We start from the raw sequence: 57,671 nt of genomic DNA, 5'->3' as shown, positions 1-57,671 counted from the left end.
GTCGGGCCAAACGGCCGCGCGCTTTCATCACCGTAAAAGATCTGCACTGCGCCGGGGGCGAGCAGCAAAAGCTCTGCGGCTTGTTGACCGCCCTCGCGGAACAAGCGGGTATCGTGCGAGGAGAGATAGCTCAGCACATTAAAGCTTTGCAGTTTGTCGGCCATCTGTTGCCAGACGGTATCCATATTTGCCAGGCACGATACTGCGTCGGCGGCCTGTTGCTGATAGTCAAAATTGATCATCGCATCAAAACCATGGCGGTAATAATCACTCTGCATCACACCGTGGCCCCAGGATTCGCCTGTCATCCAGAAAGGGGCGTCATCGATTTTTTTCTGCGGATTGGCCTTTTTCCATTCGGCGAGCGCCGCCGTGGCCTGCGTTTTTAATTGTTGCCAGGCTGCCAACTCGACATGTTTGGCAGTATCAACGCGAAAGCCGTCAATGCCGTACTCGCGCACCCATTCACTGAGCCAATGGGTGAGATAATCGCGCGGCGTAAATCCTGCGATTTCATGTGCGTGCGTATCCGGCTTGTGGCGATAAAACACCGGCAGCCCGGAAGGCGTGGTGGATTCGGTTTTCAGATCCGGCAAAAATGCCAGCGACATGGTGAGGTCGTCAAAACCGGGGTTGTCATAATCGCCGATATCGGTGCGGATCCAGTTCTTACCCCACCAGTTTTGCCAGGCGTTTTTATCGCTAAAGTTGATGTAATCGTTGAAGCTGTGCCAGCTTTGCCCGGCGGCGGGACGCCAGTCTGTCCAGTGTTCACCGAGGATCTTTTTACGCTCTTCGTCTTTCAAATACAGCGCGCCGAACTGGAAGGTTTGCATATCGGCCAGCGTCGCATAGCCGGTGTGATTCATGACTACGTCAAACAGTACGCGAATGCCGCGTCGGTGTGCTTCATCAACCAGCTTACGCAGATCGTCTTCGCTGCCCATGTTGGCATCGAGGCGCGTCCAGTCCTGCGTGTAATAACCGTGGTAGGCATAGTGGGGGAAATCGCCTTTTGTACCGCCGCCAACCCAACCGTGGATCTGCTCCAGCGGCGAACTTATCCATAACGCGTTAACGCCAAGTTGTTGTAAGTAATCCAGTTTGCTGGTTAGCCCTTGCAGGTCGCCGCCGTGAAAGGTGCCAATCTCCTGCATGCCATCTTTGTGCCGCCCGTAGCTGTTGTCATTGGCGGGATTGCCATTCACGAAGCGGTCGGTAAGGACAAAATAGACCGTGGCGTTATGCCACTGAAAGGGGGCTGCGCCCTGCGTCTGCGCTTTTTCCAGCAGCAAAAGACCGTCACTTTCCGGCACGGGCTGCAGGGTGATTTTCCCGTCGCGTACCGTGGCGGTTTGCTGGCTGTAGAAATCGCGTACCAGGCTGCCTTCGGGGAAGGTGTTGCCAACAGGCACGGTCAGCGGCTTATCGTCACGCACAGGGCACTGGCGCGTAACGTTAACCGGTGTTTCGCTGGCCTCGCTTTTAACACTTAGAAGCAATGTTGGCGTGCCGGAGCGGGTATCGAGTTGTATCTGGTAATCGCCATCACGGAATATCCGCCACTGCGGCGTACGCCCACTGCAAGGCTTCAACGAAAGCATTTGGTTCAGCTTGATGTCGCTGGCGGGCTGCCAGCATTGCTGACCCTGCTGTAACGCGATCGAATGCTCGCCTTTTTTCAGCGCAGCCTGACTGCGCCAGAGACCGGTGCCGTCGTCAGTTAAAGGGGGAAAACCGGCGGCGGACCAGTTGGCGAGAGCGATGCCGGGAAGCAACAGCAGTAACAGTGCGGAGTGTTTCATCGGATGTCCCAGTGATGGCGATTTTACCCAGTTTGCCACTCCGCCTGGCGGGGAAACTCCTCCCTGGTCGTAATCGCCAGGGAGGAGGGAGCAGGGTGAGCGATAGCGCACATATCGTTGATGTGAATTTGCGATAACCGCCACATTTATAAGAGATTGTCCGTTTTGTGTGCAGTTTCCTGGTGACATGATTTCAGAATTGGATTATTTCTGTACGTGCTCTTGCAGGCTATTTTTGGTATGATTTGAGATTCAGCTCTCAAAATCGTGCAAAAAAGAAGGTGTTGGAATGTTCATATCCGACCAGGAGACCTAATGATATCGATACCCATGCGACGACTTGGGGCCACGATACTCATGTTTTCCACCTTGATATTTTCAGGTGGGGTGCTGGCAAAGACGCACACAGAAACAGCGAGTCACAAAGCCCACGTCACTAAGGCAAGCGTAAAAAAACAGGCAAGCAGTAAACAAGAGTATTCTCGCAATAGTGTAAAAAGTAGTTCACTTCCTGATTTGCGAAAATACCCTTCCGGAACACCAAGGAAAAAAGCGTTTCTCCGGACGGTAATGCCTTATATCACCAGTAAAAACTCTGCGATTACCGCCGAGCGTAACTGGTTGCTGTCAAAACAGTACAACAGCCAATGGTCGCCTGCCGAGCGCACGCGTCTGAAGGATATTACTCAACGCTACAAAATCAGCTGGAACGGGAATACGCGTCGTATCCCATGGAACGCCCTGCTGGAGCGTGTAGACATTATCCCCGACAGCATGGTTGCTACCATGGCGGCGGCAGAAAGTGGCTGGGGCACGTCAAAACTGGCGCGTACCAACAACAATCTGTTTGGCATGAAATGTGCGAAAGGTGCCTGTAAAAACGGGGCTGGCAAAGTGAAAGGTTACTCTCACTTCAACTCCCTGCAGGAATCGGTTGATGCTTACGTCACCAACCTGAATACGCACACGGCCTATGCGTCATTCCGTAAATCCCGTGCGCAGCTGCGTAAAGCGGACCAGGAAGTGACCGCAACCAACATGATTCACAAGCTGAAGGGTTACTCAACCCGTGGCGAGAGTTACAACAACTACCTGTTTGCCATGTATCAGGACAATCAGCAGTTAATCGCCGCCCATATGTAATATCAACTCTGTAAACGCCTTCCAGCCGGAAGGCGTTTTTCTTTGTGCTAGATAAGGATTTCGCTATAGCGGTCGCGATAGTCTTTTGGTGTGCTGTCGTACTCTTTGCGAAACACCGAGTAGAAATATTGCAGCGACGGGTAGCCGCACATCTGTGAGATTTCATTGATGGAGAGCGACGTTGATATCAGCAGGCTACGCGCCTTTTCCAGTTTTTCCGCATGAATCACCGCGTGAATTGTCTCTCCGACCTCTTCTTTAAAACGCTTTTCCAGGTTTGAACGCGAGATGCCGACAGCATCCAGCACCTGATCCACTTTGATGCCTTTACAGGCGTGATTGCGAATGTAATGCATCGCCTGAATCACCGCCGGGTCATTCAGCGAGCGGTAATCCGTCGAGCGCCGCGCCACTACGCGCACCGGTGGCACCAGTAATCGTTGTAACGGCATGGTTTCGTTATCCAGCAGACGATGCAGCAGCTTTGCCGCCTGGTAACCCATTTGCCGGGTTCCCTGCGCCACGGAAGAGAGCGCAACGCGTGAAAGATAGCGGGTGAGTTCTTCGTTATCGATGCCTATCACACACAGTTTTTCCGGCACCGGAATATGTAAATGGTCACACACTTGCAGAACATGGCGCGCGCGTGCGTCGGTCACGGCGATAATCCCTGTTTGCGGCGGCAGCGTTTGCAGCCAGTCCGCCAGCCGGTTTTGCGCATGTTGCCAGTTCTCTGGCGCGGTGGTCAGCCCCTGGTAAACCACGCCGCGGTACTTCTCTTGCGCCACTAACTGGCAGAAGGCGTGCTCACGTTCTACCGCCCAGCGTTTGCCGCTGGAGGCCGGCAGGCCATAGAACGCAAAACGGTGCACGCCTTTCTCTTTCAGATGCAAAAACGCGCTCTCCACCAGCGCGTAGTTGTCGGTCGCGATGTAATGCACCGGCGGGTAGTGCTCCGGTGTGTGATAAGAGCCGCCCACGCCGACAATCGGCACGTCAACATCCGCCAGCAGCCGCTCAATATCCCGATCGTCATAATCGGCAATCACGCCATCGCCCAGCCACTCTTTGATATTTTCAATGCGGGCGCGAAAATCCTCTTCAATGAAAATATCCCACTCGGATTGCGAGGCCTGCAAATACTCGCCGACCCCTTCGACAACCTGGCGGTCGTAGGCTTTATTGGCATTAAATAACAACGTGATGCGATGGCGCTTCTCAAACATGTTGGTTTGCTTCCTGACTTTCCATCCGATCTCATTATCATATTCATCAAACTGATGAATAAAAAAGATCCGGCAGTGTGATCGCGCCTTAATTCACAACTTTCAGGCCCGCCGTTTGGTGGCAGAATCCATCCACACGGCCAGTAGCAAAATGGCTCCTTTGACGATGTATTGCCAGAACGTCGGCACATCCATCATGCTCATGCCGTTATCCAGCGACGCCATGATAAACGCGCCCATCACCGCACCCGCGACGCTACCAATACCGCCTGCAAGGCTGGTGCCGCCAATCACACAAGCGGCAATGGCGTCCAGTTCGGCGATGTTCCCGGCAGAAGGTGAGCCAGCTCCGAGGCGCGAGCTGAGGATCAAACCGGCAATCGCCACCATCAATCCGTTAATCGCGAATACCGCAAGTTTGGTGCGCTCGACGTTAATACCGGAAAGCCGTGCCGCTTCCAGGTTACCGCCAATGGCGTAAATACGGCGGCCAAACGCAGTGCGCGTTGCCATAAACATGCCTGCCAGCAGCAAAAACGCCAGCAGCAGTACCGGCGTGGGGACGCCACGGTAATCATTCAGCAACCAAATAGCTCCAAGCACAATCACCGCGATGAGCGCCTGACGGCCGACCGCCGCTGTGGAGGGAGAGGTTGCCAGCCCCAGCGTCTGGCGGCGCATACGTCCGCGCCACTGCCAGAACACAAAAGCCACCAGGCCCAGCAGACCCACGCCGAAACCGACGCCGTCTGGTAAGTAGCTTTGACCAATTTGCGACATTGCAGCGCTGGTGGGCGAAACCGTGGTGCCGTTGGTTATGCCGATCAGTACGCCGCGAAAAGCCAACATCCCCGCCAGCGTGACGATAAATGACGGGACTTTGCGATACGCCACCCACCAGCCGTTCCAGGCGCCGAGTAGCAGGCCGAGCACCAGTGTTACCGCCACGGTCAGCGGTAGCGGCCAGCCCAGCCAGACATCGAAAATCGCCGCCGCGCCACCGAGCAACCCCATCATGGAGCCGACGGAAAGGTCGATTTCGGCGGAGATAATCACAAACACCATTCCCACAGCCAGGATGCCGGTGATGGCGGTCTGGCGCAGCAGGTTGGAGATATTACGCGCGCTCAGGTAGGCACCATCGGTCATGCCGGTGAAAAACAGCATAATCACCACAATGGCGGCAATCATCACAAATACTTGTAAGTTAAGGGACTTTAGCCCGGAAAAAGCCCCTGGTGAGGCGGTAGTTAACTTGATTTCAGACGGGTTGCTTTTCGACATGATGTTCGCTCCTCAGCGCCGCTTCCATGACCTGCTCCTGGGTCAGATTACGATTGATGAGATCGGCTTTTAGCTTGCCTTCATGCATCACCAACACCCGATCGCTTAATCCCAGCACTTCGGGGAGCTCAGATGAGATAACGATGACGGCGATCCCCTGCTGCACTAATTGGTTAATCAGTTTGTAGATTTCGTATTTCGCGCCGATATCGATGCCGCGCGTGGGTTCATCAAGGATCAGGATGCGCGGATTAAGTAACAGGCAGCGGGCGAGAATCGCCTTTTGCTGGTTGCCCCCGCTCAGGCGACCAATAGCCAGCTCCGGGGAGGATGTTTTCACTTTTAGCCGCTGGAGCGACTGTAAAATGCACGCCTGCTCGGCGGCGTCATCCAGGCTGCTTAACGCGCCGGTAAACTGGCTAAGCGCCGCCAGCGTGATGTTCTTGCCCACTGCCATTACCGGCACGATGCCGTCTTTTTTGCGATCTTCCGGCACCATGGCAATGCCAAAGTCGATAGCCTGCTGGCAGTTGTGGATCTGTACCGCTTTGCCATCAAGAAAGATTTGCCCTTCCCAGCGCCCCGGCCAGACGCCAAACAGGCACTGCACCGCTTCGGTCCGCCCTGCGCCGACCAGCCCGGCGATGCCAAGGATCTCGCCGCGCTTCAGGCTGAATGAAATATCGTTCACCCGTTTGATATGACGGTTTACCGGATGCCAGGCGGTAAGATGTTCAACGCGCAGGATCTCGTCGCCTGTCGCATGCGGTTCATTGGGGTAGAGCGCGGTCAGTTCGCGACCTACCATCATCGTGATGATGTCGTCTTCGCTCATGCCAGCGGCATCACGCGTACCGATATGTTTGCCATCACGGATAACGCAGATGGTGTCCGATATCGCTTTGACTTCATTCAGCTTGTGGGAAATGTAAACGCAGGCGATATCGTGGTTACGCAGGTCGCGGATAATATCCAGCAGCACGGCGGTTTCCTGCTCGGTCAGCGAAGCGGTGGGCTCATCAAGGATAAGCAGCCGCACTTGTTTGTTCAGCGCTTTGGCGATTTCGACCAGTTGCTGTTGCCCGAGCCCTAAATCGCCCACCCGGGTATCCGGCGAAATCGACAGGCTCACCTGTTTGAGCAATTTTTCGCAGCGCAGCGTCATTTGGTCGTAGTCCATCACGCCGTGACGGGTGATTTCCGTACCGAGGAAAATGTTTTCCAGCACGGTTAAATGTTTCACCAGCGCCAGCTCCTGGTGAATGATGGCGATACCTTTTCGCTCGGTATCGCGGATATGGCTGGCTTGCAGGGTTTCGCCCGCAAAAACAATTTCTCCCTCGTAACTGCCAGCCGGGTAAATCCCACACAGCACTTTCATCAGCGTGGATTTACCCGAACCGTTCTCACCGCACAGCGAGAGCACCTCACCCGCGTTAAGGTGCAGGCTGACGTTATCTATCGCCTTTACGACACCAAAAGTTTTGGTGATATTTTTCATTTCAAGTAAGTAAGGCATGGCTGCTCCACGTCATTCGCTGATATACAGCGCCTGAAAGAGATGGCAGCCGACGCGCCCGCAGGCGCGCCGACGGTTTTAGAGCTGGTTTTTCTGATGGAAGCCGTCTTTGATGACAGTAGCGTCGATGTTGTCTTTGGTGACTTCAATTGGCGTCAACAGGCGGGCAGGGACATCTTTCAGGCCGTTATTCAGTGAAGCGTCCGCTTTTGGCGTTTTGCCGTTACCCAGTTCGACGGCGATTTCCGCCGCCGTATTCGCCAGTTGGGTGATTGGCTTATAGACCGTCATGGTCTGGCTGCCGTTAATCAACCGTTTCACGCCTGCGAGGTCGGCATCCTGTCCCGAAATCGCCACTTTTCCGGCCAGTCCCTGGGCACTCAGCGCCTGAATTGCGCCGCCAGCGGTCGCATCGTTGGAAGCAACCACCGCATCAATTTTGTTATTGTTTGCGGTGAGGGCGTTTTCCATAATCTTCAGCGCGTTTTCCGGTAACCAGCCATCGACCCATTGATCGCCGACAATTTTAATTTTCCCACTATCGATATAGGGTTTTAATACTTTCATTTGACCGGCACGGAATAACTTGGCGTTATTATCAACCGGCGATCCACCCATTAAAAAATAATTTCCCTGTGGGACTTTGCTTACCAGGCTTTGCGCCTGTAATTCCCCGACTTTTTCATTATCGAAAGAGATATAGAAATCGATATCGGCATTATTAATCATGCGGTCATAAGCCAAGACTTTAATTCCTTCTTGTTTGGCTTCTTTTATTACGTTACTTAATACCTGGCCGTTGTAAGGAATAATAACCAGCACATCGACGCCACGATTGATCATATTTTCAATTTGCGACATCTGCGTTTCTTCATTTCCGTTGGCGGATTGAACAAACACATTAGCGCCGAGCGACTCGGCTTTTTTCACAAAAATATCGCGGTCTTTTTGCCAACGTTCAAGGCGCAAATCGTCAATCGCCATGCCGATTTTCACCTCTTTGGCATGGCCGAAAGCGCTTGCCAGCAGCAGGGAGGCGCAGAGTGTAAGGCAAAGGTTCTTTATCTTCATAATAGTAATACCTTTTGTAGGGTGAAGGGCGAGATAAAAGAAACATGCACTGCTATAGACGAGCAAATTCTTAACGCAGAATTCCTCGCTGGCAATTACAGATTTTTATCCGGGCGTTACGTTTTTTGGTTTATTTGCTGATTTATGACCGCGATCTTATTTTAAAAAAAGCAAAACCGATTTTGCATAAAAAATAGGAAGGCACCTCGCAGCGGCAGATAGCATTATTTTGCGAGCCAGCGCACGTTTGTGCATTCTCTTAATAGCAGTGTGAAATAACGTAATTGAGCGAGTCAGAGAGAGAATCCAGTATTAACGTCAGATTTGTACACTCGCCAATGGAGCTCATTATGCAAGCTTATTTCGACCAGCTGGATCGGGTTCGTTTTGAAGGTCCAAAAACCACGAATCCTTTAGCGTTTCGTCATTACAATCCGGATGAGCTAGTGCTCGGTAAGCGCATGGAAGATCACCTGCGTTTTGCTGCCTGCTACTGGCACACCTTCTGCTGGAACGGCGCAGATATGTTTGGTGTGGGCTCCTTCGATCGCCCATGGCAACAGCCTGGCGAAGCCATCGCGATGGCGAAGCGTAAAGCCGATGTCGCGTTTGAGTTTTTTCATAAACTCAATGTGCCCTATTACTGCTTCCACGATGTGGACGTTTCGCCAGAAGGCGCATCGCTGAAAGAGTATCTGAACAATTTTGCGCAGATGGTGGACGTGCTGGCGGAAAAACAGCAGCAGAGCGGCGTGAAGCTGTTATGGGGCACGGCGAACTGCTTTACCAACCCGCGCTATGGTGCGGGCGCGGCGACCAACCCGGACCCGGAAGTGTTCAGCTGGGCGGCGACGCAGGTGGTGACCGCCATGAACGCCACTCACAAACTTGGTGGTGAAAACTATGTGCTGTGGGGCGGTCGCGAGGGCTATGAAACCCTGCTCAATACCGATCTGCGCCAGGAGCGTGAACAGATTGGCCGCTTCATGAATATGGTGGTTGAGCACAAACACAAAATCGGTTTTCGCGGCACGTTGCTTATCGAACCGAAACCGCAGGAGCCGACCAAGCACCAGTACGATTATGACGCCGCCACCGTTTATGGCTTCCTGAAACAGTTTGGTCTGGAGAAAGAGATTAAACTGAACATCGAAGCCAACCACGCCACGCTTGCTGGTCACTCTTTCCATCATGAAATCGCCACGGCCATCGCGCTGGGGCTGTTTGGTTCGGTGGATGCGAACCGCGGTGACCCGCAGCTCGGCTGGGATACCGACCAGTTCCCGAACAGCGTCGAAGAGAACGCGCTGGTGATGTATGAAATCCTCAAAGCGGGCGGTTTCACCACTGGCGGCCTGAACTTTGACGCCAAAGTGCGCCGTCAAAGCACTGATAAATACGATCTCTTCTATGGTCATATTGGTGCGATGGACACCATGGCGCTGGCGCTGAAAGTGGCGGCTCGCATGGTGGAAGAGGGCGAGCTGGATAAACGCGTGGCGAAACGCTATGCGGGCTGGAATGGTGAGCTGGGCCAGCAAATTTTGCAGGGGCAGCTTAGCCTCGCAGAGCTGGCGAAGTACGCTGAACAGCAGAACATCGCGCCGCGCCACCAGAGCGGTCACCAGGAGCAACTGGAAAATCTGGTTAACTACTACCTGTTTGATAAGTAAACCGTTCTGCGCCGCCGATAACGCGGCGCACTAAAAAGGAGTGGTCACTATGTATATCGGGATCGATCTTGGCACCTCTGGCGTGAAGGTGATTCTGCTCGGTGAGCAGGGCGAGGTGTTGGCCTCGCATACGGAAAAACTCAGCGTGTCGCGACCGCACCCGCTGTGGTCGGAGCAAGATCCCGAAGCGTGGTGGCAGGCGACAGACCGCGCCATTCTGGCATTGGGCGAGGCGCACTCGTTACAGCAGGTGAAAGCCATGGGTCTCGCCGGGCAGATGCACGGCGCGACGCTGCTTGATAAAGATAACCAGGTGTTGCGCCCGGCTATTCTGTGGAATGACGGTCGCTGCGGCGAAGAGTGCGCGCTGCTGGAAGAGAAGGTCAACAATTCCCGTGCGATTACCGGCAACCTGATGATGCCCGGTTTTACCGCGCCGAAACTGCTGTGGGTGCAGCGTCACGAACCAGAAATATTTGCTCGTGTGGCGAAGGTCTTGCTGCCCAAAGATTTTCTGCGCCTGAAAATGTCTGGCGTATTCGCCAGCGACATGTCCGACGCGGCGGGAACCATGTGGCTGGATGTGGCGAAACGCGACTGGAGTGATGACATGCTGGCTGCCTGCTCGCTTTCACGTGCGCATATGCCTGCGCTGTTTGAAGGCAGCGAAATCACCGGTGAATTGCTGCCCGAGATCGCCCGGCGCTGGGCGATGCCCGTCGTTCCGGTTGTCGCGGGCGGCGGAGATAACGCCGCCGGTGCTGTCGGCGTCGGTATGGCAGACGCAGGCCAGGCGATGCTGTCGCTGGGCACATCCGGGGTCTATTTTGCCGTCAGCGAAGGGTTCCTCAGTAAACCCGAAAGCGCGGTACACAGTTTTTGTCACGCACTGCCTGGCCGCTGGCATTTGATGTCGGTAATGCTTAGCGCGGCGTCGTGCCTGGAATGGGCGGCGAAGCTAACGGGGCTGGAGTCGGTTCCGGCATTGATTAACGCCGCGCAACAGGCGGACGATAACGCCGGGGATCTGTGGTTTTTACCCTACCTTTCCGGCGAGCGTACGCCGCATAACAACCCGCAGGCGAAAGGCGTGTTCTTTGGTCTGACGCATCAGCATGGCCGTGAAGAACTTGCCCGCGCCGTGCTGGAAGGGGTCGGTTTCGCGCTGGCGGAGGGTATGGATGTCGTCCACGCCTGTGGCGTCACGCCGCAGAGCATTACACTTATCGGTGGTGGTGCGCGTAGCGCATGGTGGCGGCAAATGCTGGCGGATATCAGCGGATTGCAGCTTGATTACCGCACCGGTGGCGATGTCGGGCCGGCGCTGGGCGCGGCGCGGCTGGCACAAATTGCCGTCAATCCGCAAACGCCTTTGGCGACGCTGCTGCCGCAACTGCCGGTTGAACAACAACACGCGCCGGATGCTGCCCGACATGCCCATTACGCGCCACGCCGCGAAACGTTCCGCCGTATCTATCAGCAGCTACTGCCGTTGATGTCCTGATTTTTCCTGCTTATCCGGCCCGCTGTTCAGGTGGGCTGGAATCACCCTGATGTTGTCCTTTTTTGGTCTTAGCAGGCGCAAAACTCCTTGCCACAATAGCGTTAACCTCACTGAGCAAGGAGTCCTGAAATGTCCCGCACCGCGCTGATTAACATCGACACACAGCAATCTTTTTTCCATCGTGACTACTGGCAAGAAACAGATTTCGCCGCGTTTCAGCAGGCCATTTCCACGCTTATCGCTGGCTGTGAAGCACGCGGCGTACCGGTTGTCGATATCTTTCATGTCGCCGACAGCGGGCCGTTTTCGCTGGAGAGTGGTTTTGTCGCGCCGATGCCCTTCCTGCAACACCGCGCCGCCGTAACGTTTTATAAGCATGTACATAATGCGTTTACCGATACCGGGCTCGATCACTGGCTGCGCAGCCGCGACATCAACCACCTGATTATTTGCGGTATTCGCACCGAGCAGTGCTGTGAAACCACCGCCCGCGTCGCATCGGATCTGGGGTATCGCGTGACCTTTGTCAGCGAAGCGACACTGACCTTCCCGATGACGCATAAAGGGGTTACGCTGGATTGCAACGCGTTGCGCCACCGCACCGAAACCGTGCTGGAAGGCCGCTTCGCTGCCATTAAAACCGTCCACGAAATTCTGGAACTGTAATGACCACAGATGTCTGGTTTGTGATGTTGCCCGGCGTTCTGGCGCTGGATATGACCGGCCCGGCGGAAACCTTCGCGCTGGCAGGCAACGCCTTTCGCCTGCATTACGTTGGGCCGGAAGCCAATGTGTCGACTTCGATTGGCCTGACGATGGGCAACATTGCACCGTTACCGGACACCTTGCCGGAAGGCAGCCTGCTGGTGCTGCCTGGCGTATCCGATTCCTCACGGTTATTTGATACGCCTCAGGCGAACGCGGTGCGGCACTGGCTGATGCGCCTGCAACCGTTGATCCACAGCCAGAGCATTACGTTGATGTGCGTCTGTTCCGGTGCGGTGCTGGCGGCGAAAGCCGGTCTGATGAACGGCATTCAGTGCACCACTCACCATGATGTCATTGCCCGTTTACGCGCGGTGGCACCTGCGGCGCTGGTCAAAGAGAACCGTATTTTCATTGAGGATCGCAGCATCTGGACCAGTGCGGGCATCACCTCCGGTATCGATCTGGCGCTGCATCTGATTAACCGCTTTTGCGGACCAGAGACGGCGCTGTCGGTCGCGCGGGAGATGGTGGTCTGGTTCCGTCGTTCCGGGGAAGATCCGCAAATTTCACCGTGGCTGCGCTACCGTAACCACCTGCATCCGGCGGTGCATCGCGCACAAGATGCGCTGACGGCGGAGCCGCAAAAAGCCTGGCAACTGAGCGACATTGCCGAGCGGGCGCACGTCAGCCCTCGACATTTAACGCGTCTGTTCCAGCAACATCTCGGGATCAGCGTGCGTGATTATCTGGAGCAGTTGCGGCTGGTGATTGCCGAACAGTATCTGCTGCAAGGGCGCGGCACCGAGCAGGCCGCGCTTGCTGCGGGGTTCTCCTCACCGCGCCAGCTACAGCGGGCGCGCCAACGGGCGATTAACTGACGAAACGGCGTTTGTCGAGGCGTTGCACCAGCATCGACAGCGCCAGGCTTGCCAGCAGCGTGGCGGTGAAAATCCAGACGATATCGAGCAGCGGTGACGCGTGGATTTCAACGCCGCGCGTGCGCAGGGCGTGAATAATCAGCGCGTGAAAACCGTAAATACCCAGCGAATGGTGAGAAATCAGCGTCAGCCCCGGCAGCGTGCGGCTATTCAGCGTGTTTTTGATGAGCGTAAACAGCGCAATGGCGCACAGAAAGACCATCGGCCCGCAGTAGAGATACCAAGTATCGGCGAAATTGCCGCGCCATTTCAGCTCATTGAGCGTACCGCGTGAAATCACCAATACCGCGGCTAAAAACAGGGCGGCACAGGCCCAGCTTAATGCCCGTTTTTGCGTCTCCATCATGCCAATAGCGCGCCCCAGCATGCCGTACAGAATGTAGTAAAACGTATCCCCGCCAATATAAAGATTGACCGGCAGCCACTCAAAACCGCCGATTTTCTGCGGCACCGTATTCGGGTTGGCCACAATGCCAATCACCACCACTAATGCCAGCAACATTTTGCTGCTGAGCGCTTTCACCTGAATCAGCGGCGATACCAGGTAAATGACGATAATGGCGAAGAAAAACCACAGGTGATAGAACACCGGTTTTTGCAGCAGATTTTTCAACGACAGCTCGCTGTTAATTGAGGTGAACAGCACGATATAGAGCAGGGCGATAAGGCTGTAGAACACCAGACAAAGCGCAATGCGCAAGAAGTGGCGCGGCTGTGCGCTGCGTTCACCAAAAAAGAGGTAGCCGGAAATCATAAAAAACAGCGGCACGCTAACGCGGGAAGCGGAGTTGAGGATGTTGGCGATATTCCAGTCGAAAGTGGTAATGCTGGCAGGATTGGTGATGTACCAGGTGGTGGTATGGATCATCACTACCATTAAACAGGCTATCCCTCGCAGATTATCTATCCAGTAAATTTTCGACTGCATCAGTTCCTCTGTTTTCACGTTAAAGACAACTCCCTCAGACTGTAAGATTATCTACCTGTCTCATTAGATAATTCTGAGTTTTACCGCTCTTGCTTGTGCGTTTTGCGCAGATTTGCAAAATTTGCGTCCCCCGCCTTTAAAAATAACAGCCCACGAGCAGGCAGTGATAAAAATGATGAAGTGTATTGCCCCCGCGCTGGTGCTGCTATTAGCAGGTTGCAGCGCCTCTGCAGATATTCCCGCGCAGCAAGCGCAAAAAGCCAGACCCGGCCCCGAACATTCGCTGGATATGGAAAATTTATGCAGACAAAACGCCGCACGCCGTTACAACACCGGCGTACAACAAATTGATGTCACTGGCTTTGAGCAATTTCAGGGCAGCTATGAAATGCGAGGTATGACGCCGCGCCGGGAAGCCTTTGTCTGCACTTTTGATGCGGAAGGCCAATTTTTGCACCTTTCGATGCGCTAAACCGCCAGATTCCCGGCCGGCGGCGCGTGCTTTCCCCAATTTTCCTTAAACAAACCCGTTTCGTACTGTATATCTTGCAGCCAGCGGGTATACTGGGCGCTTCCTTTAAATCCACACGTATCCAGCACGAAAGAATATGCAAAAGTTTGATACCAGGACCTTTCAGGGTCTGATCCTGACCTTACAGGATTATTGGGCTCGTCAGGGCTGTACCATTGTTCAACCTCTGGACATGGAAGTGGGCGCTGGTACATCGCACCCGATGACCAGCCTGCGCGCGCTGGGGCCAGAACCGATGGCAACCGCGTATGTGCAACCTTCCCGCCGTCCGACCGATGGGCGCTATGGCGAAAACCCGAACCGTTTACAGCACTATTATCAGTTCCAGGTGGTGATTAAGCCGTCTCCGGATAACATTCAGGAGCTGTACCTCGGGTCACTGAAAGAGCTGGGTATGGATCCGACCATTCACGATATTCGTTTCGTGGAAGACAACTGGGAAAACCCGACGCTGGGTGCCTGGGGTCTTGGCTGGGAAGTGTGGCTGAACGGCATGGAAGTGACGCAGTTTACCTACTTCCAGCAAGTTGGCGGTCTGGAGTGTAAACCGGTTACCGGTGAAATCACCTACGGTCTGGAACGTCTGGCGATGTACATTCAGGGCGTGGACAGCGTTTACGACCTGGTCTGGAGCGACGGCCCGCTGGGTAAAACCACTTACGGCGACGTGTTCCATCAAAACGAAGTGGAGCAATCCACCTACAACTTCGAATACGCGGATGTCGACTTCCTGTTCAGCTGCTTCGAGCAGTATGAAAAAGAAGCTCAGCAGCTGCTGGCGCTGGAAAACCCGCTGCCGCTGCCTGCCTACGAGCGCATTCTGAAGGCCGCCCATAGCTTCAACCTGCTGGATGCGCGTAAAGCCATCTCCGTGACGGAACGTCAGCGCTATATTCTGCGCATCCGCACGCTGACCAAAGCAGTGGCTGAAGCGTATTACGCTTCCCGTGAAGCCCTTGGCTTCCCGATGTGTAACAGAAATAAATAAGAGGCGGCCATGTCTGAGAAAACTTTCCTGGTGGAAATCGGCACCGAAGAGCTGCCACCAAAAGCCCTGCGCAGCCTGGCCGAGTCCTTCGCTGCCAACGTTACCGCTGAACTGGATGCGGCGGGTGTCACCCACGGCGACGTGCAGTGGTTTGCTGCGCCGCGCCGTCTGGCGGTAAAAGTCGCGAAACTGGCGGCTTCCCAACCGGATCGCGAAGTTGAAAAACGCGGCCCGGCGATTGCCCAGGCGTTTGATGCTGAAGGCAAACCGAGCAAAGCGGCTGAAGGTTGGGCGCGCGGTTGCGGCATCACCGTCGATCAGGCCGAGCGTCTGACCACCGACAAAGGTGAATGGCTGCTCTATCGTGCGCATGTCAAAGGCGAAAGCGTGGAAACGCTGCTGCCGAACATGATTGCTAACTCGCTTGGCAAACTGCCGATCCCGAAACTGATGCGCTGGGGCGCGTCGGACGTGACTTTTGTCCGTCCGGTTCACACCGTCACGCTGCTGCTGGGCGACACCGTGATTCCGGCAACCATTCTGGGTATTGCGTCCGATCGCGTGATTCGCGGCCACCGCTTTATGGGCGAGCCGGAGTTCACCATCGATAACGCCGATCAGTACCCACAAATCCTGCTGGAGCGCGGCAAAGTGATTGCCGATTACGACGCGCGTAAAGCGAAAATCAAAGCGGATGCTGAAGAAGCGGCGCGCAAGATTGGCGGCAATGCCGATCTGAGCGACAGCCTGCTGGAAGAAGTGACGTCGCTGGTGGAATGGCCGGTGGTGCTGACCGCGAAGTTCGAAGAAAAATTCCTCGCTGTTCCGGCGGAAGCGCTGGTTTACACCATGAAAGGTGACCAGAAGTACTTCCCGGTGTACGGCAATGACGGCAAACTGCTGCCGAACTTTATCTTCGTCGCTAACATCGAATCGAAAGATCCGCAGCAGATTATCTCCGGTAACGAAAAAGTGGTGCGCCCGCGTCTGGCGGATGCTGAGTTCTTCTTCAATACCGACCGCAAAAAACGTCTCGAAGATCATCTGCCGCGTCTGCAAACCGTGCTGTTCCAGCAACAGTTGGGTACGCTGCGCGACAAGACCGATCGTATTCAGGCGCTGGCAGGCTGGATTGCCGGGCAGATTGGCGCGGATGTAAATCACGCCACGCGCGCGGGCCTGCTCTCCAAATGCGACCTGATGACCAACATGGTGTTCGAATTCACCGACACCCAGGGCGTGATGGGCATGCACTATGCGCGTCACGACGGCGAAGCAGAAGACGTTGCGGTGGCGCTGAACGAGCAGTACCAGCCGCGTTTTGCCGGAGATGAACTGCCGTCGAACCCGATTGCCTGCGCACTGGCGATTGCCGATAAGATGGACACCCTCGCGGGCATCTTCGGTATCGGCCAGCATCCGAAAGGCGATAAAGACCCGTTCGCACTGCGCCGCGCGGCGCTGGGCGTGCTGCGTATTATCGTTGAGAAAAACCTGGCGCTGGATCTGCAAACCCTGACTGAAGAAGCGGTGCGTCTGTACGGCGACAAGCTGACCAACGCGAAAGTGGTCGATGATGTGATCGACTTTATGCTGGGTCGTTTCCGTGCCTGGTATCAGGACGAAGGTTACAGCGTGGATACCATCCAGGCGGTGCTGGCGCGTCGTCCGACCAAACCGGCAGATTTCGATGCGCGTATGAAGGCGGTTTCGCACTTCCGTACGCTCGACGAAGCGGCGGCGCTGGCGGCAGCGAACAAGCGCGTTTCCAATATCCTGGCGAAATCCGACGAGACGCTGAACGATATCGTTCACGCCTCGGTGCTGAAAGAAGCGGCGGAAATCAAGCTGGCGGGTAACCTGGTGGTGCTGCGCGATAAACTGCAGCCGTACTTTGCCGAAGGTCGTTACCAGGACGCATTAATCGAACTGGCGCAGCTGCGCGAGCCGGTGGATGAGTTTTTTGAGAACGTGATGGTGAATGCCGACGACAAAGACGTGCGTATCAACCGTCTGACATTGCTGTCTAAACTGCGTGAACTGTTCCTGCAGGTGGCGGATATCTCTCTGCTGCAGTAATCGTCATGGCAATAAAAAACCCGCTGCGGCGGGTTTTTTTATGTCTGGCGTCAGGGCTGCGGCGTGTTTTGCTCGCCGGGATAAGGGACGAACTGCGTAAACGTGGCGTTGACGCGAACGTTGTTACGGCCTGCGCGCTTGGCTTCATACAACGCATTATCAGCGCTCTGGATAAGCTGCCCGTACTCGGTGTGGCTTTTCTGGCAAAGACTGGCGACGCCAATACTGACGCTGACGATTCCACCGGGGGAACTGGCGTGGGGTAAATCCAGCAGTTGTACGCTGGTGCGGAGTGTCTCGGCGAGTTCAACGGCATCGGCACAGCGGGTTTCAGGTAACAGGGCGCAAAACTCCTCTCCGCCGTAACGGAACAGGACATCGGCAGGGTTTTTCAGCGCGCCGCGCATCGCGGTGGCGATTTGCTGCAAGCACTCATCGCCGCGCTGGTGACCATTGCAGTCGTTATAAAGTTTGAAGTAATCCACATCAATCAGCAGCAGCGAGAGCGGCTTGTTATTGCGCTTGCTGGCGCGCCATTCACGCTCAATGCAAAGGTCGAAATAACGGCGGTTACCCACACCGGTCAGCCCATCTGACAGCGATTGTGACAGCAGCTCATGCGCCTGGTCACGCAGTAGGGATTCGCGGCGCACGGCGGCGGTAACATCGACTATCTGAATCAGGCAATAACGTTCCGCATCGCCTAACGGCACAATGGTGACCGCCTGGCTCAGGCGCGCGCCAGGGCGTGAAGGTTCGGCGTAGAGCGGGAAGGGTGAACGGTGCAAAGATTGCGAAAGCAGGGCAGATAAATTGTGGCCAATAGCCTGACGAATCGCATCGCCGACACGGTGATATGCCAGGTCGGGGAATACGCTAAAAAAATCCTCGCCAACCGTATCGCAGGCCGCACGCCCGGTGTGCGTTTCTAACCACGCGTTCCACAGGGCAATACGGTAGTGTGCATCAACAATGATCACACCGAGGCTTAAGGATGAAAAGGCATCAAACAACAACTTATCTTTCATTTTCAATGCATTCCGTCTGGAACACTGCCGGTTTCTACGCGGCTGATATAAAGCCGGATCTGTTCACGTAAGTCGCGCAGCGCGGACATATCAAGGATAAAGGCGAGATATCCCTGAATCTGCTGGCGCTCAAGCGCAAAATCGATGCGCAGCATCATCACCAGCGGGTCGTTGTCATCTTTATTCGGGTTGAGGATCTGCTTGCTGCTGCCCACACGAACGACGGGCAGCGAACCTTGGAGCTCTTTCTGGAACATATTGGCCAGCGTCCCGACACAGGCGTTGAGCACAATATTACCAATTTCGCTCATCGCTTCGCGTTCCATCTCGCCCAACTCATGCGCGGGGATCAGGTCACCCACCATCATGCGCACAATTTCAAAACTGGCGGCTTCAGGAAACATCAAAATCGCTTCAGTGGCATAAGCACCCTGATAGTGCTGGCTAATACCGAATAACGAGATGCCCGCTCCCAGCTCGTCAGCAGCTTCAGAGCGCGGCGTAAAGCGGATTGTCGGCACCGACATCCGCACTTCTTCATTGACGATATTGCTCATTGCGGCGGCGGCCTGGCCGACACCGATGTTGAAGATCTCCATCAGGCTGTCGGTTTCAATTTCGCTGATATCCGGCAATTCACTCATGGATGTGCCTCCAGGCTGTTCAACAACGCGTGGAGTTGCGGCTCTTTCAGCGGTTTTGGCAGAAAGCCAAGACCGAGCGCTTGCGCAGCGGTTTGGATGGAGTGCTGAACGTTGGCGGTGAGCAGAATGATATGCGTGCCAGGGTGCGTCTGGCGGATGCGCGAAGCGGTTTCCATGCCGCCAATACCCGGCATGTTTACATCCAGCAAGACAGCATAAGGTATGCGCGTTGATGTCAGTTCGATCGCCTCTTCGCCCGTTCCGGCTTCGTCGATTTTCCAGTCCTTGTGCAGGCTGAGCACATACTGGCGTGAAATCATGCGTGACAGGCGGCTGTCATCGACAATCAGGATATATTTCGACATCATTCATTCTCGTCTGGTTATTCATTGCCTGAAAAGGACAATGCAAAGCGCCCGGGGTGGCTCTCTTCCCTGATGAATGCGGCTTAACGTCTCAACATCGTTGTGTTTTCACATAACGCGCTGTTTCGTTGTTTCCTTTGTGAAATTCTCTTCCCGGTTTACACGCACGGCCTGCTACTTTTAGTTAAGTCATCATATTCATCGGCAATAACATGCAAATGATTAGCCTCTTTATGACGAGATGGTGAAAATTTAATCTTGAAGAGGGGAGATGATGCGACTATTCTTTGCGCCGACGAACCTCTCGTCTCACCGGAGCGCCCTCTGAAAATGAACAAACACGACTGATGAACTCGGATCCTTGCTAAACGCGCAGGCGTCAGCAGGGGATATATTGATTTCATTCAGGAGTGCTTATGGCTCATTGCGCCCAGATCCCCGCTTTTATTTTGCATCAGCTCACCTGTCAGTTTGCGACGGGCGAGACGCTTTTTGGCCCGCTTACCCTCTCCCTTGAACCGTCGCTGTGCGGCCTGGTGGGGCGCAATGGTGTGGGCAAAACGCAATTACTCCGTCTGCTTGCCGGGCTAGCCACACCTGCCGGCGGGCATATCGAACGCTTCGGCACGCATACGTATGTTGCCCAGCAGCACGCGGTTTCTGCGCATACCACGCTTGCGGAACTGCTGGGTTACACAGACGTTTTCGCGGCCCGCGAGCGCGTCGAACAGGGCGCTTACCAGCCCGACGATCTCGACAAACTTGAAGGGTACTGGGATCTGCCGGAACGCCTGGCAGCAGCTTTTTCTGACGCCAGACTTCCTGCTTTCGACCCGAATAGACCTGCCATTACGCTGAGCGGTGGCGAGCGCGTGCGGGCACTGTTATGCAGTGCGTTTATCGCCAGGACGGATTATCTGCTGCTGGATGAACCGACCAACCACCTCGACAGGCAGGGGCGTGAGTGGTTTTACGCACAGCTGGCGCAGCGAAACGGTGGGGTGATGGTGGCGACTCACGATCGCGAACTGTTGGCGCTGATGCCGCGCATTCTTGAACTCACGCCCAGTGGGTTGCGCAGTTATGGCGGTAATTATGGCGACTACCAGCGCCAGCGCGATGCAGAGCAGCAAGCCGCGCGGGCAATGCTTGAACACGCCGCCAACGAGCGTCGCCGTACCCGCAGCAGAATGCAGAAAGAGCATGATGCCAGCCAGCGGCGCTCGGCGCAGACGCTGCGAACCGTCGATTCGTTAAATATCGCCTCGTTTGAACGCGTGAAATACAAAAACGCGGCGAAAGAGCGGCCCGATAGCTGGCGCAAGCAGCACCGCGACCAGAATGAGGCGCTTAACGCTGCCGTTAACCAGGCGCGCGAGCGGGTGGAAGAGGAGTTGCCGGTCCTGTTTACGCTGCCTGGCAGCCATCTTCCCGACGGTAAGCAGGTGCTGGTGATGGAGGATTTGCTGCTGCCGCACGTGGCGCTTGCTCCGCTTAACTGGCGTATGGATGGCCCGATGCGCGTAGCGGTGCGTGGGCCGAATGGTTGCGGTAAATCGACGCTACTGAAAGTGATCCTCGGCGAGCTGGCTCCCCGCGCCGGTCGGTGTCAGCGCGCGGTCACCTGCGCGTACCTTGATCAGCATTTATCACAGCTCGATCTCTCGCTGTCGGTGCTGGCGCATCTCAATGCTGGCGATACGCCGATGGAGGAGGGCCTGCTGCGCACCCGTCTGGCGCAACTGCAACTGGGGGCAGATAAAGTAGTGTTACCGCTGGCGGCGCTGAGCGGTGGCGAGCGGTTAAAAGCGGCGCTGGCGACATTTCCTGGCGCGATGCTGGTGGTGTCTCATGATGCGTCATTTCTGCAGGGATTAACGCTTACGCACAGTCTGGTATGGCGGGAAGAGGGCTGGTACTGCGAAGCGGAGTAAGGTGGACATTAACCCCCGGATTAGCGGGGGTTCTACCATCACTATTTATTCAATTAATTGCTTACTGAGCGTTGGGTTCGCATGAATCAGACGCATCAGTTTCATCTCGGTGGCAGTGGGTTTTATTCGTTGTGATTCCCATTCATGAACCATCGATACTGAGACTCCCATGGCACGAGCGAAGTCATCAATTTTAAGCCCGGTTCCACGTCGCAATTGTTCAAAGTCACTAAAGAAATTCGGCTTTTTGCTCAGGGTTACCGGCTGCGTTAGGTCTTTTTTAAAAACAATTTGTTCCAGGCTGCTTAGCAGCTCAAATTCTGGATCTTTATATTCCATCGAGCACTCCTCGTAAAATCACACAGCGGGATCGTGATACAGCTCATTAAGAATAGTCGTGAAAATTCCTGGTGTGGTGGTTGCGCCAGTGATTATTTATGCGTCGAAACGTTTTGATGCTGTTGAAATACACGTTTTGACACGCCGTTACCGCTTAATTGCTTGATTACTCTCAGGCTGCATTTATTCAGTATATTTTTGTAAACCTTCAGCAGAATTTTCGATTAAGAATAATCTGTACAGATTCGCGGAAAATTTCATGCCAGGTCGGTTTCGCGCGTTTAAGAATGCATTGAAGGGGTATCTTGCGAAGCAGACCTGGACTATCCTTGTAAGCCTTCAGGCACGCGTGTGCCGGTATGCGCTTTTATGGGTGAAAGGAGTAACAAAATGGCGACAGGAAAGTCCTGCTCTCGCTGGTTCGCGTCTCTTGCGGCGTTATTAATGGTAGTAAGCCTGAGTGGGTGTTTTGACAAAGAGGGCGATCAGCGCAAGGCGTTTATCGATTTCCTGCAAAATACGGCCATGCGCAGCAGCGAACGACTGCCCGCGCTGACGGCGGATCAGAAAAAACAGTTTGGCCCGTTTGTCTCTGATTATGCCGTGATTTATGGCTATTCCCAGCAGGTTAACCAGGCGATGGACTCCGGTCTGCGTCCGGTGGTGGACAGCGTTAATGCTATCCGCGTGCCGCAGGATTATATGACGCAGCGTGAACCGCTTCGCCAGGCCAACGGTTCGCTGGGCGTGCTGAGCCAGCAACTGCAAAACGCAAAAATGCAGGCCGATGCGTCGCATGCCGCGTTAAAACAGGCTGACGATCTGAAACCGGTTTATGACCAGGTGTTTACCAAAGTGGTCACTAATCCGGCAAATGCGTTGCAACCGCTGATCCCGGCGGCACAGGTATTCACTCAGCAACTGGTTCAGGTGGGTGATTTTATTGCTCAACAGGACACGCAGGTGAGCTTTGTTGCCAACGGTATTCAGTTCCCGACGTCGCAACAGGCCAGTCAGTATAACGCGCTGATTGCGCCGCTGGCGGCGCAGCATCAGGCGTTCAACCAGGCCTGGACGGCAACCGTCGCTGCCACACAGCAGTAATCTGGCGCAGGCAAAAAAAGAGGCGACATGTTCGCCTCTTTTTTATTGCGCTTGCCGTTAGCTCGCCACTTGCGGGTTGACGCAGTTTTTCTCAACCTTGCCGTTCAGCGCGTCGATCAGGTTATCTACCGCGCACTCCGCCATGTTGTAGCGCGTTTCATGTGTTGCAGAACCGATGTGCGGCAGCGCCACAACATTGGGCAGCGACAGCAATGGCGAATCAACCGGCAGCGGCTCTTGCTCAAAGACATCCAGCCCGGCGGCGTGGATCTCGCCGTTTTTCAGCGCGTCGATCAGCGCTGCTTCATCAACCACCGGGCCGCGCCCGGCGTTGATAAAGATGGCCGATTTTTTCATCATCTCAAACTGCACCTTGCCAATCAGGTGATGCGTCTCGTCCGTCAGCGGCAGCACCAGGCAAACGAAATCGGACTCTTTCAGCAGCGTGTCTAAATCGCAATAGCGGGCTTGGAAGCGCTCTTCCGCCTCGGTGTGGTGGCGACGTGCGTTGTAAAGGATTGGCATGCCGAAACCGAAGTGTGCGCGCTGTGCCAGCGCAAGGCCGATGCGCCCCATGCCGATAATACCCAGCGTTTTATGGTGCACATCAATGCCAAACCAGTCTGGGCCAATGCCGGATGTCCATTCGCCCACTTTCACCCGCTCGGCCACTTCCACCACACGGCGCGCGCTGCTCAGAACCAGCGCCATGATGGTATCGGCGACCGTTTCCGTCAGCACGGTCGGGGTGTGCATCAGCAGGATTTTACGCGCGTTCAGCGCATCCACATCAAAGTTGTCATAGCCTACCGAGATAGTCGACGTGGCGCGTAGCTGCGGCATTTTTTCCAGCAGTTCGCTGTCCACTTTTTCACTGGAACCCAGCAACCCTTGCGCACTGGCGAAGGCGTCGGCGTGTTGCGCCACCGTTTCCGGTTTCAGGTTCGCCACGCGGGTCACGGTGAAATGCGTTTCCAGACGTTGCAGCAAATCATCGGGCAAGGCTTTGTACAGGATGATGGATGGCTTCATGCGGTTCTCCCTTGTGATGGTGCGCCTGCCGGAATCTGCTTATTGTTAGCAGGCTTAACAATTAAAGTAAGCCACACGGAGGCAAAAAGCGCCACCCCCATGAAAATGTACGACGCGGACGGGCTGCCGGTTGCGCCGTTGAGATAACCCACCACCCAGGAGCCGCAGAAAGAGCCCAGCGCGCCCATACTGTTGATGAGCGCCATCGCCCCACCGGCGACGTTGCGCGGCAGCATTTCAGGAATAATGGCGAAGAAAGGCCCATAAGGGGCGTACATCGCCGCGCCAGCAACCACCAGCAGTGAATAAGAGACCCAGAAGTGGTTCGCGCCAACCGCCCACGAGCCGATAAAAGCAAACGCGCCAATCAGCAGCAGCGGCCAGACGAACAGTTTACGGTTTTGCAGCTTGTCCGATGCCCACGAGGCGAGGAGCATCGCCAGCGTCGCTGCCAGATAAGGCACGGCGGAGAGCCAGCCGACTTCCACCATGCCCAGGTTTTCACCGCCGCTGCGAATAATCGACGGCAGCCACAGGACAAAACCATAGACACCAATACTCCAGGCGAAATATTGCAGGCACAGCAGCACTACATTGCGGGAGCGGAAGGCTTCGCTGTAGTTGCGTACCGCTTTGATGCCCTGCTGCTCTTTATCAAGCTGGGTTTGCAGCGCGGTTTTTTCATCACTCGACAGCCAGTTCACCTGCGCGGGTTTGTCTTTTACCAACACCCACCAGCAGAACGCCCAAATCACCGCCGGAATACCTTCGATAATGAACATTTCGCGCCAGCCGAAGGACTGGATCAAATAACCGGACACCACCGACATCCACAGCACGGTCACCGGGTTACCGAGGATCAGGAACGTGTTCGCGCGTGAACGTTCGGATTTGGTAAACCAGTTGCTGATATAGATAAGCATCGCGGGCATCACGGCGGCTTCCACCACGCCGAGGATAAAACGAATGGCGGCAAGCATTGGGATATTACTCACCATGCCGGTTAACGACGCGCAACCGCCCCACAGGATCAGGCAGATAAAGATCAGCTTACGTACACTGCGGCGTTCGGCGTACACCGCACCGGGGATCTGGAAAAAGAAGTAGCCAAGAAAGAACAGCGCGCCTAACAGCGAGGAGACACCTTTGGTGATGCCTAAATCGTCGTTAATCCCGGCAGCGGAAGCAAAGCTAAAGTTGGCGCGATCGAGATAGGCCAGGCTGTAGGTAATGAACACGATTGGCATGATATACAGCCAGCGTTTTGTTGAATTTGTAGCGTTCATAAGGTTGCCTCTGTGGTTGAGGTGGTAACCGCCTGTTTGTAGGGTACAGTGCGGTAAATCATGTTTGGCGGCGGGGGGCGTTACAGCGCGCCCAGCTCCGCACGGGTTGGCAATCCTTCGCTGTCGCCCGGCACCTGGATAGCCAGCGCGCCGATGGTGTTACCGCGGCGCACCGCTTCGGGCAAGGTTTTGCCTTCCAGCAGGGCGCTTATTACTCCTACGGCGAAGCCGTCCCCGGCACCGACCGTATCGACGACGTTCTCCACTTTTACTGGCGCAACGGCGCCCTGTTCTCCGCTGGCGGTTTTAAACCATGCGCCATCGGCACCGGTTTTGATCACCACCGCTTTGACGCCGCGTTGCAGATAGAAATCGGCAATCCCTTCCGGCGTGTTTTCGCCCGTCAGGATGAAGCCCTCTTTCAACCCTGGCAGAACCCAGTCGGCCTGGAAGGCGAGACGGTTGAGTTTTTCCACCATCTCCGCTTCGCTTTTCCACAGCACCGGTCGCAGGTTAGGGTCAAACGAGATGGTTTTGCCCTGCGCTTTCATGCTCCGCGCCGCATGTTCGAGCAATGCGTAAGAAGAGACGGACAGCGCGGCCGCCACGCCGCTGAGGTGTAAATGACGGGCGTCGTTAAACAGCGCTGCGTGAAAATCGTCTGTTGAGAGGTGGCTGGCCGCCGAGCCTTTACGGAAGTACTCTACGATGGGATCGGTTCCATTTTCGGCTTTAGATTTCAGTTGAAAACCGGTGGCATAACGCCCGTCGAGCGTCACGCCAGCAGTACCGATGTTTTCTTTACGCAGCGTAGTGAGGATAAAGCGCCCGAAGCTGTCATCGCCGACGCGGCTTACCCAACTGACCTGCAAACCCAGGCGCGCCAGCCCGGTGGCGACATTCAGCTCTGCGCCTGCCGCCCGCTTGATAAACTGCCCGGCATCGGCCAGATCGCCGGTTTCGGTAGCGACAAACATCGCCATCGCTTCGCCAATCGTGATGACATCCAGCGGCTTATGCATGGTGGGGCTCCTCGCGTAACAAATTAACGTAATGACGGGTAACGGCGGTCAGATCCTCGCCCTCGAGCGGGAATTCGATACCGCGCGGCGCATCGGCCGGTAAGTTATTCAGCAGCGCCAGCCAACGGGCATCGGCAGTATCCGGCGGTACGGCACGGAAACTGTCGCCATGTGTCACGGCGGCTTTGACATGGATATAACTGACCGCTGGCGCTAACTGGCGTGCGGCTTCTTCGGGGTGTTCGCCAACCCATAGCCAGTTACCGGTATCGAAGGTCAGGCTCACCGGCAAGGCAAGCGTGTGGCAGGCGGCTTTAAAGCGCAGCATTGGCGCGAGTTTGCCGCAGGCGGTCTGGTCGTTTTCCACCACCAGCGGCACCGGACTGGTCGCCAGCCAGTCGCGCAGCGTTTCCAGGGCAGCATTGTGGCGAAAGTGGCCGAGCGAAACTTTCAGCCACTGAGCTTTCAGCGTCCGCGCTTCTGCCAGCAAGGCCGGTAAGCGCGGGTTCAGTGCGCCATCCGCTTCGAACAGCGCTTCCGGCGCGGAATAACAGACTTGCAGATTGTGCAGGTCGATGGCGAAGGCCAGCGAGGCCAGATGGGTTAACGCCTCTTCGCTTAACAGTTCGCGGCGGATCTCAACGCCGTCGGCTCCGGCTTCGGCAATAATCGGCAGCAGGGCAATTTGCCCGCCCAGCGCCTCGATTTGCGTGTGGCCGTAAGCGGCGGTGACGACGATAATTTTTCTCTGCATTGTCCGACTCCCGGGCGACTTTCTCGCTTTCGTATGTCTTTAACGCTAGATGGAACCGGTTCCAAAGAAAAGATCGCTGTGCCGGAAGTATGATCCTCATCACGAAGGTTATTTAACGCGCTGTGGAACCGCGAACGATCAGTTCGCCGGAAAAAACCTGTTCACGAACCTTGTCGCTGTGGCCTTCAATGCGCCGCACGACTTGCTCGACGGCGGCAAAGCCAATTTGCCAGGTCGGTTGTTTGAGGGTGGTGATGCCAACGCCTGCCAGCTCGGCCCACTCCAGTTCATCAAAACCGAGCAGACCAATGTCGCTGCCCCAGTTCAGACCGATACGTTTTAGTGAACGCGCCACTTGCAGAGTGAGTGCGCCGTTGGCGGAGATAACGGCTTTGCGCATTCCCCGGTGGCTGGCGTGGAACTGGCGCAGGGTATTATCGAGTTGCGCGGCTTCATGCAGCACAATTTCGGCGTTTTCCGCCACCATGCCGGGATAACGGGCAAGCGTTGCGCGAAAGGCGGCCAGCCGTTCTCGGCGGGTATTCACCGAGCCCAGCGGTTCGCTCAGGAACAGCAGCGCTTCAAAACCCTGTTCAATCAGGTGCTCGGTGGCGGTCGTGGCAGCCTGAGTGTTGTCCAGCCCAACCACATCGCAGGCGAAATCGGGAATTTTGCGGTCAATCAGCACCATCGGCAGTGAAGATTGTTGCAGGCGGTTTAGCCCCTCTTCACGCATCCCTACGGCGTTAACCACAATGCCTTCCACCTGGTAACTGCGCAGCAGGTCAAGATAATGCAGTTCCTGATCCACTTCGTTGTTGGTGTTACACACCAGCGGCGTGAACCCTTTTTCGCGACAGGCGGCTTCAATGCCACTCAGCACATGCACGGAGTAGGGGTTGGTGATATCCGCGATGATCAGGCCAATCAAGCGGGTGCGGCCGCGCTTTAACCCACGAGCCATCAGGCTTGGACGGTAGTCGAGATCGGCCACCGCCTGCTCGATACGTGCCAGCAGCGCGGCGGAAAGCAGATGTTTTTCACCATTCAGGTAGCGTGAAATACTGGTTTTTCCCGTTTTTGCCGCTTTCGCGACATCACTGATTGTTGGCCGCGCCGTTTTTGCCATGATTGCTTCCCTCGCCGTGAATGGTTGCCCACACCTTAGCGCGAAATAGCGCGCAATCAAGCACTAAGCGAGGCTTATCACCTGCAGTGTGAGCGTAATGACGTTTAATTCTTTGCTATCGCGCTGCCGCTGTGGATGATAGAGCGCAAAACAAAATCGACACCACCTGCAATCAATCCAGGAGCGCGCGTTGGCAAACTCTGCAATCAAAACTGTTCTCACGGCTGCCCACTGGGGGCCGATGCTGGTCGACACCGACGGCGAAAACGTGCTCGCTTCGCGCGGCGCGCTGCCGACGCGTCACCCCAACTCACTGCAAACTGTTGTGCAGGATCAGGTGCATAGCCCAACGCGCGTGCGCTACCCGATGGTGCGTAAAGGTTTTCTCGCTTCGCCTTCCAGCCCGCAGGGTGTGCGCGGGCAGGATGAATTCGTGCGCGTGAGCTGGGATGAGGCGCTGACGCTGATTCATCAGCAGCACCAGCGCATCCGTGAAACCTATGGTCCCTCGTCGATTTTCGCCGGTTCTTATGGCTGGCGCTCCAACGGCGTGCTGCACAAAGCGGCGACCTTGTTGCAACGCTATATGAGCCTTGCCGGAGGCTATACCGGGCATCTGGGCGATTACTCTACTGGTGCGGCGCAGGCTATCATGCCGCATGTCGTTGGCGGCAACGAAGTCTATCAGCAGCAGACCAGCTGGCCGCTTATTCTTGAGCATAGCGATGTGGTGGTGCTGTGGAGCGCTAACCCGCTCAACACGCTGAAAATTGCCTGGAATGCCAGCGACGAGCAGGGCATCCCCTATTTCGACGCGCTGCGCAAAAGCGGCAAGCGGGTGATCTGTATCGATCCGATGCGTTCGGAAACCGTTGATTTCTTTGGCGACAGCATGGAGTGGATTGCGCCACACATGGGAACCGATGTCGCGCTGATGCTCGGTATTGCGCATACGCTGGTGGAAAATGGCTGGCAGGATGCGGATTTCCTCTCCCGCTGCACTGTCGGGTTCGACACGTTCTCTGCCTACCTGACGGGTGAGCGTGACGGTGTGGCAAAAACCGCCGAGTGGGCGGCAGAGATTTGCGGCATTACTGCCGACAAAATTCGCGAACTGGCAGCACTTTTCCACGAAAACACCACCATGCTGATGTCTGGCTGGGGAATGCAGCGCCAGCAGTTCGGCGAGCAAAAACACTGGATGCTGGTGACGCTGGCGGCCATGCTGGGACAAATCGGCACACCCGGTGGCGGTTTTGGTCTCTCTTACCATTTCGCCAACGGCGGCAACCCAACGCGCCGCGCGGCGGTGCTGGCCTCGATGCAGGGCACGGTGAAAGACGGCATTGATGCGGTGGATAAAATCCCCGTTGCGCGCATTGTTGAAGCGCTGGAAAACCCCGGCGCGCCGTATCAGCACAACGGTATGGACAGGCACTTCCCGGATATTCGCTTTGTCTGGTGGGCGGGCGGTGCGAACTTTACCCATCATCAGGATACCAACCGGCTGATTCGCGCCTGGCAAAAACCGGAGCTGGTGGTGATTTCCGAATGCTTCTGGACAGCGGCGGCGAAACACGCGGATATCGTGCTGCCAGCAACCACCTCGTTTGAGCGTAACGATCTCACCATGACCGGTGATTACAGCAATCAGCATCTGGTGCCGATGAAGCGCGTGGTCGCGCCGCAATATGAAGCGCGCGATGACTGGGAAGTATTTGCTGAGCTGAGCGAACGCTGGGAACCGGGCGGCCGCGCGCGTTTTACCGAAGGCAAAAGTGATCTGCAATGGCTGGAGACGTTTTACAACATCGCAGCCGAGCGCGGTGCCAGCCAGCAGGTGACGCTGCCGCCGTTCGCCGAGTTCTGGCAGGCGAATCAGCTTATTGAAATGCCGGAGAGCGAGCAGCATGCGCGCTTCGTTCGCTTTGCGGATTTCCGTCGCGATCCGCAAGCTAACCCGTTGAAAACGCCGAGTGGAAAAATCGAAATTTTCTCCGAGCGGATTAACAGCTTCGGTTATGCCGATTGTCCGCCACACCCAATGTGGCTGGAGCCGGACGAATGGCACGGCAACGCACAACCGCAGCAGTTACAGGTATTGTCTGCGCATCCGGCGCATCGCCTGCACAGCCAGCTTAACTATTCCCGCTTACGGGAAACGTATGCCGTTGCTGGTCGCGAACCTGTCACGCTGCATCCTGCCGATGCGAAAGCGCGCGGGATTGTTGCTGGTGATGTGGTGCGTGTGTGGAATCAGCGTGGGCAGGTGCTGGCGGGCGCGGTGGTAACCGACGGGATTAAACCTGGCGTGATTTGTATTCACGAAGGCGCGTGGCCGGATCTGGACCCTGCTGCGGGCGGCATCTGTAAAAACGGTGCGGTGAATGTGCTCACTAAAGATTTGCCCAGCTCACGGCTGGGCAATGGTTGCGCCGGGAATACGGCGCTGGCGTGGGTAGAGAAATATCAGGGGCCGGCGCTTACGCTGACGGCGTTTGATCCGCCTGCCAGTTCATGATCCACGTCGGGTGGCGGGTTTCTTCCTGCCAGGCGCTATCTTCGATACGAAAGCCCTGCGCATGGTAGAAGTTCACTGCCCGCACGTTTTTCTGATACACCTCAAGGCTTAGCCAGTTAAAGCGCTGTTTGGCGTGATCCATCAGCGCTTTGCCAATGCCGCGACCAATGGCGGCGGGGCGCACAAACAGCGCCCCGATAAACTGCGCGTCCATCACACTGATAAAGCCTTGCAGCTCGCCGTTCTCTTCCCAGACCCAGGTTTTTGCCACCGGCAAATACGCGTCACGCACTAGCGCTTCGCTGTCCTGCCAGTAACGCACATCAATAAACGGATGGGCAAAGCTTGTGCTCTCCATCCACAGCGTGAGCAACGGCGACAGATCCTTGCTACGCCACGCGCGGATCATGCTTTCCTCCGGGGTGACAGAAACAGCCGGTAATATGGTCGTTGACCAGCCCGCACGCCTGCATAAATGAGTAGCAAATGGTGGTGCCGACAAATTTGAAGCCGCGTTTTTTCAGCGCTTTTGATAACGCATCTGACGCCGGAGTGGAGGTGGGGATTTCCACAAGCGTGGCGGCCTGAGTGAGTTGCGGGATGTTATCAACAAAACCCCAGACAAATTCTGAAAATGGCTCGCCGTTTTGCGCCATCGCCAGGTATGCGCGGGCGTTGCCGATGATGGCTTCAATCTTGCCGCGATGACGAATAATACCGGCGTCTTGCAGCAGAGTTTCTACCTCTTCAGCGGTCATTGCCGCGACGCGTTCAGGATCAAACTGGTGGAAAGCTTTGCGGTAGTTTTCCCTTTTTTTCAAAACGGTAATCCACGATAACCCCGCTTGTTGCCCCTCAAGGCAGATCATCTCGAACAGCTTTTTACCGTCCTTTTGCGCAACCCCCCACTCGGTATCATGGTAAGCGAGATAAAGCGGATCCTGAGTAACCCAACCACAACGCTGCATATCCTTACTCCGTCTGTGATATGTAAAATAAACCTCTGCCTGTCTTGACGCGCACCCCAGAAAGACAATATTTATTAAAGGGTCTTGACCCTAACAAACAACGATAACAATTACGCCGAATTCGGCTCTTCTCTGGAGTCGCAACTTGATGAAAATAAACCGCAGTGGCCTTTCGCTGGTGCTGCTGCCTGCTTGTCTGCTTTTTTGCCAGACGGCAGCGGCCTGGCAGCAAGAATACAGTGGCAGCGACAAACTGAATGTGACCGCCGAACGCTACACCTGGGATAGCGATCGGCAGCCGCGCTATAACGACATTCTTGAAGAGCGCATCCGCTCGACGCAAAATTTGCCCGGCGTGGCGTTTAATCTGCCCGATGAAACCCCGCTAGATTCCATTAGCACCATGAGCATTGGCCTGAATATTCCGCTGGCAAGCCGCGTGACCACCGGCCCGGTTGCGGCGTGGCATTACGATGGCTCAATGACCTCAATGTATAACGAATTTGGCGACAGCGCGACCACCATGCAGTACAGCGATCCGCTGTGGCACGCCAGCGTAAGCTCGCTCGGCTGGCGCGTGGATAGCCGATTTGGCGACCTTCGCCCGTGGGCGCAAATCAGTTTCAACCAGCAATTTGGCGAAAATGTCTGGAAGAGTCAGTCCGGGCTTTACCGCTTAACCGCCGCCAACCAATACGGTAACTGGATGGATGTGACACTCGGTGCGGACATGCTGTTGAATCCGCATCTGGCGGCTTATGCGGCAATGTCGCAGTCGGAAAATGCCACCTTTGGGCAAAATTATCTTTACAGCATGGGCGTAAGCGCACGTTTCTGATCTCTATTTAAAACAAACTTTTTACACTTAAGAAACAATCGTCGCGCCTTTTAGCGCGATAGTATGTACTAACTCACATTTACGATTCGGCGCGGGACGTGTTGCCCGTGCCATTCATTCCCGCTTACGTGCATTTCATTCCTTCTGACGCGCATTTCATGCCTTTTTTAACCAGGTGTGAAATGCGCTTCGTTATTGTTGTCGGCAGTGAATTCCTTCTCTTTCTTTGCAGGACGACTGCCATGAATACACCATCTGCTAATCGCACTCGCTGGCTGACACTGTTCGGCACCATTATTACGCAGTTTGCATTAGGGTCTGTTTATACCTGGAGCCTGTTTAATAGCTCGCTTTCCGAAAAACTGGGCGAGCCGGTAAGCCAGGTGGCTTTCTCGTTTGGCCTGCTGAGCCTTGGTCTGGCGCTCTCTTCTTCTGTCGCCGGGAAATTACAGGAACGTTTTGGCGTAAAACGCGTCACTATCGCTTCCGGTCTGCTACTGGGGCTGGGTTTCTTCCTGACTGCGCACTCCAGCAACCTGCTGATGTTGTGGCTGAGCGCCGGTGTGTTGGTCGGTCTGGCGGACGGTGCAGGTTACCTGCTGACGCTTTCCAACTGCGTGAAGTGGTTCCCGGAACGCAAAGGGCTGATCTCCGCGTTCTCTATCGGTTCTTATGGCCTTGGCAGCCTGGGTTTTAAATTTATCGACAGCCAGCTGTTAGCCAGCGTCGGCCTGGAAAGTACATTTATGATCTGGGGCGCGATTGTGCTGGTAATGATCGTTTTTGGCGCGATGCTGATGACCGATGCGCCGCTGCAAAAAGTCTCGACGGTGAATGGCGTGGTAGAAAACGACTTCACCCTGGCGCAGTCAATGCGTAAACCGCAGTACTGGATGCTGGCGGTGATGTTCCTGACCGCCTGCATGAGCGGCCTGTATGTGATTGGTGTGGCGAAAGATATTGCGCAGGGCATGGTACATCTGGATGTCGCGACCGCGGCAAATGCGGTAACCGTGATTGCCATCGCTAACCTGAGTGGCCGCCTGGTGCTTGGCGTGCTGTCTGACAAAATTGCCCGCATCCGTGTGATTACGCTGGGCCAGGTGATTTCTCTGGTCGGTATGGCGGCGCTGCTTTTCGCACCGCTAAATGCCATGACCTTCTTCATGGCGATTGCCTGCGTTGCCTTTAACTTCGGCGGCACAATTACCGTGTTCCCGTCGCTAGTGAGCGAGTTCTTCGGCCTGAACAATCTGGCGAAAAACTACGGTGTGATTTATCTGGGCTTCGGTATCGGCAGTATCTGCGGGTCGATTATTGCTTCGCTGTTTGGCGGCTTTTATGTCACCTTCTGCGTCATCTTCGCCCTGCTGATTGTTTCCCTGGCGCTCTCTACCACCATTCGCCAGCCGCAACGCCGCGTTTACAAAGAAGCACACGCCTGAAAGTAAAATTGTGCAGAAACCGCCGCAATGTCGGCGGTTTTTCTGTATCTGCCGCACACTCCCGCCAGAGCGACTATCCTTATTGGTCAGGTTCTACCTACTAAAGGAGTCTCAAATGTCTTTAGAAAAAGTGGTTTATCGTGCGAAAGCGAAAGCAACCGGGGGCCGCGATGGCCGTGCAACCTCTTCTGATGGCGTGCTGGATGTGAAGCTGGGCGTGCCGAAAGAGATGGGCGGCGCGGGCGGTGAAGTGACCAACCCCGAGCAGCTTTTTGCCGCAGGTTATTCCGCCTGCTTCCTTGGAGCGCTGAAACATGTTGCGTCGGTAGAGAAAAAGAAAGTGCCGCAAGATGCTTATATTGAAGGGCAGGTAGGCATTGGCCCGTTGCCGACCGGTTTTGGCATTGAAGCGCAGCTGGATATTCACCTGCCAGGCATGGATCACCAGGAAGCGGAAGCGCTGGTGCAGAAAGCACACATCGTTTGCCCGTACTCGAATGCGACCCGTGGCAATATTGATGTGAAGCTGAACGTGATCACCTCCTGATAGCCCATCTCTGTTACGGTTTTCTGACCCCGGCCATATTTTTTTGTAAATATATGGCCGGTTAGCACTTCCTCATGACACTTTTTCCCGCCGCTATGGTCTACTTAGCGCGCTTTAGGAGTTTCCGGGAAAAACTTCCTGCGCGACTTATCACCCTGCGGACGTTAGCGAATAACGCTCGCCAGGTGTTTTTTTCTTCCTTCAGAGTTGCTTGCATGACTTTTATCAAAGCGATGACGCAGCAGAAGCTGAGCTTCCTGCTGGCGATATATATCGGTCTGTTTATGAATAGCGCTGTGTTCTACCGTCGATTCGATGGTTACGCACAAGCGTTCACCGTTTTGAAAGGACTCTCTGCGGTTGTTGAGCTTATTGGTACGGTGCTGGTCACCTTCTTTTTGCTCCGCCTTTTGTCGCTGCTGGGCCGCCGGGTTTGGCGTGTGCTGGCGTCGCTGGTGGTTATTTTCTCCGCGGCCGCCAGCTATTACATGACGTTTCTCAACGTGGTGATTGGTTACGGCATTATCGCCTCGGTGATGACCACGGATATCGATCTCTCCAAAGAGGTGGTGGGCTGGCAGCTTATCGTTTGGGTAGTGCTGGTCAGCGCGCTGCCGTTGCTTTCTATCTGGAGTAACCGCTGTCGTGACACATTGCTGCGCCAGTTGAGTACGCCGGGCGCGCGCATTCGCAGCGTGAGCATCGTGTTGCTGGCCGGTTTAATGGTCTGGGGGCCGATTCGCCTGCTTGATTTGCAGCAGAAAAACTCGGAGCGGACGTCCGGTGTCGATATGCCAAGCTACGGCGGCGTGGTGGCAAACTCTTATCTGCCGTCGAACTGGCTTTCGGCGCTGGGCTTGTATGCCTGGGCGCAGGTGGATGAATCGTCCGACTACAAATCGCTGATCAACCCGGCGAAAAAATTTACCTATGTCGCGCCGAAAGATATCGATGACACCATGGTGGTGTTTATTATCGGCGAGACCACTCGCTGGGATCATATGGGGATGCTGGGCTATTCCCGTGATACCACGCCGAAACTGGCGCAGGAGAAAAACCTGGTGGCGTTCCGTGGTTACTCCTGTGATACCGCGACCAAACTCTCTCTGCGCTGTATGTTTGTGCGTGAGGGCGGGGCGGATGATAACCCGCAGCGCACGCTGAAAGAGCAAAACGTCTTTGCGGTACTGAAGCAGCTCGGTTTTTCCAGCGATTTGTACGCTATGCAGAGCGAGATGTGGTTCTACAGCAACACCATGGCCGACAACATTGCGTATCGCGAGCAGATTGGCGCCGAGCCGCGCAACCGTGGCAAAAACGTCGATGATATGCTGCTGATTAATGAGATGCAGGCTTCTCTGGATAAAGGCACTCCCGGTAAGCGCTTGATTATTATGCATACCAAAGGCTCGCACTTTAACTACACGCAGCGCTATCCGCGCAGCTTTGCGAAATGGACGCCAGAATGTGTCAGCGTGGATGATAAGTGCAGTAAGGAAGAGCTGATTAACTCCTTCGATAACTCGGTGACGTATGTGGATCACTTTATCGATACGGTGATTGATAAGGTGCGCGATCGCAAAGCGATTGTGTTCTATGCGGCCGATCACGGTGAGTCGATCAATGAGAAAGAGCATCTGCACGGTACACCACGCAAAATGGCGCCGCCGGAACAATTCCGCGTGCCGATGATGGTCTGGATGTCGGACAAATATTTGCAGGATCCGCAGAAGGCGCAGATGTTCGCGCAGCTCAAGCAGCAGGCGGCATTTAAAACGCCGCGCCGCCATGTTGAGCTGTATGACACCATCATGGGATGCCTGGGTTATACCTCGCCGAACGGCGGGATTAATGAGAACAACAACTGGTGCCATTTGCCGTCGCAGGCGGCGAAATAAGCCGCTTGCTGGCTTTATCACCAGTCAGTTAGCTTTTTTACACGAAGGGATTGACGGGGCATGTCGGCGGCAGTAAGATGCGCCCCGCATTCGGTGATTGGCGCAGCCTGGTAGCGCACTTCGTTCGGGACGAAGGGGTCGGAGGTTCGAATCCTCTATCACCGACCAAATTCAGAAAAACCCAACCGCAAGGTTGGGTTTTTTGCTTTCTGCGTCCGAATGAGGATGAGAACCTTCCAAAAAAGAGAGACAACGCGAAGAGCGAAACCTGCCATTTCATCCGAAATCTCCCTTATCCCCATTTCCCGCTGCCAGTTCACTGTTTTGTGCGATATTCCATTGTATTTTTTTATATATGTTTGAATCTTTTTTCGCGTTGCTTATGGATAGAGGCAGCATTTTCACCTGTGCGTTTTAACGTTCGCGGCATTAATCGCTCATATATTCAGCATTTCGCAAGAATTTTTTCATTATATGCATGAATGTTAATCACTGATTACGGCGAATTAATAAGCGCATTATTCTGGCTACTTGCCGCTAGCACAAATTTCCCTGCTGAAAACAGGCGCCTGAAGTTTTTTTAAACTTTGTTTACCGATTCTCACCGTCGTTGTAAATCCCGGTTACCTGTATTGACGTTTTGACATTCTGTTGACAGATTGTAGGGCGTGAGGGGCATTTCAAGGAGAATCTGCACTGCAACTCAGTCAACCTTGTGAAAGGAATCCCCATCTCTCATAACGCCTTCGGGCACAACCGACCAGACCGGGTAAAAATCTAATAAAGGGCTGTCGGATATACCCACTGCATGGGTAACAACACATATCACATTGGAGCAGAATCAATGAGTATTTCCTTGAAGAAGTCAGGGATGCTGAAGCTCGGTCTTAGCCTGGTGGCAATGACCGTCGCGGCAAGCGTGCAGGCTAAAACCCTGGTTTATTGTTCTGAAGGCTCGCCTGAAGGCTTTAACCCACAGCTTTTCACCTCTGGTACCACTTACGATGCCAGCTCCGTGCCAATCTATAACCGCCTGGTAGAATTCAAAACCGGCACCACGGAAGTGATTCCGGGTCTGGCTGAGAAGTGGGATATCAGCGCCGATGGCAAAACCTACACTTTCCACCTGCGTAAAGGCGTGAAGTGGCAGGACAACAAAGATTTCAAACCGACGCGTGAATTCAACGCCGATGACGTCGTCTTCTCCTTCGATCGTCAGAAAAACGATCAGAACCCGTACCACAAAATCTCTGGCGGCAGCTACGAGTACTTTGAAGGCATGGGCCTGCCGGACCTGATTAGCGAAGTGAAGAAAGTCGACGACAACACCGTTCAGTTCGTGCTGACTCGCCCGGAATCACCGTTCCTGGCTGACCTGGCGATGGACTTCGCGTCCATTCTGTCTAAAGAGTACGCCGATAACATGCTGAAAGCGGGCACGCCGGATAAAGTTGACCTGGATCCGATCGGTACTGGTCCGTTCCAGCTGCTGCAATACCAAAAAGACTCCCGCATTCTGTACAAAGCGTTTGAAGGTTTCTGGGGCACCAAGCCGAAAATCGATCGTCTGGTCTTCTCCATCACGCCTGACGCGTCCGTACGTTATGCCAAACTGCAGAAAAACGAGTGCCAGGTTATGCCGTACCCGAACCCGGCTGACATCGCGCGTATGAAGCAGGACAAAAACATTAACCTGATGGAGCAGGCTGGCCTGAACGTCGGTTACATGTCCTTCAACACCGAGAAGAAACCGTTTGATGACGTGAAAGTGCGTCAGGCGCTGACTTACGCGGTAAACAAAGAAGCGATCATTAAAGCGGTTTACCAGGGCGCGGGCGTTGCGGCGAAAAACCTGATCCCGCCGACCATGTGGGGCTATAACGACGACGTTAAAGACTACACCTACGATCCTGAGAAGGCGAAACAGCTGCTGAAAGAAGCCGGCCAGGATAAAGGCTTTACCGTTGAGCTGTGGGCAATGCCAGTACAGCGTCCGTACAACCCGAACGCTCGCCGTATGGCCGAGATGATTCAGGCTGACTGGGCGAAAGTGGGCGTACAAGCCAAAATCGTTACCTATGAGTGGGGTGAATACCTGAAGCGCGCGAAAGCGGGCGAACACCAGGCGGTAATGATGGGCTGGACCGGCGATAACGGGGATCCGGATAACTTCTTCGCGACCCTGTTCAGCTGCGCAGCGGCTAAAGACGGCTCCAACTACTCTCGCTGGTGCTACAAGCCGTTTGAAGATCTGATTCAACCGGCGCGCGCCACCGACGACCACAACAAGCGTGTTGAACTGTACAAACAGGCTCAGGTGGTGATGCATGACCAGGCTCCGGCGCTGATCGTCGCTCACTCCACCGTTTATGAGCCAGTGCGTAAAGAAGTCAAAGGCTATGTGGTTGATCCGTTAGGTAAACACCACTTCGAAAACGTGTCTGTTGAATAATAAGCACGGTGCCTTTTCCCTCTCCCCTCTGGGGAGGGGGAATTTACATTTGTGAGCAATACAGACGCGCCGTCGCCAGGCGTAGCGTCACTACTGAGAATCCGGGTTATGTTGCAGTTCATTCTCCGACGTTTGGGGCTGGTTATCCCAACGTTTATCGGTATCACCCTTCTCACCTTTGCCTTTGTCCATATGATCCCCGGCGACCCGGTAATGATCATGGCGGGTGAGCGTGGTATCTCTCCTGAGCGTCACGCCCAGTTGCTGGCCGAGCTTGGTCTCGACAAGCCGCTATGGGAGCAATACGTCAACTATGTGTGGGGCGTGCTGCATGGTGATTTAGGCATGTCGCTGAAAAGCCGTCTTCCGGTGTGGGACGAGTTCGTACCGCGTTTTAAAGCGACGCTGGAACTCGGCATCTGCGCCATGATTTTTGCGGTAGCCGTAGGTATTCCGGTGGGCGTAATGGCCGCTGTGAAGCGCGGTTCCATCTTCGATCACACCGCCGTGAGCCTCGCGCTGACCGGTTATTCCATGCCTATCTTCTGGTGGGGCATGATGCTGATTATGCTGGTCTCGGTACAACTGAATCTGACCCCGGTTTCCGGGCGCGTCAGCGATATGGTGTTCCTCGACGACAGCAACCCATTGACCGGGTTTATGCTGATTGATACCGCCATCTGGGGCGAGGACGGAAACTTCATCGATGCCGTTGCGCACATGATCCTGCCCGCCATCGTGCTCGGTACGATTCCGCTGGCGGTGATTGTGCGTATGACGCGTTCGTCAATGCTGGAAGTGCTGGGTGAAGATTATATCCGCACTGCGCGCGCGAAGGGGCTGACCCGTCTGCGCGTGATCATCGTTCACGCGCTGCGCAACGCGATGCTGCCGGTGGTGACGGTGATTGGCTTACAGGTCGGCACGCTGCTGGCGGGCGCGATCCTGACGGAAACCATCTTCTCCTGGCCTGGTCTGGGGCGCTGGTTGATTGATGCACTGCAACGCCGTGACTATCCGGTGGTGCAGGGCGGGGTATTGCTGGTCGCGACGATGATTATCCTCGTCAACCTGCTGGTCGACCTGCTTTACGGCGTGGTGAACCCGCGTATTCGGCATAAGAAGTAAGGGGCCATCATGTCACAAGTCACTGAAAATAAAGTTGTCTCCGCACCGGTGCCGATGACCCCGCTGCAGGAGTTCTGGCACTATTTCAAACGCAACAAAGGCGCGGTGGTCGGGCTGGTTTATGTGGTGATCATGCTGATCATCGCCGTGTTCGCCAACTTCCTCGCCCCGCATAACCCGGCGGATCAGTTCCGCGATGCGCTGCTTGCGCCGCCGGTCTGGCAGGATGGCGGCACCTGGACGCACATCCTCGGTACTGATGACGTTGGCCGCGATACGCTGTCGCGCCTGATGTTCGGCGCGCGTCTGTCGCTGCTGGTCGGCTGTCTGGTGGTTGTACTGTCGCTGATCGCCGGGATTATCCTCGGTCTGGTCGCCGGTTACTTCGGCGGCGTTATCGACAATATCATTATGCGTATCGTCGATATCATGCTGGCGCTGCCAAGCCTGCTGCTGGCGCTGGTGCTGGTGGCTATTTTCGGCCCGTCGATAGTTAACGCCTCGCTGGCGCTAACCTTTGTTGCCTTGCCGCACTATGTGCGTCTGACGCGCGCGGCGGTGCTGGTGGAAGTGAACCGCGACTATGTCACCGCTTCCCGCGTGGCCGGCGCAGGCGCGATGCGCCAGATGTTCGTCAATATTTTCCCTAACTGCCTTGCGCCGCTGATTGTTCAGGCGTCGCTTGGTTTTTCCAACGCCATTCTCGATATGGCCGCCCTTGGCTTCCTTGGCATGGGTGCGCAGCCGCCAACACCGGAGTGGGGCACCATGCTCTCCGACGTGTTGCAGTTCGCACAAAGTGCCTGGTGGGTCGTGACCTTCCCCGGTGTTGCGATCCTGCTGACGGTGCTGGCATTTAACCTGATGGGTGACGGCCTGCGTGATGCGCTCGACCCCAAACTGAAGCAGTAAGAGGCTCGAGATGGCGTTATTAAATGTAGATAAGTTATCGGTGCATTTCGGCGATGTTGGCTCCGAATTCCGCGCCGTAGACCGCGTAAGTTATAGCGTAAGCCAGGGCGAAGTGGTCGGCATCGTCGGTGAGTCCGGCTCCGGTAAGTCGGTCAGTTCGCTGGCGATCATGGGGCTGATTGATTTCCCAGGCCGCGTGATGGCGGAAAAACTGGAGTTTAACGGCCAGGATCTGAAACGCATTTCGGAAAAAGAGCGCCGCAGCCTGGTGGGTTCCGAAGTGGCGATGATTTTCCAGGATCCGATGACCAGCCTGAACCCGTGCTACACGGTCGGTTTCCAGATTATGGAAGCCATTAAGGTGCATCAGGGCGGGAATAAGAAAACCCGCCGTCAGCGGGCGATTGACCTGCTCAACCAGGTGGGTATTCCCGATCCGGCTTCGCGTCTGGATGTTTACCCGCATCAGCTTTCCGGCGGTATGAGCCAGCGCGTGATGATTGCGATGGCGATTGCCTGCCAGCCGAAACTGCTGATTGCCGACGAACCGACAACCGCACTGGACGTGACCATCCAGGCGCAGATCATCGAGCTTTTGCTGGAATTGCAGCAAAAGGAAAACATGGCGCTGATCCTGATCACGCACGATCTGGCGCTGGTGGCGGAAGCGGCGCACAAAATCATTGTGATGTATGCAGGCCAGGTGGTGGAAACCGGCGAAGCGAAGGATATCTTCCGCGCGCCGCGTCATCCCTACACGCAGGCGCTGCTGCGCGCGTTGCCGGAGTTTGCGCAGGATAAAGCGCGTCTGGCGTCATTACCGGGCGTGGTGCCGGGCAAATATGACCGCCCGACTGGCTGCCTGCTGAACCCGCGCTGCCCGTATGCCACGGACAAATGCCGCGAGCAGGAGCCGGAACTGAACACCGTCGATGGCGGGCGTCAGTCCAAATGTCACTACCCACTCGATGACGCCGGGAGGCCGACACTATGAGTACGCACGAGGCCACCTCGCAACAGCCACTGTTGCAGGCTATCGACCTGAAAAAACACTACCCGGTGAAGAAGGGGCTTTTTGCCCCGGAACGCCTGGTGAAAGCGCTGGACGGCGTGTCGTTCACCCTTGAGCGCGGCAAAACGCTGGCGGTGGTGGGCGAATCCGGTTGTGGTAAATCCACGCTGGGCCGCCTGCTGACGATGATTGAAACCCCGACCGGCGGTGAACTTTACTACCAGGGTCAGGATCTGCTGAAGCACGATCCGCATGCGCAGAAGCTGCGTCGGCAGAAAATCCAGATCGTCTTTCAGAACCCGTACGGTTCGCTGAACCCGCGTAAAAAAGTGGGACAGATCCTCGAAGAGCCGCTGCTTATCAACTCGTCGCTCAGCAAAGAGGCGCGTCGGGAAAAAGCGCTGGCGATGATGGCGAAAGTCGGCCTGAAAACCGAACATTATGACCGCTATCCGCATATGTTTTCTGGCGGTCAGCGCCAGCGTATCGCTATCGCCCGTGGTCTGATGTTAGATCCGGATGTGGTGATCGCCGATGAGCCGGTTTCGGCGCTGGACGTCTCTGTGCGTGCGCAGGTTCTGAACCTGATGATGGATTTGCAGCAGGATTTGGGGCTCTCTTACGTCTTTATTTCGCACGACTTGTCGGTGGTTGAGCACATTGCCGATGAAGTGATGGTGATGTATCTCGGCCGCTGCGTAGAGAAAGGCACCAAAGAGCAGATTTTCTCCAACCCGCGTCATCCTTACACGCAGGCACTGCTTTCCGCGACGCCGCGCCTGAACCCGGACGAGCGCCGCGAGCGTATCAAACTGACCGGCGAGCTGCCAAGCCCGCTCAACCCGCCGCCGGGCTGCGCCTTTAACGCCCGCTGCAGCCGTCGTTTCGGCCCCTGCACGCAGTTGCAACCGCAGTTGAAAGACTACCGCGGGCAGTTGGTTGCTTGCTTTGCTGTCGACCAGGATGAAAACGGCGAAAAACCGCACGTTTAATCCCCACGTTATGCCTGGTGGCCCAGTGTTTACCGGATCTACGCAGTGTTGTAGGTCCGGTGATGGTGGTGCCATCAGGCATTATCGTTGATGGCCTTCCCTTATAAACATTCCGGTTTTATTTAGAAATTTCCAAAAATAGTCTGAGACGCCGTGGTGAAATAATTTCAACGGGAATAATGAGTTAGAGAAATACTTCTTTTTAATACAACTATATATATTTCTAAGTATTTCAGGTGGTAATAAAAAATTAACAATAATTTAAGAGACGCCAGCGTATTTGGCTTTTTATTCATTTAAAAATGATATTTAAAATAAGTAATTTATCTTAAGTGTGAATGTTGCTGGGTGATTTTTGTTTAATGGCGTCATTTACACTTTAATAGATTTCGCGTGAAAAAAAGATGGCGCATCTATAGCCAATGTTTATATATTTGCTGCAATTAAACAGCGTTTTAGCCCTACTAAACTTTGGCACGTAAAACCAGGCTGAAAACCATCGCTGAAGCATGACTTCGTACCCGCGTAAACCGCACCGCCGCCATTAAAAAAACCATCACTTGATGCTATCAGGACACCGATCCTGACGATGATGGACGCAATTTTATTTTGTAAATCATGAGAATAACTATGGGTCATTACGATGATTTGCAGAGGTTTAAGGACAAGACTCGCAATCAGAAGCACGATTTTAAGGATCTCTCCGCACAGAACCTCGCACAAGACCAGAGCAATTGGGCAATCATTAACCAGCTTTCTCCTGCCACGGATGAATCAATGCTGGCAATGGGCGGCCATGTGTCACTGCCTGTCCCGCAATCCGCCGATCCTGCGCTTTTTGCCGCGCAAGAGCCGGCTGCGGTGGTGGATGATATTGCACCTGCGCCTGCGTCAACAACTTCTCTGCTAAAAGACGTCGCCAGCCAGCTTGATGCAGTGGCTCCGGCATTCAACGCCGCAGCCTACGCGCCTGCGCCTGCAAGCGTTGCACCGGTTATGCAGATGCCATCACCTGCGAATCCTTCTTCGGCTCCTGTCAGCTATGCGCGCCTGTTCGCAGCGAAAGCGACGGAGGAGAAGCCCCGCGCGGAAAAAAATCAGCCTTTACACTCGTTGTTAGAAAGGATCGCTTCATGCCGTTGATTTGTGTGTGTTCGCCGAAAGGCGGTGTCGGAAAAACGACCCTGACGGCAAATCTGGCCTACGCCCTTGCCCGCGCGGGCAGCAAAGTGCTGGCGCTCGATTTTGACGTGCAAAACGCGCTGCGTTTGCATTTTGGTGTCCCGCTGTCTGACGGGCGCGGCTATGTGGCGCGCGCGGCGGAATCCTCGGACTGGAGCCAGTTTGTACTCACCGCGGGCGGCAACATTTTCGTGCTGCCGTATGGTGATGTCACAGAAGAGCAGCGCGTTGCCTTTGATGAGCGTTTAACGAATGATGAGCATTTTCTGACGCGCGGCCTGAATACGCTGCTCAACTATCCGGGCTTAATTATCGTTGCCGACTTTCCTCCGGGCCCGTCTGCGGCGCTGAAAGCGATGTCGCGGCTCGCGGATGTGCATTTAGTCACGCTGCTGGCCGATACCGCCTCGCTCTCACTGCTGCCCTATATCGAAAATAACCGCCTTACCGGCGATGTGCTGAACCGCAAAGCGGGTCACTACTTTGTGGTCAACCAGAGCGATAACCGTCGGCAAATCAGCCGCGATGTTACCGCGTTCATGGAACAACGTCTGGGCAATCAACTGCTTGGTGTGTTGCACCGCGATGAAAGCGTCGCCGAAGCCAATGCTTCTCAGCAGTCGGTCTTTGATTTCAGCCCGGCGTCCGCCGCGGCGTTCGATATTGAACTGATTGCTAAACGAGTCGCCGGAATTTTGGGCGTCAAAATCGGTGACGGCACGGTACACAACTCACCACGCATGTCAGGCTTCTAACGCTTCGGGCAACGTATGAAAAAGTTTCTCTCTATTTTGCTGGTTCTGGCAGTGCTGCCTGTTGCCTTGTTGGTAGTGATCACCCCCATGGACAGCCAAAAACAGTACATTTTTGGCCTGATCAGCATCGGTATTCTCTGTTTAATGGGCTTGAGCAAAAAACGCTGTATTTCGGTGATCATGGTGGTGATGTCGGTGCTGCTCTCGACGCGCTATATCTATTTTCGCCTGACACAAACCCTGCACTTTAATTCCGAAATTGAAACCATCCTCGGTATGGGGCTGTTTCTCGCGGAAGTTTATGTCTGGGTAATGCTGCTGCTCAGCTACCTGCAAACGGTCTGGCCGCTGAAACGCGAACTCGTACAGTTGCCGGATGACATGAGCCTGTGGCCGACGGTCGATGTCTATATCCCGACCTATAACGAACCGCTGGATGTGGTGCGCGATACGGTGCTGGCTGCGCAGTGCATGGATTACCCGCGCGATAAGATGAAAATCTATCTGCTCGACGACGGCAAACGCAGTGAATTCGCCGTGTTTGCCGCCGATGCCGGTGTCGGTTACATCACCCGCAACGATAACGCGCACGCCAAAGCCGGTAACCTCAACCATGCGATGAAGCTCACCAACGGCGAGCTGATTTGCGTTTTTGACTGCGACCACGTCGCGACGCGCATCTTCTTGCAGGCCACGGTCGGTGGTTTCCTGACAGACCCGAAACTGGCGCTGGTGCAGACGCCGCACTACTTCTATTCGCCCGATCCGTTCGAACGTAACCTCTCTGTCGGGCGCAATATCCCCAACGAAGGGGCGCTATTTTACGGCCCAATTCAGCAGGGTAACGATAACTGGAACGCTACCTTCTTCTGTGGCTCGTGCGCGGTGATCCGCCGTAGCGCGCTGGAAGAGATTGGCGGTTTTGCCGTGGAAACGGTCACCGAAGATGCGCATACCGCCCTGAAAATGCAGCGTCTCGGCTGGGGTTCGGCGTTTATTGATATTCCGCTGGCGGCGGGGCTGGCAACCGAGCGTCTGGTGCTGCATGTGATCCAGCGAACCCGCTGGGCGCGCGGTATGACGCAGATTTTTCGTCTCGATAACCCGTTGTTTGGCCGTGGGCTGACCATTCAGCAGCGCCTGTGTTACCTGAGCGCAATGCTTTATTACCAGTTTGCTTTGCCGCGCATCGCCTTTGTCACCGCGCCGCTGGCTTACCTGCTGTTTAACCTGAATATTATTCACTCTTCGGCCAGCCTGGTGTTTGCCTATGCGCTGCCGCACTTGTTCCTGGCGGTGTACGTTAACTCGCGGCTGAATGGCCGTTTCCGTTACAGCTTCTGGGGCGAGATTTATGACCTGGTGATGGCGTTTCACATTGCGCTACCAACGATGGTGACCATGCTGTTTCCCAAACGCGGCAAGTTTAACGTCACCGACAAAGGTGGGTTGCTGGATGTCGGCTATTTCGACTTCAGCGTGGTGCGCCCGCATTTGATCATTGCCTTGCTGCTGGCGGCGGGCGTGGTCGCCGGGATTGTCCGCGCCTGCGCGCATGACTACTTTGGTGTGGATCCGCGCGTTATTGTGCTGAACGTGGGCTGGGGACTGTATAGCCTTATTTTCCTGCTGGCGGCGATTGCCGTCGCGCGCGAAACCCGCCAGACGCGCAAAACCATCCGTATTGATGTCGATATCCCGGTGCTTATTCATTACGCCAGCGGGATCACGTCGCGCAGCCAGACAGCGGATTTGTCGATGGGCGGCTGCCGTATCGTGGCGCCGGACGATCGTCATCTGACTGATGAAATCGAAGCGATTGAACTGCTGCTGCAATCCGGCGCGATTAGTATTCCGGTGCAAACCGTCGCCAGCGACGAGCAGCATATCCGTCTGATGTTCGACGATATTCCGCTGTCGCGCCGCCGTGAACTGGTGCGCGTGGTGCTTTCCCGCGCCGACGCATGGATCCACCCGCCGAAGCCGCAGGACAACCCGTTCCGCTCCATGTTGACGATTGTGCGTTGTGTCTTTGACCTCTTCTGGCTGACGTGGAAATCACGCCGCGAAAACCGCCGTTTACGTGCGCAGCACGCGGCAAAGGTTGCGCAGGAGGAGAGCGTATGAAACGGCTAACCACGCTTGCTGCACTGCTCGGCGCGCTGTTTATCGCGCCGTTACACAGTGAAGAAACGACGGTTGAATCGCTGCTGCCGCTGAATCTGCCGCCGCCAACGATGGTGCAATCCACACCGACATTTGTACCTTCGGTGATGAGTAGTGTCAGCATCGCGCAGATGGGCCAACCGCAAGGGATCACCCTCAGCGGCGGGCAATTCCAGGGCGGCGTTGATTTTACCCTGCCGGTCGACCAGGTCATGACCAGCGCCCGGCTGGCGCTCAACCTGCGCATCTCGCCGGCGCTGGCGGCGCGTAACGCCACCATGCAGTTGATGCTCAACGGCCAACCGCTCGGCACTGTGCCGCTGACGGCGACCGACAGCGACCTTGCCCGTTACCAGCTTGATATTCCCGCCGCGCTGATGGTCTCCAGTAATAGCCTCAGCTTTAAGATTAACGATGGCGATGCCATGCAGTGTCAGCGCGACCTGAGTGACAAATATCGTGTCACTATCCTGCCAGATTCGCGCTTTGAACTGGAAGGACAGCAGCTGGATATCGGCGCGGATCTGAGCCATTTCCCGCGCCCTTTCTTTGACAGCATGCAGATGTCTCCGGCGGCGATTGCTGTGGCATTCGCCTCAAAACTGAGCCCGGACGCGATTAGCGCCGGGGCGCTGATCGCCTCGTGGCTGGGGATTCAGGCCGATTATCGCGGCGTTTCGTTCGCGGCCTACCACGACCGTCTGCCGGAAAAAAACGGCATTCTGATTGGTCACCCCGGCGAGCAAATTGGCGGTTTAACGCTGCCGCAAACCAGCCAGCCGCTGCTGAAAATTATCGATAACCCGGCGAACCCGGTTTACAAACTGCTGCTGGTGGTAGGGAAAGACGAAAGCGAATTACGCGCGGCGGCCTGGCGTTTAACGCGTGGCAACTTTGCGCTGCAAACCCCGGCAGTGGATGTCGATGCGCAGACGATCCCGTTGAGCAAACCGTACGATGCGCCGCGCTGGATCCCAACCGATCGTCCGGTGAAGTTATCGGAGCTGATCCGTAAAGATCAAAGCCTGACCGCCACCGGGATCTGGCATCCGCCGTTGCAGGTGGCGTTTCGCGCCGCACCCGATCTGTTCTTGTGGGACGGTGAAACCATCCCGCTGCATATTGGTTACCGTTTCCCGACGGAGAACTGGATTGACGAACAACGTTCATGGCTGAGCATGACCCTGAACGACACGTTCCTGCACAACCTGCCGGTCAATAAGCAGGGGGCGCTGGAGACGCTGTGGCACAAGCTCGGTGGCGATGCGCGCCAGGAGCAGTTTGATATGCCGCTGGAGCCGTACATGATTTACGGCGACAACCAGCTTTCGCTCTATTTCAACATCGTGCCGAAAAAGAACGCGCCGTGTAGTACGTTGTTGAATAACAACATTAAAAGCCGCATTGATGATGATTCGTGGATCGATCTTAGCCACACCCGCCACTTTGCGCTGTTGCCGAATCTTTCCTATTTCGTCGGGGCTTCTTTCCCGTTTACCCGCCTGGCGGATTACTCAGAAACGGTCCTGATGCTGCCGGTCAACCCCAGCGAAACGCAGATCGCCACGCTGTTTGATATGGCGGCGCGCTCAGGCAACGCCACTGGAACCGCGCTCGGTCACAACCGCGTGGTGTTCGGTGTGCCGACCGGCGGCAGTTTTCTGGAGCTCTTGCGTGACCGCGATGTGCTGGCGGTAAGCGGTATGGATCAGCATGACTTTAACCGTGCGCTACTGGCGAATTCGCCGTTTGTCACCCACGACAGCACGCTGGGCGTACGTGAGCCTTCCAGCTGGCAGAAAGTGCAGCGCTGGATAGCAGGCGACTGGGCGGCAGAAGGGCTGGAAGCCGATCGCTACTTCTCTTCCAATGAAGCGTGGCGCGGCTTTATCAGCTTCCGCTCGCCGTGGAACGATACCCGGCTGGTGGTGCTGGCGCTTGGCAGCAACGACGAGCAGTTATCGCATCTGCATGACGATCTGACATCGGCAAAAATCAACGCCGGCATTCGCGGCGACGCTGCCATCATCACCAATGAAAACGGTGTGCGCAGCTTCCGCGTCGGCGAGCAGTTCCCCAGCGGCGAAATGCCGCCGCAGATGAAAGTGGTCTGGTACGCCAACCAACACTCGGCGCTGCTGGCGATCCTGAGCCTGCTGGTCGGGTCGCTGGTGGGTGGCATGGTGTATCGCGTGCTTAAAAAGCGCGAGCGTAAACGTCTGGATGCGGGGAACAGCAAGTGAAAAGGGTGACAATAATGCCTAAAAAAACCGCCCGTCGGCTGACAACAATTTGCCTCTCCGGCGCGCTGACGCTGGCGACCTCCGGCCTCGTGCAGGCCGCGTCAAATGACGCGGCGCTCAAGGCGCTGTTTGATCAGGCGAACTACTGGCACGAAAAATCCCACGACGACCTGGCGATGGAATCGCTCAAAAAGGTGTTAATGGTCGATGCCAATAACACTCAGGCGATGTACCTGATGGCGCTGTGGGCACAGCAAAATGGCGATTTGCAAACCGCCGCGCAGTGGCGAGCCAGGCTGGCGAAAACCGCGCCGGACGATAGTGGTTTACAGGCGCTGGATAACGCAAAACAGCTGGCGCAGGTGCCGCAAGGGCAGTTAACGCTTGCTCGCCAGCAGGCGCGCAGCGGCAATGTTCCGGCGGCGCTGGAAACCTGGCGCAGCCTGTTCAATGGCGACACGCCGCCGCCGAGCCTCGCGCCGGAATACTATTTGACGATGGCGGGAGATAAAGCGCTCTACCCGCAGGCGCTGGCGGAAATTCAGCGCTTCGTTGCCCAGCATCCACAGGATAATGCCGCCCGCGTGGCGCTGGGCAAGATGTTGACCTGGCGTGAAGCGACGCGTCGCGACGGGATCTTGCTGCTGGAGCCGATGGCCAGCGGCAATAAAGAGGCAGATGAAGGGCTGCGTCAGGCGCTGCTATGGCTTGCGCCGCAGGCTGGCGATGAACGCTTTTACGATACCTGGTTGCAGCGCCATCCGCAGGATAGCGAGATGCAGGCGTACTACCGTAAAAATGTTGGTGGCAGCGCGAAAGGCGCAGGCTTTACCGCGTTGAATAGTGGCGACAGTAATGCCGCAAAACGACAGTTTGAGCAGGTGTTGCAAACCAACCCGGAGGACGCCGATGCGCTGGCAGGAATGGGGTATATTGCCCAGCGCAACGGTGATTACCAGGCGGCGGCACAATATCTGAACCGGGCGGCGAGCCAGGGAGGCGAGGCTTCAGCAGAACGTAAAGCGCAGGCGGAAGACGCCGCATTTTATGGCCAGCTGGCGCAAGCACAGCAAGCGTTAAAAACGGGCAATGTCAGCCAGGCGCTGGCGCTTTCCGCGCCGCTGGCGCAGCAGAGCGGTGAGCGCGGCACCGCCGCCAAGCTGTTCCGCGCTGATGTGCTCCGCCAGAACAAAGATTACCCTCAGGCGGAACAGGCCCTGCGCGAGATCCTGAACGAGCAACCGCAGAATGCGCCGGCGCGGGAAAATCTCTACTACGTGCTGCGCGATCAAAACAAAGCGGCAGAAGCGCAAAGCATGCTGCGCACGTTACCGGCGAGTTTACAGGAAAAACTGCAACCGCGCGTAGTGACGGGTACGCCTGGCGACCCGCTGCGTCGGCAAGCGCAACAACTGGCAGCCAGCGGAAATACCTCGCAGGCCATTGCCGTGTTGCGCCAGGGCGTGGCGCGCCTGCCGGATGACCCGTGGTTGCGCCTTGATTTGGCGCGTTTGCTGCAACAATCGGGTCAGGAAAATGAAGCCGCGAACGTAATGCTGCCCGCGCAAAACCCGCGAGCCGGTGCCAGTTCGCTGTACGCTGCCGCGCTGTTCGCCAGTGAAAATGGCGGTTGGCAGCAGGCCAGTTCGCTGCTGTCACGTATTTCACCCGCCAGCCAGAATAGCCAGATGCGCGACCTTGCGCAGCGGGTTAATTACAACCTGCAAATGGCGACCGCTGAGCGTTACCTCGCTCAGGGCAATATGACGGCGGCAGCCAATACCCTGAAAGCGCTGGCGGCCACACCGCCGAAAAGCCCGGTCGATGCCGGGAAACTGGCGCGAATGCTGGCGCAGACCGGCGATACCACCACCGCCGTTGCGCTGGTGCGTGAAAGTATGAAACAGGGCGTGCAGGGCAATATTGGCGATTATGCCGATCAGGTTGCGGTGTTGAACCAGGCGGGGCTTAACCAGGAGGCGCAGGCCTTTGTTTCCCGCCCGGATGTGCAGGCGCGCAGCACGCCAGCCCAGCTTGCCGGGGTGCGTAATGGCTATGTGATCAACGAAGCGGATCAACTGCGTGAGCAGGGCAATTATGCCGCCGCGTATGACAAGCTGATCCGCGCGTTGCAAAACGACCCGCAGAACACGGATTTGATGTTCGCGATGGGGCGTTTGTATCAGTCCGGCAAGATGAACAAAGAAGCGGGCGTTCTGTATGACTACCTGATGACGCGCGACAGCGAAGATCAGGCAGCACGCGTCGGCGCGATTGATGTCGCGCTGGCGGAAAATAACGTCGACAAAGCGCAAACCTTAGCCAGTGGCTTGCGCAGCAATACTTCACCGGATCGCCTACTGCTGCTGGCGCGGCTGGAAGAGGCGAAAGGCAATCATCAGCAGGCGATGACCTATCTGCGCAGCGCGCGCGGCAAGCTGGTGGGGCTGGAGTCGAATAACAGCGCGGCAACGCCGACAATCGGCGGTGTGCTGCTGGCGGATAACCCGTTTACCACCACCAGTAAAAGCGCGGCGCCGCAGTCGCTGTATGGGCAAACGCTGCCGTGGCAAGTCGCTCAGGTGGCGCACGAACCGGGCAGTAACTTGCCAGGCACCACGCGTACCGATCTGCCGGTCGAAACGGCGCAAACGCGAACGCTGCGCCAGGTCGACGACATGATGCAGCAGATGAACGAGAAAACCGGCATGTGGTTGCAGGGCGGCGTGGAAATTCGTGGCCGCGACGGGGAAACCGGCACCAGCAAGCTGACGGAAGCCAAAGCGCCGCTCACCTGGTCCAGTTCACCCTTTGGCGATGCGCGTTTTGAATTTACTGCCACGCCGGTTTCGCTCAGTTCCGGCAGTGCTAACGGTGATGCCTGGCGGCGTTATGGGGCGAATCCGCTGGCGAATGGGGTGAGTAACATTGCGACCTCGATTAAAAACGCTAACCAATCCACGGCAACCGACGGCAGCGATAAATTTACCGATCTCGCGAGCTATGCCGATGCCAGCAAACTGTCACCGTTTACCGAAACGGGTTATGACAACCTCACCTCGCTGCTGTCATCGAGCCGTTTGAAGAGTTTGAGCGAATCAAATTATAAGACCAACTATAGCGATCCGATTAAGTCCTCCACCGATTCGCAAAACGCCAGCGGCGTAGAGCTGAATATGGCGCTGAGCGGCGACAGTTATAAGCTTGATATCGGCAGCACGCCGCTGGGGCAGGATTTAACCTCGCTGGTCGGCGGCGTGAAATGGTCGCCGAAACTGACCAATTACCTGACGCTTATCCTTACCGGTGAGCGGCGCGCGGTGACCGACAGTTTGCTGTCATACGTTGGGCTGCGGGACGCTTACTCCGGTGAGCGCTGGGGGCAGGTCACAAAAAACGGCGGTAGCGTACAGTTGAGCTACGACGACGGCGACGCCGGGTTCTACATTGGCGGCGGCGGGTATAGCTATCTCGGTAAAGATGTGGCGAGCAACACCAGCGTGAATGCCAATGCCGGCGTTTATCTGCGCCCGTGGCACGACGATTTCCGCCAGTTGCAGACGGGGCTGAGTGTTGGCTGGATGAACTACTCAAAAAACCTCAGTTACTTCACTTACGGCCAGGGCGGTTACTTCAGCCCGCAAAACTACGTGAGCGTGTCGCTGCCGGTTGATTTGTCGCAGAAAATCGATAACTGGAAACTCAGTATTGGCGGCGCGGTGGGCTACCAGTCCTACACGCAGGACAAGAGCAATTACTTCCCGACAGAACCGGAAGCACAGAAGATGCTGCAACAGCTCGCCGATATGGGTTTTGTGAAAGAGGCGCAGTACCAGGGCGGTTCACAGAATGGCATTGGCTATAACTTCCATGCCGGACTCGATTACAACGTGAATAAAAACATGTCGGTAGGTGGAAAAGTCGGTTATGACACCTTCGGCAGCTACAACGAAAGCACCGCCGGGGTTTGGCTCCGGTACATGCTGGGGGATAAATAATGACAACCAACACTGCAAACACGCTGCTGCTTGGCTATTTCCAGCAACAGCAAACGCCGCCGGGCTGGTTTGATGTGCTGAGCGTGATGATTGACGGCATGGCGAGAAACGTCGGTGAAGCGGAAAGCCTGCCGTTCCTGCGCCAGATGGGTGAAGCGTTAGCGGACCGTGTGCCGCTTCCGGCGTCGGCAACGGTCGGCGAGCTGGAAGCGAATATTAACGCGCAGCTGGCGGTGTTCAACTGGGGGTTTATTGATATCGAAACCACGGAGCACGGCATGGCGTTTCGCCACCAGGCGCTGCCGGTGGCGCGTGAAGAGGCCTACCAGACCCGCTGGTGCTATGCGTTTTGCGCCATTCTTGAAGGGCTTTATTCGCGCTGGCTGCAAAACCAGGGCGGCGAGGCGAGTCTCGTGTTTACCCGCGAAAGGCTCTATTCTGTGGCGGATGTTCTCTTCCGTTACGCTAACCCACAGTGAGTTTGCCCATGTTGAAGCGCGTTTTCACCGCGATGGTGGTGATGGTGAGTCTGCTATTTGCATCCGTTTCCCAGGCCGCTGGCGCCTGGGAGAGTTATAAAGCGCGGTTTTTGATGCCGGATGGTCGCATTGTCGATACCGGCAACAAAAACGTCTCCCACACCGAAGGCCAGGGTTTCGCCATGCTGATGGCGGTCGCCAGCGACGACAAAGCGGCCTTTGACAGCATGTGGGGCTGGACCAATAAAACGCTGAAGAACAAAACCAATGGCCTGTTTTACTGGCGTTATAACCCGGTGGAAGCCGATCCCATCGCTGATAAAAACGACGCTACCGATGGCGATGTGCTGATAGCCTGGGCGCTGCTGCAAGCTGGTGAGCGCTGGAATAATGCCGCTTACCTTGCCGCTTCCGATGCGATTACCCAGGCGGTGCTCAAACATGCGGTTATCAGCTTTGCGGGTTACCGCGTGATGTTGCCGGGTGCCAACGGTTTTAACCTCAACACCTATGTAAACCTGAATCCGTCCTATTTTATTTTCCCGGCATGGCAGGCTTTCGCTGAGCGCAGCCATCAGGTGGTGTGGCGCGATTTGATCAAAGACGGGCAAACGCTGCTTGGCAACATGACGTTTGGCAAAGCGCGCTTACCAACGGACTGGGTTTCACTTTCGGCGGACGGCAAACTGAACCCGGCGAAAGAGTGGCCGCCGCGCATGAGCTACGACGCGATTCGTATTCCGCTGTATGTGAGCTGGCAGGATCCGCATAGCGCGTTGTTAACGCCGTGGCGCAACTGGTGGCAGGGTTTTGGCCGCAGCCAGACTCCCGCATGGGTGGATGTGGCGACCAACGATAACGCGCCGTACAACATGAATGACGGTTTACTGGCGGTGCGGGATTTAACGTTGGGTGTAACGCCTGCACAACCACAGATCACTGCGCAGGATGATTACTACTCCGCCAGCCTGAAAATGCTGGTCTGGCTGGCGCAACAGCGCTAAAGCGATAACCTCTCCCCGCCAGGGGAGAGGTTGGCAGGATCACTGCGGGTAGGGCACCCAGTCACCGCCGTTCAGGCGAACATACGGCTTATTCTGGTACTGCAACACAACGGCGTTAGCGTTTTCGGACACCGGCGCGGTTTGCGGCAGATTACTGGTCAGTTGCTGCCAGTTGACGTTGTCTTCGGTAAAGATTTTGCCATCCAGCACGCGGGTAACAATCTCGGAGATAGCCAGGAAGCTGCTCGGCTGCGTAATGGTTACCGGCGCGCCCTGATGCGGCGCTTTCATACCAAAGAATTTAATCGCCGTTGGCACGTTGGTAATCGACGGGCTTGGGATATCGCGCAAGCCGGAAACCTGCATTTTATCGCCCTGTAGCGCCGCGCCGTGTTCCGGCACCAGCACTACCATTACCTTACGCCCGGATTTATCCAGTTGCGTGAAGAACGCATCCAGCTCATCAAACAACTTCTGCGCGCGCAGTTTGTAATCGGCGGTTTTGCTATTGCCCGGGAAGTGATTGCCATCATGCAGCGGCAGCAGGTTGTAGAAAGTCGCGGTGCGCTGGCCTTGTTTAAAGCTGTCGGACTCCATCCAGCGGTTCAGCACCGCTGTGTCGTCATAAATCGGCGAGCCGTCAAACGAGAGCAGTACCGGCGGCAGCCCCGCCTGGTTCATCAGCGGCGCTTGCATACCGCCGTTGTCGCGCACTTCTTTGAGGAAACCGCCGAACTCACCGTTGTGGTCCATCATCAACTGTTGAGTGAAGCCAAGTTTCGATAGGTTATCAAACAGGTAGCACTGTGTGTTGGCCTGCTGGTAGAGGTTTTTATGCGACGGCTGACCGCAGCTGGCGCGCAGCAGGCGAATCGCCGCCGGGCCGCTGTAGGCGGTGGCCGAGTTGAAGTTTTTGAACTCAATATCAAAGTGCGACCACAGCGGGTGCGACGCCAGACCGGCCGCTTCAATATCGGCCCATGAGAGGGAGCAGATATTGATGAACAGCAGATCGAACGGTTGGGCGTCTGCCGGAAGCTGCGCCGGGAAGGTGCTCTGGCGCTTCTCTTCGGCGGCGTAGAAACTTGCCAGCCACGCGTTCAGATTCTCTGAAGTTGGCGGCGCGGTTTGTGCGGGAATATCGCCAACCACCGGCGTATCGCCCGCCGCTGCGACCGTTGCCGCCGCCGAACCGCCAGTGGTGGTGACGGTCGTGGTCGGTTGGCCCGCCGGCCATAGACTAAATGCCGGCCCGGTCAGTGTCAGCACGTTTAACCAGATCATAATCGCGACGACAAACACGGTGACGCGGACCCATTGCGACAAGAACAACCAGGCAATCAGCATCACGAAAATTGCGCCAATCATCTGCCAGTTGATAAAACGCGTCACCAAATCCCACAGATAATTGGCGCTGAAGCCCGCAACCTGCGAACCCTGGCTCATCATGCTTTCAAGACCTGGCAGCCAGGTGTCGTGCCAGAACAGACCGAAACCGATGGGAATGGCAATCCAGTGACGTAAACGATGCAGTCTGACGCGCGGCAGCGGCATCAGCAGAAAAGCCATAAACACCAGATTCAGCAGCGGGTGAAAGTTAAGGTAGCCCGCCCACAACAGACCGAATTTCACCAGAAAATAGAAATTCCAGCCGGAAAGACCGCGCCAGTATTGCCACAATGGCGAAGGTGTTGAAGTGGTCATAGTATGATTAGTCATGTTTTCGGTCTGCCTTGACGAACGATTCCCGGCGCAGCACGCCTGCCGGTTTTACATAGCGTGGTTTGGTAAACAGTATGCGCAACGCGCTGCGGATAGGGCGTATCCAGTGGCGTGTAAGGTAGCCCAGCGGGAAAAAGATCAGGGCGCAAAGCACCACAAGCTGAATAATATCGCTGACTGACATCATGATGTGCGCTCCGTGGCTTTACTGAATAACCGCAACGGTTCCGGGATCCGACGCCAGCTTGTGCCGTCGTGCTCAGCGTTAATGATTTTCTTCCCGGCGGCGGTGACGGGCAGCGGTTTCGCCCATTTTTCCGGAGAAAGCGTGCGCATTTGCACTAACTCTGCGGCAATCTGGTTATCTTCAAACCACACCACGCGATTAGAGAAAATATCTGCCGTGGGCAGCGGGAATATGTGGTTTAGCGCCGTGTCGAGATCGTTAACCCGGCAGAATGACAAAAACATCACCAGACGATTATCGCCGAGGCTGACAATATCGCCCACGCGGTTTGGGCGGCACAGCGTTAGCGCTTGTTCAACGCGGATGCCTGGCACCGGGCGCAACGCGACCAGAACCCCTTTGCCATCGGCGGGCAACAGTGGGTTATTAACCATATTCCCGACGGCGTCGCAGAACACGTTCCACGGCTGAAAACCGCGCAGTTTTAGCGGCTGAGTCATGGACAGTAATGTGGTGATATCTTCCGGCACCAGGCGGTTAAACTGCTGGCCCTGCACGCTTTCAATCAGCGTCAGACAGCGGGAAAGGGGCGCATTCCACGGGATCACCATATTCGCCCCACAGCCGAGCAACAAACGTTCGTCGGTAGCACGCAGGCTGGCCTGGCTTTCACGAACAATAATTTTCAGCCCGCTGCCGCGCTGGCGGCGCAACGTGTGCACCTGGCGTGCGATATTGTCGATTTGATTGTTTCGCGCAAGGGTGAAAATCAACGTCGCCGCCTGGCTGGAGCGCGCTTCTTCAAATAACGCTTCGTTGGTATCAAATAACGTCCAGTGTTCCGACAGTGGCGGTGCGCCTTCCAGCACGGCGACATTACTTAATATGCGTTTCTCATCGCTGCGGGGTTGCACTGACGTTTCTTCTTGCTGCGCGAGTTGCCAGCGACCTTGATGATGATTAAGCACTAATTGCTGGCGCGCACTAATCCCTTTCTCATTACACCACCAGGCAACATCATAAAGATGCATATCGTTTCGGTAGCGTAAACTCGCCAACCCAAACAACGAACGATATTCACTCATTAAAATGGAAGATTGTTTGTCGTTATTGTTGCCAGGGTTAATAACCAGTAAGGAACATTTATGATATTTCGCCCAGGCATGAGTTCTTTCTAACCACTGTTG

The 57,671-nt window shown here is 55.7% G+C and carries 47 protein-coding genes and 1 tRNA gene (2 of these 48 cut by a window edge); 28 read left to right on the top strand and 20 right to left on the bottom strand.

Annotated elements, in window-relative coordinates; genetic code table 11:
• Nucleotides 1-1,805 carry the 5' portion of an alpha-amylase gene (locus ACFX4U_RS07995; RefSeq protein WP_313509458.1) on the bottom strand. It extends 232 nt beyond the left edge of the window, so the window shows 1,805 of its 2,037 coding nt (coding positions 1-1,805); it begins with the start codon at nucleotides 1,803-1,805; the stop codon falls past the left edge of the window.
• Nucleotides 1,806-2,120: 315 nt separating this feature from the next.
• Here ACFX4U_RS07995 and ACFX4U_RS07990 point away from each other — a divergent pair, with 315 nt between their 5' ends.
• Nucleotides 2,121-2,948 (top strand): protein bax, encoded by an 828-nt coding sequence (locus tag ACFX4U_RS07990; RefSeq protein ID WP_249880215.1) that lies wholly within the window; start codon nucleotides 2,121-2,123, stop codon nucleotides 2,946-2,948.
• A 47-nt stretch (nucleotides 2,949-2,995) separates the two neighbouring features.
• On the opposite strand, the gene xylR is transcribed toward ACFX4U_RS07990, so the two are convergent.
• The 4 genes from xylR to xylF form a co-directional block, all read right to left on the bottom strand.
• Nucleotides 2,996-4,174, bottom strand: a complete 1,179-nt coding sequence (xylR, locus tag ACFX4U_RS07985) for a D-xylose utilization transcriptional activator XylR (RefSeq protein WP_017458213.1) — start codon at nucleotides 4,172-4,174, stop codon at nucleotides 2,996-2,998.
• Between the two features lie 102 nt (nucleotides 4,175-4,276).
• Nucleotides 4,277-5,458 carry a xylose ABC transporter permease XylH gene (xylH, locus tag ACFX4U_RS07980; protein ID WP_305734697.1) on the bottom strand — a complete coding sequence of 394 codons (1,182 nt, stop codon included), beginning with the start codon at nucleotides 5,456-5,458 and terminating at the stop codon, nucleotides 4,277-4,279.
• Nucleotides 5,436-6,977 (bottom strand): xylose ABC transporter ATP-binding protein, encoded by a 1,542-nt coding sequence (locus ACFX4U_RS07975; protein WP_313509454.1) that lies wholly within the window; start codon nucleotides 6,975-6,977, stop codon nucleotides 5,436-5,438. The genes xylH and ACFX4U_RS07975 overlap by 23 nt, the downstream gene beginning before the upstream one ends.
• A gap of 78 nt (nucleotides 6,978-7,055) precedes the next feature.
• On the bottom strand, nucleotides 7,056-8,048 hold the full coding sequence (gene xylF / locus ACFX4U_RS07970) for a D-xylose ABC transporter substrate-binding protein (protein WP_020455712.1): 993 nt from the start codon (nucleotides 8,046-8,048) through the stop codon (nucleotides 7,056-7,058).
• 350 nt (nucleotides 8,049-8,398) lie between these two features.
• On the opposite strand from xylF, the gene xylA reads away from it, so the two are divergent.
• The 4 genes from xylA to ACFX4U_RS07950 all read left to right on the top strand — a co-directional run bounded on the left by xylA (nucleotide 8,399) and on the right by ACFX4U_RS07950 (nucleotide 12,811).
• The gene (xylA, locus tag ACFX4U_RS07965) at nucleotides 8,399-9,721 is read left to right on the top strand and encodes a xylose isomerase (RefSeq protein WP_017458217.1); all 1,323 of its coding nucleotides are present in this window, start codon (nucleotides 8,399-8,401) and stop codon (nucleotides 9,719-9,721) included.
• A 49-nt stretch (nucleotides 9,722-9,770) separates the two neighbouring features.
• The gene (gene xylB / locus ACFX4U_RS07960; RefSeq protein WP_313509451.1) at nucleotides 9,771-11,225 is read left to right on the top strand and encodes a xylulokinase; all 1,455 of its coding nucleotides are present in this window, start codon (nucleotides 9,771-9,773) and stop codon (nucleotides 11,223-11,225) included.
• A 129-nt stretch (nucleotides 11,226-11,354) separates the two neighbouring features.
• Entirely contained in the window at nucleotides 11,355-11,891 is a 537-nt protein-coding gene (locus ACFX4U_RS07955) for an isochorismatase family protein (protein ID WP_313509449.1), read from the top strand.
• Nucleotides 11,891-12,811: a helix-turn-helix domain-containing protein gene (locus ACFX4U_RS07950; RefSeq protein WP_313509447.1), complete on the top strand. Its 921-nt coding sequence runs from the start codon at nucleotides 11,891-11,893 to the stop codon at nucleotides 12,809-12,811. Before ACFX4U_RS07955 ends, ACFX4U_RS07950 begins: the two co-directional genes overlap by 1 nt.
• Here ACFX4U_RS07950 and ACFX4U_RS07945 read toward each other — a convergent pair.
• Nucleotides 12,804-13,799 carry an acyltransferase gene (locus ACFX4U_RS07945; protein ID WP_200551227.1) on the bottom strand — a complete coding sequence of 332 codons (996 nt, stop codon included), beginning with the start codon at nucleotides 13,797-13,799 and terminating at the stop codon, nucleotides 12,804-12,806. The genes ACFX4U_RS07950 and ACFX4U_RS07945 overlap by 8 nt on opposite strands.
• A 172-nt stretch (nucleotides 13,800-13,971) precedes the next feature.
• On the opposite strand from ACFX4U_RS07945, the gene ACFX4U_RS07940 reads away from it, so the two are divergent.
• From ACFX4U_RS07940 to glyS, 3 genes are all read left to right on the top strand, one after another.
• Nucleotides 13,972-14,271 (top strand): YsaB family lipoprotein, encoded by a 300-nt coding sequence (locus ACFX4U_RS07940; protein WP_175273629.1) that lies wholly within the window; start codon nucleotides 13,972-13,974, stop codon nucleotides 14,269-14,271.
• Nucleotides 14,272-14,407: 136 nt separating this feature from the next.
• Nucleotides 14,408-15,319 (top strand): glycine--tRNA ligase subunit alpha, encoded by a 912-nt coding sequence (gene glyQ / locus ACFX4U_RS07935; RefSeq protein WP_017458223.1) that lies wholly within the window; start codon nucleotides 14,408-14,410, stop codon nucleotides 15,317-15,319.
• 9 nt (nucleotides 15,320-15,328) lie between these two features.
• Complete coding sequence (gene glyS, locus ACFX4U_RS07930; protein ID WP_200551228.1) at nucleotides 15,329-17,398, top strand: glycine--tRNA ligase subunit beta; 2,070 nt, start codon at nucleotides 15,329-15,331, stop codon at nucleotides 17,396-17,398.
• A 50-nt stretch (nucleotides 17,399-17,448) separates the two neighbouring features.
• On the opposite strand, the gene ACFX4U_RS07925 is transcribed toward glyS, so the two are convergent.
• From ACFX4U_RS07925 to ACFX4U_RS07915, 3 genes are read right to left on the bottom strand one after another with little or no spacing between them, the layout of a single operon-like run.
• Nucleotides 17,449-18,426: a GGDEF domain-containing protein gene (locus tag ACFX4U_RS07925; protein ID WP_305734702.1), complete on the bottom strand. Its 978-nt coding sequence runs from the start codon at nucleotides 18,424-18,426 to the stop codon at nucleotides 17,449-17,451.
• Nucleotides 18,427-18,428: 2 nt separating this feature from the next.
• A complete protein-coding gene (locus tag ACFX4U_RS07920; RefSeq protein ID WP_249880206.1) occupies nucleotides 18,429-19,070 on the bottom strand; it encodes a chemotaxis protein CheC in 642 nt (213 codons plus the stop codon).
• Nucleotides 19,067-19,438 (bottom strand): response regulator, encoded by a 372-nt coding sequence (locus ACFX4U_RS07915; protein WP_313509440.1) that lies wholly within the window; start codon nucleotides 19,436-19,438, stop codon nucleotides 19,067-19,069. Before ACFX4U_RS07915 ends, ACFX4U_RS07920 begins: the two co-directional genes overlap by 4 nt.
• A 413-nt stretch (nucleotides 19,439-19,851) precedes the next feature.
• On the opposite strand from ACFX4U_RS07915, the gene ACFX4U_RS07910 reads away from it, so the two are divergent.
• Nucleotides 19,852-21,369 carry an ATP-binding cassette domain-containing protein gene (locus tag ACFX4U_RS07910; RefSeq protein ID WP_380217949.1) on the top strand — a complete coding sequence of 506 codons (1,518 nt, stop codon included), beginning with the start codon at nucleotides 19,852-19,854 and terminating at the stop codon, nucleotides 21,367-21,369.
• A gap of 45 nt (nucleotides 21,370-21,414) precedes the next feature.
• On the opposite strand, the gene ACFX4U_RS07905 is transcribed toward ACFX4U_RS07910, so the two are convergent.
• Nucleotides 21,415-21,708 (bottom strand): HTH-type transcriptional regulator, encoded by a 294-nt coding sequence (locus tag ACFX4U_RS07905; protein ID WP_305734705.1) that lies wholly within the window; start codon nucleotides 21,706-21,708, stop codon nucleotides 21,415-21,417.
• A 390-nt stretch (nucleotides 21,709-22,098) separates the two neighbouring features.
• Here ACFX4U_RS07905 and ACFX4U_RS07900 point away from each other — a divergent pair, with 390 nt between their 5' ends.
• On the top strand, nucleotides 22,099-22,812 hold the full coding sequence (locus ACFX4U_RS07900) for a DUF3053 domain-containing protein (RefSeq protein ID WP_065369626.1): 714 nt from the start codon (nucleotides 22,099-22,101) through the stop codon (nucleotides 22,810-22,812).
• 57 nt (nucleotides 22,813-22,869) lie between these two features.
• Here ACFX4U_RS07900 and ghrB read toward each other — a convergent pair whose 3' ends face one another.
• The 5 genes from ghrB to ACFX4U_RS07875 form a co-directional block, all read right to left on the bottom strand.
• Nucleotides 22,870-23,844, bottom strand: a complete 975-nt coding sequence (gene ghrB, locus ACFX4U_RS07895) for a glyoxylate/hydroxypyruvate reductase GhrB (protein WP_313509431.1) — start codon at nucleotides 23,842-23,844, stop codon at nucleotides 22,870-22,872.
• On the bottom strand, nucleotides 23,841-25,130 hold the full coding sequence (locus tag ACFX4U_RS07890; protein ID WP_313509428.1) for an MFS transporter: 1,290 nt from the start codon (nucleotides 25,128-25,130) through the stop codon (nucleotides 23,841-23,843). Before ACFX4U_RS07890 ends, ghrB begins: the two co-directional genes overlap by 4 nt.
• Nucleotides 25,131-25,210: 80 nt before the next feature.
• Nucleotides 25,211-26,152, bottom strand: coding sequence for a sugar kinase (locus ACFX4U_RS07885; RefSeq protein ID WP_313509425.1), 942 nt, complete (start codon nucleotides 26,150-26,152; stop codon nucleotides 25,211-25,213).
• Nucleotides 26,145-26,906, bottom strand: a complete 762-nt coding sequence (locus tag ACFX4U_RS07880; protein WP_313509422.1) for a sugar phosphate isomerase/epimerase — start codon at nucleotides 26,904-26,906, stop codon at nucleotides 26,145-26,147. Before ACFX4U_RS07880 ends, ACFX4U_RS07885 begins: the two co-directional genes overlap by 8 nt.
• A 112-nt stretch (nucleotides 26,907-27,018) precedes the next feature.
• Nucleotides 27,019-28,035 carry a LacI family DNA-binding transcriptional regulator gene (locus ACFX4U_RS07875; protein ID WP_313509419.1) on the bottom strand — a complete coding sequence of 339 codons (1,017 nt, stop codon included), beginning with the start codon at nucleotides 28,033-28,035 and terminating at the stop codon, nucleotides 27,019-27,021.
• Nucleotides 28,036-28,225: 190 nt separating this feature from the next.
• On the opposite strand from ACFX4U_RS07875, the gene ACFX4U_RS07870 reads away from it, so the two are divergent.
• On the top strand, nucleotides 28,226-30,556 hold the full coding sequence (locus ACFX4U_RS07870; protein ID WP_313509416.1) for a molybdopterin guanine dinucleotide-containing S/N-oxide reductase: 2,331 nt from the start codon (nucleotides 28,226-28,228) through the stop codon (nucleotides 30,554-30,556).
• Here ACFX4U_RS07870 and ACFX4U_RS07865 read toward each other — a convergent pair.
• Together ACFX4U_RS07865 and tag are read right to left on the bottom strand one after the other, a co-directional pair.
• Nucleotides 30,519-30,965 (bottom strand): N-acetyltransferase, encoded by a 447-nt coding sequence (locus tag ACFX4U_RS07865; protein ID WP_175273639.1) that lies wholly within the window; start codon nucleotides 30,963-30,965, stop codon nucleotides 30,519-30,521. The two genes, ACFX4U_RS07870 and ACFX4U_RS07865, sit on opposite strands and share 38 nt — an antisense overlap.
• Nucleotides 30,946-31,524: a DNA-3-methyladenine glycosylase I gene (tag, locus tag ACFX4U_RS07860; protein ID WP_313509414.1), complete on the bottom strand. Its 579-nt coding sequence runs from the start codon at nucleotides 31,522-31,524 to the stop codon at nucleotides 30,946-30,948. The genes ACFX4U_RS07865 and tag overlap by 20 nt, the downstream gene beginning before the upstream one ends.
• Nucleotides 31,525-31,672: 148 nt before the next feature.
• Here tag and ACFX4U_RS07855 point away from each other — a divergent pair, with 148 nt between their 5' ends.
• From ACFX4U_RS07855 to ACFX4U_RS07775, 17 genes are all read left to right on the top strand, one after another.
• A complete protein-coding gene (locus ACFX4U_RS07855; RefSeq protein WP_200551243.1) occupies nucleotides 31,673-32,362 on the top strand; it encodes an autotransporter domain-containing protein in 690 nt (229 codons plus the stop codon).
• Nucleotides 32,363-32,604: 242 nt separating this feature from the next.
• Complete coding sequence (locus tag ACFX4U_RS07850; RefSeq protein ID WP_200551244.1) at nucleotides 32,605-33,807, top strand: MFS transporter; 1,203 nt, start codon at nucleotides 32,605-32,607, stop codon at nucleotides 33,805-33,807.
• 115 nt (nucleotides 33,808-33,922) lie between these two features.
• On the top strand, nucleotides 33,923-34,354 hold the full coding sequence (locus tag ACFX4U_RS07845; RefSeq protein ID WP_007369567.1) for an organic hydroperoxide resistance protein: 432 nt from the start codon (nucleotides 33,923-33,925) through the stop codon (nucleotides 34,352-34,354).
• Nucleotides 34,355-34,569: 215 nt separating this feature from the next.
• Nucleotides 34,570-36,252: a kdo(2)-lipid A phosphoethanolamine 7''-transferase gene (eptB, locus tag ACFX4U_RS07840; RefSeq protein WP_305734713.1), complete on the top strand. Its 1,683-nt coding sequence runs from the start codon at nucleotides 34,570-34,572 to the stop codon at nucleotides 36,250-36,252.
• A gap of 91 nt (nucleotides 36,253-36,343) precedes the next feature.
• Nucleotides 36,344-36,420, top strand: a tRNA-Pro gene (locus ACFX4U_RS07835).
• A gap of 676 nt (nucleotides 36,421-37,096) precedes the next feature.
• Nucleotides 37,097-38,704: a dipeptide ABC transporter periplasmic-binding protein DppA gene (dppA, locus tag ACFX4U_RS07830; protein ID WP_200551246.1), complete on the top strand. Its 1,608-nt coding sequence runs from the start codon at nucleotides 37,097-37,099 to the stop codon at nucleotides 38,702-38,704.
• Nucleotides 38,705-38,812: 108 nt separating this feature from the next.
• Nucleotides 38,813-39,832 carry a dipeptide ABC transporter permease DppB gene (gene dppB, locus ACFX4U_RS07825; RefSeq protein ID WP_318367084.1) on the top strand — a complete coding sequence of 340 codons (1,020 nt, stop codon included), beginning with the start codon at nucleotides 38,813-38,815 and terminating at the stop codon, nucleotides 39,830-39,832.
• A gap of 9 nt (nucleotides 39,833-39,841) precedes the next feature.
• A complete protein-coding gene (dppC, locus tag ACFX4U_RS07820) occupies nucleotides 39,842-40,744 on the top strand; it encodes a dipeptide ABC transporter permease DppC (protein ID WP_200551247.1) in 903 nt (300 codons plus the stop codon).
• 10 nt (nucleotides 40,745-40,754) lie between these two features.
• A complete protein-coding gene (dppD, locus tag ACFX4U_RS07815) occupies nucleotides 40,755-41,738 on the top strand; it encodes a dipeptide ABC transporter ATP-binding protein (protein WP_020455681.1) in 984 nt (327 codons plus the stop codon).
• Entirely contained in the window at nucleotides 41,735-42,748 is a 1,014-nt protein-coding gene (gene dppF, locus ACFX4U_RS07810) for a dipeptide ABC transporter ATP-binding subunit DppF (RefSeq protein WP_017458247.1), read from the top strand. Before dppD ends, dppF begins: the two co-directional genes overlap by 4 nt.
• 630 nt (nucleotides 42,749-43,378) lie before the next feature.
• A complete protein-coding gene (gene bcsO, locus ACFX4U_RS07805) occupies nucleotides 43,379-43,891 on the top strand; it encodes a cellulose biosynthesis protein BcsO (RefSeq protein ID WP_313508006.1) in 513 nt (170 codons plus the stop codon).
• Nucleotides 43,882-44,685: a cellulose biosynthesis protein BcsQ gene (bcsQ, locus tag ACFX4U_RS07800; protein ID WP_131411352.1), complete on the top strand. Its 804-nt coding sequence runs from the start codon at nucleotides 43,882-43,884 to the stop codon at nucleotides 44,683-44,685. The genes bcsO and bcsQ overlap by 10 nt, the downstream gene beginning before the upstream one ends.
• Before the next feature lie 15 nt (nucleotides 44,686-44,700).
• On the top strand, nucleotides 44,701-46,812 hold the full coding sequence (bcsA, locus tag ACFX4U_RS07795) for a UDP-forming cellulose synthase catalytic subunit (RefSeq protein WP_313508005.1): 2,112 nt from the start codon (nucleotides 44,701-44,703) through the stop codon (nucleotides 46,810-46,812).
• Nucleotides 46,809-49,094 (top strand): cellulose biosynthesis cyclic di-GMP-binding regulatory protein BcsB, encoded by a 2,286-nt coding sequence (gene bcsB, locus ACFX4U_RS07790; RefSeq protein WP_349350384.1) that lies wholly within the window; start codon nucleotides 46,809-46,811, stop codon nucleotides 49,092-49,094. Before bcsA ends, bcsB begins: the two co-directional genes overlap by 4 nt.
• 14 nt (nucleotides 49,095-49,108) lie before the next feature.
• The gene (locus tag ACFX4U_RS07785) at nucleotides 49,109-53,092 is read left to right on the top strand and encodes a cellulose synthase subunit BcsC-related outer membrane protein (RefSeq protein WP_313508003.1); all 3,984 of its coding nucleotides are present in this window, start codon (nucleotides 49,109-49,111) and stop codon (nucleotides 53,090-53,092) included.
• Nucleotides 53,092-53,571 carry a cellulose biosynthesis protein BcsD gene (bcsD, locus tag ACFX4U_RS07780; RefSeq protein ID WP_313508002.1) on the top strand — a complete coding sequence of 160 codons (480 nt, stop codon included), beginning with the start codon at nucleotides 53,092-53,094 and terminating at the stop codon, nucleotides 53,569-53,571. The genes ACFX4U_RS07785 and bcsD overlap by 1 nt, the downstream gene beginning before the upstream one ends.
• Before the next feature lie 8 nt (nucleotides 53,572-53,579).
• Complete coding sequence (locus tag ACFX4U_RS07775) at nucleotides 53,580-54,575, top strand: glycosyl hydrolase family 8 (RefSeq protein ID WP_313508001.1); 996 nt, start codon at nucleotides 53,580-53,582, stop codon at nucleotides 54,573-54,575.
• A 39-nt stretch (nucleotides 54,576-54,614) separates the two neighbouring features.
• Here ACFX4U_RS07775 and bcsG read toward each other — a convergent pair whose 3' ends face one another.
• The 3 genes in view from bcsG to bcsE are tightly spaced (each overlapping or abutting the next) and all read right to left on the bottom strand, a layout consistent with a single transcriptional unit that may run on beyond the window.
• Nucleotides 54,615-56,294: a cellulose biosynthesis protein BcsG gene (gene bcsG / locus ACFX4U_RS07770; protein ID WP_305734723.1), complete on the bottom strand. Its 1,680-nt coding sequence runs from the start codon at nucleotides 56,292-56,294 to the stop codon at nucleotides 54,615-54,617.
• Nucleotides 56,287-56,484: a cellulose biosynthesis protein BcsF gene (gene bcsF / locus ACFX4U_RS07765; protein ID WP_017458256.1), complete on the bottom strand. Its 198-nt coding sequence runs from the start codon at nucleotides 56,482-56,484 to the stop codon at nucleotides 56,287-56,289. The genes bcsG and bcsF overlap by 8 nt, the downstream gene beginning before the upstream one ends.
• Nucleotides 56,481-57,671 carry the 3' portion of a cellulose biosynthesis c-di-GMP-binding protein BcsE gene (gene bcsE, locus ACFX4U_RS07760; RefSeq protein WP_313508000.1) on the bottom strand. 369 nt of this gene lie beyond the right edge of the window, so the window shows 1,191 of its 1,560 coding nt (coding positions 370-1,560); its start codon lies beyond the right edge, outside the window — the gene reads right to left on this strand; it ends in the stop codon at nucleotides 56,481-56,483. Before bcsE ends, bcsF begins: the two co-directional genes overlap by 4 nt.

It is taken from the genome of Kosakonia sp. YIM B13588, from assembly GCF_042788165.1.
Classification (GTDB): domain Bacteria; phylum Pseudomonadota; class Gammaproteobacteria; order Enterobacterales; family Enterobacteriaceae; genus Kosakonia; species Kosakonia sacchari.
Note: the sequence above shows the minus strand (reverse complement) of the source record. Positions and strands in the feature narration are given on the sequence as shown.

Excerpts from the sequence above, each read along its gene's own strand:
- ACFX4U_RS07990 (WP_249880215.1), top strand. The coding sequence starts at position 2,121 with ATGATATCGATACCCATGCGACGACTTGGGGCCACGATACTCATGTTT.
- xylR (WP_017458213.1), bottom strand. The coding sequence starts at position 4,174 with ATGTTTGAGAAGCGCCATCGCATCACGTTGTTATTTAATGCCAATAAA.
- xylH (WP_305734697.1), bottom strand. The coding sequence starts at position 5,458 with ATGTCGAAAAGCAACCCGTCTGAAATCAAGTTAACTACCGCCTCACCA.
- ACFX4U_RS07975 (WP_313509454.1), bottom strand. The coding sequence starts at position 6,977 with ATGCCTTACTTACTTGAAATGAAAAATATCACCAAAACTTTTGGTGTC.
- xylF (WP_020455712.1), bottom strand. The coding sequence starts at position 8,048 with ATGAAGATAAAGAACCTTTGCCTTACACTCTGCGCCTCCCTGCTGCTG.
- xylA (WP_017458217.1), top strand. The coding sequence starts at position 8,399 with ATGCAAGCTTATTTCGACCAGCTGGATCGGGTTCGTTTTGAAGGTCCA.
- xylB (WP_313509451.1), top strand. The coding sequence starts at position 9,771 with ATGTATATCGGGATCGATCTTGGCACCTCTGGCGTGAAGGTGATTCTG.
- ACFX4U_RS07955 (WP_313509449.1), top strand. The coding sequence starts at position 11,355 with ATGTCCCGCACCGCGCTGATTAACATCGACACACAGCAATCTTTTTTC.
- ACFX4U_RS07950 (WP_313509447.1), top strand. The coding sequence starts at position 11,891 with ATGACCACAGATGTCTGGTTTGTGATGTTGCCCGGCGTTCTGGCGCTG.
- ACFX4U_RS07945 (WP_200551227.1), bottom strand. The coding sequence starts at position 13,799 with ATGCAGTCGAAAATTTACTGGATAGATAATCTGCGAGGGATAGCCTGT.
- ACFX4U_RS07940 (WP_175273629.1), top strand. The coding sequence starts at position 13,972 with ATGATGAAGTGTATTGCCCCCGCGCTGGTGCTGCTATTAGCAGGTTGC.
- glyQ (WP_017458223.1), top strand. The coding sequence starts at position 14,408 with ATGCAAAAGTTTGATACCAGGACCTTTCAGGGTCTGATCCTGACCTTA.
- glyS (WP_200551228.1), top strand. The coding sequence starts at position 15,329 with ATGTCTGAGAAAACTTTCCTGGTGGAAATCGGCACCGAAGAGCTGCCA.
- ACFX4U_RS07925 (WP_305734702.1), bottom strand. The coding sequence starts at position 18,426 with ATGAAAGATAAGTTGTTGTTTGATGCCTTTTCATCCTTAAGCCTCGGT.
- ACFX4U_RS07920 (WP_249880206.1), bottom strand. The coding sequence starts at position 19,070 with ATGAGTGAATTGCCGGATATCAGCGAAATTGAAACCGACAGCCTGATG.
- ACFX4U_RS07915 (WP_313509440.1), bottom strand. The coding sequence starts at position 19,438 with ATGATGTCGAAATATATCCTGATTGTCGATGACAGCCGCCTGTCACGC.
- ACFX4U_RS07910 (WP_380217949.1), top strand. The coding sequence starts at position 19,852 with ATGGCTCATTGCGCCCAGATCCCCGCTTTTATTTTGCATCAGCTCACC.
- ACFX4U_RS07905 (WP_305734705.1), bottom strand. The coding sequence starts at position 21,708 with ATGGAATATAAAGATCCAGAATTTGAGCTGCTAAGCAGCCTGGAACAA.
- ACFX4U_RS07900 (WP_065369626.1), top strand. The coding sequence starts at position 22,099 with ATGGCGACAGGAAAGTCCTGCTCTCGCTGGTTCGCGTCTCTTGCGGCG.
- ghrB (WP_313509431.1), bottom strand. The coding sequence starts at position 23,844 with ATGAAGCCATCCATCATCCTGTACAAAGCCTTGCCCGATGATTTGCTG.
- ACFX4U_RS07890 (WP_313509428.1), bottom strand. The coding sequence starts at position 25,130 with ATGAACGCTACAAATTCAACAAAACGCTGGCTGTATATCATGCCAATC.
- ACFX4U_RS07885 (WP_313509425.1), bottom strand. The coding sequence starts at position 26,152 with ATGCATAAGCCGCTGGATGTCATCACGATTGGCGAAGCGATGGCGATG.
- ACFX4U_RS07880 (WP_313509422.1), bottom strand. The coding sequence starts at position 26,906 with ATGCAGAGAAAAATTATCGTCGTCACCGCCGCTTACGGCCACACGCAA.
- ACFX4U_RS07875 (WP_313509419.1), bottom strand. The coding sequence starts at position 28,035 with ATGGCAAAAACGGCGCGGCCAACAATCAGTGATGTCGCGAAAGCGGCA.
- ACFX4U_RS07865 (WP_175273639.1), bottom strand. The coding sequence starts at position 30,965 with ATGATCCGCGCGTGGCGTAGCAAGGATCTGTCGCCGTTGCTCACGCTG.
- tag (WP_313509414.1), bottom strand. The coding sequence starts at position 31,524 with ATGCAGCGTTGTGGTTGGGTTACTCAGGATCCGCTTTATCTCGCTTAC.
- ACFX4U_RS07855 (WP_200551243.1), top strand. The coding sequence starts at position 31,673 with ATGAAAATAAACCGCAGTGGCCTTTCGCTGGTGCTGCTGCCTGCTTGT.
- ACFX4U_RS07850 (WP_200551244.1), top strand. The coding sequence starts at position 32,605 with ATGAATACACCATCTGCTAATCGCACTCGCTGGCTGACACTGTTCGGC.
- ACFX4U_RS07845 (WP_007369567.1), top strand. The coding sequence starts at position 33,923 with ATGTCTTTAGAAAAAGTGGTTTATCGTGCGAAAGCGAAAGCAACCGGG.
- eptB (WP_305734713.1), top strand. The coding sequence starts at position 34,570 with ATGACTTTTATCAAAGCGATGACGCAGCAGAAGCTGAGCTTCCTGCTG.
- dppA (WP_200551246.1), top strand. The coding sequence starts at position 37,097 with ATGAGTATTTCCTTGAAGAAGTCAGGGATGCTGAAGCTCGGTCTTAGC.
- dppB (WP_318367084.1), top strand. The coding sequence starts at position 38,813 with ATGTTGCAGTTCATTCTCCGACGTTTGGGGCTGGTTATCCCAACGTTT.
- dppC (WP_200551247.1), top strand. The coding sequence starts at position 39,842 with ATGTCACAAGTCACTGAAAATAAAGTTGTCTCCGCACCGGTGCCGATG.
- dppD (WP_020455681.1), top strand. The coding sequence starts at position 40,755 with ATGGCGTTATTAAATGTAGATAAGTTATCGGTGCATTTCGGCGATGTT.
- dppF (WP_017458247.1), top strand. The coding sequence starts at position 41,735 with ATGAGTACGCACGAGGCCACCTCGCAACAGCCACTGTTGCAGGCTATC.
- bcsO (WP_313508006.1), top strand. The coding sequence starts at position 43,379 with ATGGGTCATTACGATGATTTGCAGAGGTTTAAGGACAAGACTCGCAAT.
- bcsQ (WP_131411352.1), top strand. The coding sequence starts at position 43,882 with ATGCCGTTGATTTGTGTGTGTTCGCCGAAAGGCGGTGTCGGAAAAACG.
- bcsA (WP_313508005.1), top strand. The coding sequence starts at position 44,701 with ATGAAAAAGTTTCTCTCTATTTTGCTGGTTCTGGCAGTGCTGCCTGTT.
- bcsB (WP_349350384.1), top strand. The coding sequence starts at position 46,809 with ATGAAACGGCTAACCACGCTTGCTGCACTGCTCGGCGCGCTGTTTATC.
- ACFX4U_RS07785 (WP_313508003.1), top strand. The coding sequence starts at position 49,109 with ATGCCTAAAAAAACCGCCCGTCGGCTGACAACAATTTGCCTCTCCGGC.
- bcsD (WP_313508002.1), top strand. The coding sequence starts at position 53,092 with ATGACAACCAACACTGCAAACACGCTGCTGCTTGGCTATTTCCAGCAA.
- ACFX4U_RS07775 (WP_313508001.1), top strand. The coding sequence starts at position 53,580 with ATGTTGAAGCGCGTTTTCACCGCGATGGTGGTGATGGTGAGTCTGCTA.
- bcsG (WP_305734723.1), bottom strand. The coding sequence starts at position 56,294 with ATGACTAATCATACTATGACCACTTCAACACCTTCGCCATTGTGGCAA.
- bcsF (WP_017458256.1), bottom strand. The coding sequence starts at position 56,484 with ATGATGTCAGTCAGCGATATTATTCAGCTTGTGGTGCTTTGCGCCCTG.